The following is a 57,671-nucleotide window of genomic DNA, read 5'->3' as shown; positions in this document are numbered from 1 at the left end:
TCGACTTCACGATGCTGCCGAAGTTGAGCTTGAGGTCCTTCGCGTACTCCGGAAGCGCTTCCTTGATGTTGTCGATGCTCACGGTTACACCGCCTCGGCCAACAGCTCGCCGGCGTTCAGCGTCGGGTCGCCCTTCTTCCAGTTGCAGGCGCACAGCTCGTCGGACTGCAGCGCGTCGAGAACGCGCAGCACCTCGTCGACGTTGCGTCCCACCGAACCAGCGGTCACGGAGACGAACTGGATCTCGTTGTTGGGATCGACGATGAAGGTGGCGCGGTCAGCCACACCGTCGGCGTTGAGCACGCCCGCGGCCTGCGAGAGCTCACGCTTGAGGTCCGAGACCATCGGGAACGGCAGCGTCTTCAGATCCTCGTGCTGCGCACGCCACTGGAAGTGCACGAACTCGTTGTCCACCGACACCCCGATAACCTTGGCGTCGCGATCCTCGAAGTCCTCGTTGAGCTTGCCGAACGCGGCGATCTCGGTCGGGCACACGAAGGTGAAGTCCTTGGGCCAGAAGAAGACGATCCGCCACTTACCCTCATCGTCCTTGTTGGTGACGCGGGTGAAATAGTCATCGGGCTGCTTGGCGTCGACCTTGGACAGATCTCCGCCAACCACGGCCGTCAGGTCGTATTCCGGGAACTGAGAACCAATCGTCAAAAGCGCCATCGCAACCTATCCAATCTCGCATGATTTTCTGGAATGATTCCAGATTTACACCTAGATTCTGGCCGCGGCTGATAGTTATAGCAACTCGATCAGACGTGAGAATGCGCACAGACGACATCAGTGTGAGTTGGGCATCACTGGGCCCATCGCGGCGGCGATCGACACCAGCAGATCGGCCCGCGACGCGGTGGCGGCCACCAACCTGGCATTGGGTTCGTCGACCTCGGCGACCCAGCGCTGCGCCACCTCGGCCGGCTTGCCGAAATTGATATGACGGGCCACCAGGCGCGCGACGCGCACTTCGTCTTGTATTGCGCAGTACCAGATTTCATCGATCTCAGCGGCTACCGTCGACCACCCCGGGTCGTCGAGCAACAGATAATTGCCCTCGGTGAGCACCACGGCCGCGTCCGGCAACACCGGGATCGCACCGGCCACCGGTTGCTCGATGTCGCGCTCGAAGCCCGGGGCGTAGACCACCTCGGTGCGTGCGCGGATACGGCGCAGCAGCGCCGCATAGCCGGCAACGTCGAAGGTGTCGGGCGCGCCCTTGCGGTCCAGCCGGCCCAGTCGGCGCAGTTCCACATCGGCGAGGTGGAACCCGTCCATCGGAACGTGGGCCACCGCGTCGACGCCGAGGCGGACCCGCGCCGCGGCGACCAGCGCCTCGGTCAGCGTGGATTTACCCGCCCCCGGCGCCCCGGCGATCCCGATGACGGACGTCCCCGGCTCTGCCGCGCGGGCCAGTACCCGGGCCAGCAGATCGTCGAACGTGCACATAACGGGTGCCATTGTCGCGCAGGTCACCGACGGCCCGTGCCGAACATCGGCACGAGCAGGTAGAACTGGCTGAGGCGGATCGCACGGAAGGCGGCTCAATTGGCGAGGCTTCGCTGGTGGCTCGGTCTGGCCTGTTGTGCGGTATTGCTGGCCGGCTGCGGGAACGCCCCGGTGGTCGGGGGCCGGGCGACCTCGATGATGTTTCTGCCCGACCGGGTCGGCGGCCTGCCGGTGACCGACGGCCACAGTGGCATCCGGTCCGACGCACCCGGGCCGACCCGCCGTGCCGAGAACACCGACGGCGGCCAGATCGACGACCTGGCCCTGCTTGCCGTCGACGACATCGAGAATTTCTGGTCGCAGAACTACACCGGTGGATCACTGCCGGGAACCTTCACCCCCGTGTCCCGGCTCGTCTCGTTCAACTCCGACCTCTCCCCCGGGCTCGAGATCTGCGGGGAAAACACCGTCGGGCTCACCAACGCCTTCTACTGCCTCAAGAGCGACGTGATGGCCTGGGACCGCGGCGTGGCGATTCCCGTTGCGGCACAGTATTTCGGCCAGATGGGTGTCGTCGGGGTGATGGCCCACGAGTACGGCCATGCGGTCCAGCAGCAGGCCCGGCTGATCAACGAGAGCACGCCCGTGCTGGTGGCCGAGCAGCAAGCCGACTGCCTCGCCGGGGTCTACCTGCGCTGGGTGGCCGCGGGTAAATCACCGCGCTTCGAGTTGAGCACCGGTGACGGCCTCAACCACGTCCTGGGCGGTCTCATCTACATCCGCGATCCTCTGATGACACGGGTCGACGCGACGCTCACCGGCAACGAACACGGGTCGGCGCTGGACCGCGTCAGCGCGTTCCAGATCGGCTTCAGCGGCAACGTCGACCAATGCGCGGCCATCGACTCCGACGAGATCAAGAACCGTCGCGGTGATCTGCCCAAGTTCCTCGACTTCTTCGGCGGGCCGCAGAGTGCGAACAGCACGATCACCGCCGATCTGCTGGACAAGACCATGCAGTCACTGCAGCAGGTCTATGCACCGGCCAACCCACCGACGTTGAGTACCGAGCCCACCGCATGTCCCGACGCGGGGCCGTCGCCGCCGGCGTCCTACTGTCCGGCGACCAACACCATCGTGGTGGATCTCGACGGGATGAAAGCGTTGGGGGAAGCCAGGAATGAGAACGACGAGCGTGAGCTCCTACAAGGCGACAATTCGGCAATCTCCGTCCTGACATCGCGGTATGCGCTCGCCGTGCAGCACGCGAAGGGCCTGGTACTCGACACTCCGGTGGCAGCCATGCGCACCGGCTGCCTGACCGGTGTGGGGCAGGCCAGGATGGCCGAGCCCGGTCTACCGATCACGCTGTCAGCCGGTGACACCGACGAGGCGATCAGCGGCCTGCTCACCAACGGGCTGGCCGCCAGCGACGTCAACGGCAGGGTGCTGCCCGCCGGGTTCACCCGCATCCTGGCCTACCGGTCCGGCCTGCAAGGCGACGACGCGCAGTGCTACCAACGGTTCGCGTGAGCTGATGAGTCGAGTCGAGGAGAGTCGATGAGCGGTCCCGACCAACCATGGTGGGCGCGGCCGGGCGGCGCACCCCTGCCGGGCGGCACTCCGCCACCTGGGGCTCGCCCGGCCCGGCCGGCGTGGACGCCGCAACCCCCGCGACAGCCGTCGCCGCCCCAGCAGCCGCAGCACCATGCGCGGCCCGCGCCACCGCCACGCGCACCGCAACCGCCGTCGCAGCCCAAGCCGACCGATAGGCGTCTGCTCATCGGTGCGGCCATCGTCGTGGGGGCAGTCGCGGTGGTCGGCACCGGGCTGTGGGCGTGGAGCCGCTCGGATGCCACCGGCACCCGGCTGGACGTCCGTCAGGCCGAGGCCGGGGTGGCGCAGATCTTGTCCGATCCGGTCAACGGCTACGGGGCCAACCGGGTCGTTGCGGTGGCATGCAACGGCGGCAAGAATCCGGTCGTGCGGACAGGCGCGACGTTCACCTGCGCGGTTGAGGTCAACGACACGCTGCGCCGGGTGATCGTGGAATTCACGGACAATAACGGGACTTATGCCGTTGACGGGCCCCGATAGAGAGACGCACGACACATTTTCGGCACTCGGTGATAACCCACACCCGACCACGCTGCCAGGCTTTATTAGAGCCGCTATTAGTCTTACGGGTTATGGGTCGGGTTCCCGCTGCAACCAGTGCTGTTGATTCGTCGGTGTCGAACGTCGAAAACTACGTTCGCGACGACGGCACGATCGTCGTACCCGACGGGGTCACCTTGACGTCGTTCCTGGATCGCAACCGGTTCATCTATGGAGATGAGCCTGCGTACCGCTTCCTCGATTACTCGACCGACCCCGAGGGTCGTGCCGTCGAGCTCAGCTGGAATGCCATGTGGTCACAGGTGTGTGCCGTCGGCGCCCGACTGCAGCAGGTCACCAAGCCCCGCGACCGGGTGGCGATCCTGGCCCCGCAAGGTGTCGAGTACGTCGCGGCGTTCTTCGCGGCGGTGCACGCCGGCAACATCGCGGTGCCGCTGTTCGCGCCGGCGCTGGCCGGTCACGCCGAGCGACTGGCCGCAGTCCTGGCCGATGCCAAACCGACGGCAGTGCTCACCACGACGTCTGCGGCCGAATCGGTCCGCACGTTCATCAAGACGCTGCCGGCCGCCGAGCGGCCCCGCGTGATCGCCGTCGACGCCGTCCCGGACACGCTGGCCGAGATGTACGTCGACCCCGAGGTCGACATCGACGACATCGCCTACCTGCAATACACGTCGGGGTCGACCCGCACGCCTGCCGGTGTGGAGATCACCCATCGCAACGTGTGCACCAACGTCATCCAGATGATCCTGGCCGGCGATCTCGACACCGGTATCCGCAGTGTCAGCTGGCTGCCGCTGTACCACGACATGGGCCTGATCATGATCATGTTCCCGGCGCTGTGCGGTGGACACATCAGCCTGATGGACCCGATGGCGTTCGTCCGCCGCCCGTACCGCTGGATCAAGCGGCTGGCCGAAGAGGCTGCACACGGTCGCACCTTCGCCGCAGCCCCGAACTTCGCCTTCGAGCTGGCTTCCGAGCGCGGCCTGCCGCCCGAGGGCGAGACGCTGGACCTGACCAATGTGGTCACGCTCCTCAACGGCTCCGAGCCCGTGACCATGGCCGCCGTCGAGAAGTTCACCTCGGCGTTCGCCCCGTACGGGCTGCCCGCGACTGCGATCAAACCGTCCTACGGCATGGCCGAGGCGACGCTGTCGGTGGCCAGCATCGCCCCGAGCGCCGCGGCCACCGCGATCTACCTCGACCGCGAACAACTCAGCGCCGGACGCGCGGTGACCGTCGACCCGACCGACGAGGGCGCCGTCACACACGTCTCCTGCGGCCAGCCGATTCCGAACCAGTGGGCGGTCATCGCCAGCCCCGACGGTGACGAACTGGCCGACGGCACCGTCGGAGAAATCTGGCTGCACGGCAACAACGTCGGCCAGGGGTACTTCGGCCGCGTCGACGAGAGCGAGCGGGTATTCGCCAACAAGCTGCAGACCCGATTGACGACCGGTAGCCACGCCGAGGAGGTGCCCGACAACGGCCACTGGCTGGCCACCGGCGACCTCGGGGTCTACCTCGACGGCGAGCTGTACCTCACCGGCCGGATCAAGGACATGATCCTGATCGACGGACGCAACCACTACCCGCACGACATCGAGACCACCGTGAGCGCGTCGTCGCCCGCCGTGCGCTCGGGCTACGTCGCGGCGTTCTCGGTGGTCGGCGACCGCGGTGAAGAACTCGTGATCGTCGCCGAGCGGGCCGCCGGAGCCGGACGTGCCGAGCCCGGCCCGATCGTCGACGCGGTGCGCGCCGCGGTGTCACGCCACCACCAGATCCGGGTGGCCGACGTGCGCATGGTCGCCGCCGGCGTGATCCCCCGCACGACGAGCGGCAAGCTGGCTCGGAATGCCTGTCGCGCTGAGTATCTGAGCGGGAAGTTCAACAAGTAGGGCTGGTTCGTTCTGGCTTGGCGCCGAGTGCGACGCTAGGGTCGTGCTCCAGCGCGTAGTGCGACCCCAGCGTTGATTTCGATGCTGTGCCCCTCCGAACCCGCAGAGGCGTCGTAGATGACCGGACGTAGGTGGTGGATTCTCGGCGGGATCGGCCTTGTTGCGACGTTGGCGCTTGCTGCGGGCGTATTCGTACTGTCCAGTCGTCCGGCCTCAGATTGCGCCGTCATCCGGTCGATGCTCGACTACAGCAGACAGTTCGCCCGAGCTGTCATCTCCAAGAAGGACGCTGGAGACGAAGTCACCGCCGCTGATTACACACAGTGGTCGGCACGGCTACATGGGTTCGCTGATCAGATCCACGGTGACCCGGGCCTGGCTGAACGAGCCGACACGATGGCCGACCGGGCAGCCAAGATGGCGAACCTCGCTCCAGGGGCTACTGGGCCACGACCATCGATTCGCGAGTCCTTGTATATCTCAGCGGAATTCAACGAGAGTCTCACCGTGCTTGAGGGCGCGTGCTCAAGCTAGCGTGACTTCGCTTCTGCAATGCCGCCTCGTCCGTCCGTGCGTCCATTCACGGATATCGCCCCATTTGTCGGCGGGGCCCTGTATACAGTTCGGTTCGGTTCTTAACGGCAGCAAGGGGCAGTGCAGTGATCACGGGTGAGCTGAAGAGCAAGGTCGACCGGGTGTGGGACGCGTTCTGGTCCGGCGGTATCTCCAATCCTCTGGAGGTGATCGAGCAGGTCACCTACCTGCTGTTCATCCGCCGCCTGGACGACCTGGAGATCCTCGCCGAGAAAAAAGCCCGCGTGACCGGTAAGTCCGAGGGGCTGCGGTTCGGGCCGGATCAGCAGCAGCTGCGGTGGTCGCAGTTCAAGAACGCCGAGCCGGCGGTGATGTTCTCCACCGTCGGCGACAAGGTGTTCCCGTTCCTGCGTGACCTCGGCGGCGACGGGTCGACATACTCCGAGCACATGCGTGATGCCCGGTTCACCATCCCCGCGCCGGCCCTGCTGTCCAAGGTTGTCGACATGCTCGACGACATCCCGATGGCCGACCGCGACACCAACGGTGATTTGTACGAGTACTTGCTGTCCAAGATCGCCAGCGCCGGCGTGAACGGGCAGTTCCGTACCCCGCGCCACATCATCGAGTTGATGGTCAAGATGACCGCTCCCCAGCCCACCGATGAGATCTGTGACCCGGCCTGCGGCACGGCCGGGTTCCTGGTGGCGGCGTCGGAGTATGTGCGCGACGAGCATTCATCGGTACTCACTGACGCTGACCAGCGTAAGCACTTCCACAACAGCATGTTTCACGGCTATGACTTCGACCCCACCATGCTGCGGATCGGCAGCATGAACATGCTGATGCACGGCATCGAATCCCCCGACATCCGCTACCGGGATTCCCTGTCGGAAGGCGCCAGCGAGGACGCCGAAAAGTACACACTGATCCTGGCCAATCCTCCCTTCGCCGGATCACTCGACTACGAGGCCACTTCCAAGGATCTGCAGCGCGTCGTCAAGACCAAGAAGACCGAACTGCTGTTTGTGGCATTGTTTTTGAAGCTTCTGAAGCCGGGAGGTCGGGCCGCGGTAATCGTGCCCGACGGAGTGCTCTTCGGATCGTCCAAGGCGCACAAGGAACTTCGTCGCGCACTGGTGGAGGATCAGAAGCTTGACGGCATCGTGAAGCTGCCCTCCGGGGTGTTCCGGCCGTATGCCGGCGTGTCGACGGCGATTCTGTTGTTTACCAAGACGAACTCCGGTGGCACTGAGAACGTCTGGTTCTACGACGTCACCGCCGACGGGTTCTCGCTGGATGACAAGCGGAATCCGGTCGAGGCCAATGACCTTCCCGACGCGTTGTCGCGCTGGGTGTTACGCGTCTCCTCGGAGCTTGAACGAGCTCGGACCGAGCAGTCGTTCTGCGTGCCGAAGGACGATATCGTCGCCCAGGGGTACGACCTGTCACTTAACCGGTACAGGGAGATCGTCCACGACGAGGTCGAACATCGACCGCCGTTGGAGATCATCGCCGAGATCGAGAAGCTCGAGAGTGAGATTGCTGCTGGGCTGGTCGAGTTGAAGGCGATGCTGTCATGAAAATGGTGTCATTGGGAGAAGTTGCTCAAACCAATCCGAGCGCACCGCAACTCGGCCCCGACGACGAGGTGAATTTTGTCGGCATGGCCGACCTAGACACCGAACGGGCATTAACGCAGTCACATGTGATTCGCCGCTTCAACGAAGTAAGCAAGGGCTACACCGTTTTTGCCGATGGCGACATCTTGGTCGCAAAGATCACACCGTGCTTCGAAAACAACAAAATTGGGCAGGCAACTTTGCGACGCAAGATCGGCGTCGGTTCCACCGAGTTTCATGTTCTACGCCCCAGTCCCGAACTTCACGACCGCTATCTGCTCCACTTTTTGCGGCAGGGGCACGTACGCCGCCAGGGCGAAATGCGGATGACGGGCAGCGCTGGCCAGCGGCGTGTGCCGCTCAACTTCCTCCAGGCACTCAACATTCCACTTCCCCCGCTCGACGAGCAGCGCCGCATCGCCGCGATCCTCGATCAGGCAGATGCACTACGCGCCAGACGACGTCAAGTGCTGTCAACTTTCGAATCGCTCCGACAGTCGATCTTCATAGACATGTTCGGCGATCCGGCGTCAAACCCCCACGGACTGCCGACTGGAACGGTCCAAGACCTAGTCCAATCGGCCGACTACGGTACGAGTGAGAAGAGTTCGCAACAGGGCGAGATTGCAGTCCTACGAATGAACAACATCACATACGGCGGCGAAATCGACCTGCAAGACCTGAAGTACATGGATCTTCCAGACGACAAGTTCAGCCGCTACACGGTGCGTAGAGGCGACGTCCTCTTCAATCGCACAAATAGCGCTGAGTTGGTCGGCAAGACTGCCGTCTACAACGGCGGTGCCCCGTTGGCCTACGCCGGATACCTTGTCCGGTTGCGAGTTCGAGAGGGCATCTCACCGGAGTACCTTTCTGGAGTATTGAACTCCGCATACGGCAAGGCCACGCTACGTGGCATGTGCAAGAGCATCGTAGGTATGGCGAACATCAACGCCAAAGAAGTCCAGACCATTCGGACACTCATCCCTCCAGCTTCCGACCAACAGAAGTATTCCGAGCGCGTTGAGGCGCTCCGAGTCGCGAAAGACCGACAAGCCGCAGCACTGGGGGAACTCGACGAGCTATTCGCCTCACTTCAATCTCGCGCATTCCGAGGCGAGCTATGACGGAGCCATCTCAGATCGGGCGCTGGCCGGCGTTCGTCCGCCCGACGCTCGTAGTGCTCAGCAATGGCCAGACTTGGCGCACTGCAGATCTTTTCGATGCGATAGCCAATGAGATGCAGCTCACCGAGGCGCAGCGCGCCGAGACACTCAGTTCTGGTCAGCTACGCGCCCGGAACCGGATGGGTTGGGCACTCTCTGCTCTCACCCGCGCCCAGGCGGTCACGAAGGTCCGCAACGGATACTCCACCATCACCGACTTCGGCAGACAGCTCCTCGAAGAACACCCGGTCAATATCACCGAGGAGACGCTGGAAGCGATCCCCGCATACCAGAACTATCAACCGAAGGTTCGCCACACGCCCGCGGCCGAAGCCGAAGACGGCCCGCCATTCTGGTTCGTGGGCGCCTACTACGGCGGTCGTGATCAGACGCAAAACCTTGTCGAACAGGGCATCTGGAGTGTTGGTGAAACAGACGACTACGCCGACGAAGTCAATTCGATGCAACCCAACGAGCGGATCGCGATCAAAGCGACCTACGTACGCTCACGGCGCGATGATCTCCGATTCGATAACAAGGGCCACCCGGTTTCGGTGATGGCGATCAAGGCGACCGGCACCATCACGGGTCACAGTCGCGACGGCCGAACTGTCAAGGTTGCCTGGGACCCACCGCAAGAACGTGACGAGTGGTACTTCTACACCAACCGCCGAACCGTGTGGAAGGTCGTCGGCGGCGACTGGCGCACCGACGGGCTGATCTCATTCACCTTCGACGGCGCCGACCAGGATCTCGATGCTTTCCGCAGCTCCCCGTATTGGCGGGAGCGATTCGGTGATGACGCTCGGGTCACATCTGCCGACGACGCATCCACGGATGTAACCGTGGAAGAACAGGCTTCGCCAACCGAGACCTACACCGTCGACGATATCGTCACCGACGGCTGCTTCATCCCCGCGGAGACGCTGGCTGCGTACCTCCACGCGTTGACGTCGAAAAAGAACCTTATCTTGCAGGGCCCACCCGGCACCGGCAAGACATGGCTGGCCAAACGGCTCGGCTTTGCACTGATCGGTGAGAAGAGCCGAGAATACCTGCGCGCCATCCAGTTCCATCCGTCGACGGCATACGAGGATTTCGTCCGCGGTTGGCGACCCAGCGCCGACGGAAAGCTGGTCCTCGCCGACGGCGTGTTCCTCAACATCGTCGACCAAGCGCTGGCCGACCCCGGCCACAACTACGTCCTGGTCATCGAGGAGATCAACCGCGGGAATCTCGCCCAGGTCTTCGGGGAACTGCTGACACTACTGGAAAGCGAGAAACGGCTTCCCTCTGAGGCGATCGACCTCACCTACCGCAAGGACGGCGAGGACCCGCTGTACCTGCCGGCGAATTTGTACATCATCGGCACGATGAACCTGGCAGACCGATCCCTGGCGATCGTCGACTTCGCGCTACGCCGCCGGTTCGCGTTCGCCAACCTGGAGCCGATGTTCAACGACACTTGGCGTGACTGGGTGTCCAGCCACAGTGGAATTCCGGCCGACGAACTGGCATCCGTCGCCAGACGTGTCGGTGAGATCAACGCATCGATCAGTGCGGACCGGTCTCTGGGCGACCAGTACCAGATCGGGCATAGCTTCTTCACGCCGTCGACAACACGCAAGGTCACAAACACCCAGACCTGGCTGCGCCAGATCGTCGAACGCGAGATCTGTCCGCTGCTTACGGAATACTGGTTCGACGAACCCGATCGCGTCGAGAGGGCGGCCGTGCGCCTGCTCGGCGAGTCACTATGACGGGCGTCGTCGTCAGCGGCAAGACCGAGATTCCGGTCCGCAACCTCTGGCTACTGATGCTGTATGCCTCAGAGCTCTATGCCGACAACGCTAAAATCCGCGGCGCCGGAGCGGAGGAGCGCCCAGACGAGTTGCCTGATCTCGTGGCAGAAATCCTCGCACGGGCCGTCGAACGTCGCCTTCAACGCACGCTCAGCCGCGCCTACGTCGCCCGACGCGCGCCGCTCTCCAGAGTGAGGGGTCGCATCGATGTCCTCCAAACCGAATCAGCACAGTTACTTTCGCGAGGCCAGATCGCCTGCCGCTATGCGGAACTGTCGGTCGACAATTCGATCAACCGGCTGATCTACGCGGGCCTGACTGTCGCGGGGGCGACGTCTCGCGATAGCGACCGCGCACATCGTTTTCGCCAGCTTGCCGGGATGCTGCGGCTGCAGGGCGTCACACCGACGCTGTTCAGCCGATCCGATACGGATGCGATAACCCTCGGCCGCAACCAGATTGCCGACCTGGATGCCGTGAACGCGGCACGACTTCTTGTGCGGATGAACATCCCGACCGAAGACTCTGGTGCCGCACACCGGATGTCACCCCTGCGGGACGCGACAGCAATCCGGCGCTTGTACGAAGCCGCGGTCCGCGGCTTCTACCGGGTGACGCTGCCGCCACCCTGGCGGGTACACCCGGGCGAGACGGTGCATACCTGGCCGTTGGACGAGCACTCTGCCGGCGCACTGGCGATCCTTCCGGTGATGCGCACCGACACGATCCTGGAACGACCAGGCCGCCGCATCATTGTCGAAACCAAATTCGCCGACGCGCTCAAGCCCAATCAGTTTGGCACACCGAAGCTTTCCCGAAATCACATGTTTCAGCTCTACGCCTACGTACAGTCACAGCACGACCGTGACCACCTCGGCGAGACGGCCGAGGGCGTGCTGCTCTACCCCGTCGTCGGCGGCGAGCTCGACGAGTATGTCGTGATCAACGGCCACCGCTACCGCTTTCTCACGGTAGATCTCGCCGCACACGCCCGGACCATCAGGGAGCGGTTGTTGTCCGTGGTTGCCGCGCCGGCCTGACCACCGCAACGTCAGGGACTGCACTCCCGCGTGAACCACGCCAGGTCGCTCTCCCAGTCTGAGATTGCCTCGGACATGTCGGCGTTCTTCCGTCGGTTGAGTTCGGCGAACCCGGCCAGACACCGTTCTACCTTCGCCGCGCGTTGCCGACTGTTCGGATCACCCCACTCCTGCAGGTACGACTCAGCCTCGGCCGGTTTGGCCACCAGTTCGACACTCAAAGCGTTGCGGAGGATGTGTCGCCTCGCTGACGGGCCGAGTCCGTTCTTTCCTACCTTGTAACCCAGTTTTCCCAGGACGCCGGAGGCGGGCCACGAACCCGTATCGAAGTTGACCACCAGTTGATGGACCGGTCTGATGTTGGGATCGTCCGAGTCCAACAGCGGCCAGGGATCGGCGGGCTGTTCAAACGCAGCATCGCTCTCCGATTTGGCAGGGCGGGAATCCTTTTCGGGTTCGTCGTGCACCCACGGCAGGAACGACACCACCTGTTGCCAGAAGCCCTGAGGTTTCGGTTGCTTGGTGTGACGCGACCGTCCCCTGTCAACATCCACCACTGCCAGCGCATCACTTGCATCGGCTTCAAGATCGCTGAAGAAGCGTCCGCCGCGCTCCGCAAGCAGAAATCCGCCCTTGCCATTGATGTGGCGACAGGCATCCGCAGCTTCGTCCAGTAGGGGCGACAGCCCAGTGACGAAGATCTGATGCCGACCTGTGCGGTCAACGGTGCAGACGGCGCCGTTGGCTTCAACACCAAACACCGCCGGCCGAGCAGTAGGTGAAATCGCGCGCAGAATCCACAACTCGACGGGATCGGCGGCAAGGACGACTGGACGTCCCTGGGGCGGCGTGTCTGCGAACTGGCTGATTGGTGGCAGCGCACCTCCCCACCAAATCTCGACTCGTCGCCCAAGTTCGGCGACCGCGCGTTGACGGACAGCATCGTCGGCAATTGGGAGTAGACGTAACCGATCCACCATCTGTGACCGCTCCGCTGCGAGTTGGGCAAAAGGCAATCGCTCCATCTCCCAAGACCTCCTCCGCATACCTCTCGGTTCGCTGCGGAGTCAACTTAGCGTGACGTGACCGCTCGGCGACGGCTTCGAGGCCAGCGAGACGCTTGCCTGCCCCGTTCTTCGCAAGAACACGCCGGCTCAGTGAGTAGCGCGGTGGCGGAAGAACTCGTCTGGGACCGCCACGGCGTTACATGCGCAGCTGCCAGCCCGCCGAGAGCGATGATCGTTCCGCACGGCTGAGCTTGTCAGTCCCCTGTGCGACGCTATGCGGCTCTCGAGACGAGTCGACACAGGAGGACCAGAAGTGGACAGGGTTCAGCAACAGAACTTCCGAGTGAACCTCGGCGGTGTGATCGCGTTACTCAGCAAGAACTTGTATTCCAGTCCCGGCGTCTATGTGCGGGAGCTGATCCAGAACGCGATGGACGCAATCACGGCCCGTGACGCCCTTGGCGGTGTTCCCGCCCCGCGAACCATCTCGATCTCGCCCTACGGGGTCGCGTCGCCGGACTCTCCGGCAGATGAGTTCATGCTGGCCGACGGCGGTATCGGTGTCAGCCCGGAACAGGTCGAGCAGTTCCTGGCGACCGTCGGCGCCAGCTCCAAGGGCGCCGAGCTCCAGCGCAGTCGTCGGACCTACATCGGCCAGTTCGGGATCGGCTTGCTGAGCTGCTTTCTCATCGCCGATGAGATCACCGTCGTCTCCCGAAGCGCGACCGGAGCCGAGCCGATCGAATGGATAGGCAGGAGCGACGGCACGTACACGATTCGAACGGTCACCGAGGACGTCGAGGTCGGGACCACCGTGCGGTTGCGGCCACGCCCTGACATGATCGGGTGGGCACGGGCCGAGCAGGTGACCCCGCTCGTGCAGAAGTACGCAGAGTGCCTCCCGGTCAACATCCTGGTGTTGACAAGCCTTGGCCCGAAGGATGTTTCGCGTCCATACCCATGGGTGAACGATTTCGGCGCCCACCGCTCCAGTGTCTTGCAGGGTGTCTCACCGATCTACGGCGGGATGGGTAAGGGCAGGCAGTTCGATGCCGTCGAGGTCGCCGATGCCGGCCTCGGACTGCACGGCGTCGTGTACATCGGTACCTCCTCGGGGCGGTCCAAGGCCGCCGGACGTCACCGTGTCTACGTCAACGACATGCTTGTCGCCGATGCCGACGACGCCGTGATGCCGCCGTGGGCCTTTTTCGCCTGGGCGGTGGTGAACTCGACCACGCTCGAACCGACCGCGAGCCGCGAGTCCGTCGTGAACAACGCGACGCTGACCGCGACCCGACGCAAGCTCGGGCTTACGGCGCTCAAATGGCTTCGCGCCCTTGCCGACACCGATCCGGAGCGGTTCGCCGAGTTCGTCGCCGACAACGAACTGGAGCTCAAATCCGCAGCGACACAGGGCGTCGACGCGGCGAATCTTGAGCTGGCCGAAGTCGTACTGCCGATGTTGACCATGCAGACAACCGAAGGGCGCATGCGCCTCATCGACGTGGTCGGCCGAAACCCGAACATCCTGTATGCCCTCTCCGTCAACGAATTCCGCACCATCGCGAGCTTCAACCCGGGCGGCCGGATCGTGGTCAACGCCGGCCACACCCTCGACCAAGAGGTGCTGCTCATGCTGCCGCAGGTGATGTCCGGGGTGACCGTCACCCGCGCCTATCCGGCATCCGAGGTGGCTGCGCTGACGGTGCCGTCCGCCGATGCCGTCGGGGACGACGTGCTGGCACTGGAACAGTGCGGCACTCAGGCGCTCACCGTGTCCGGTTGTCGCGTGGTGGCGCGCCAGTTCCCATCGACCGATCTCCCTGCCGTCTTCATCGGCCGCGGGCAGATCGACATGACATCACCAGGCTCCGGCGACCTCGCGCACTTGGTCCTCAACTGGGATAACCGGGCGGTGCGGGCACTGACCCGTACCACTGACGATCTCGTGTTCAGTCGGCTCGTGCAGCTGCTCTACGTCCAGGCCCGGATGGCCGGCCAATGCGACGGCCCCGAGGATCGAGTTCTGTTGTCGGAGGCCCTCGATGACATCATTCTGCTGGCCGCCGGGGTGGACGGGACTGAGGTCGCCCGATGAATGAGCAACTGGCACAAGTAGCCGACGCTGTGGAAGACAGGGAACGGCTCGGCGACCAGGCGCTGTGCTCGGGAAGGTTCGAGGAGGCAGTCGCCCACTACGAGGAGATCAATAATCTGCTCCTGCGGTTGGTGGATGTTGCCGTGGATGACGAGACATTCGCCAGGTTCGTCAAAGTGCTCAACAGCACCCGAGCGAAATTGCTCGACGCGCAGCGCCGGCTACAACCGCCCGCCGCACGAGCCGCTGAACTCCGAGCCTTGGCGGACGAATCCCTCGAATCGGGCAACATTGTGCATGCCTCGGAAGTCAGTATCGAGCTCGGCGAGGCGCTCGAAGAACTGGGCCATCGTGATGGGGCCGAGTCCGCCTACCGGCAGGCCGTCGCACTGGCGCGGCAAGTCGACGCCGCCATGCCTGAGTTGACGCTGTGGGCTTTCCGTCGGTTGGTCGACTTCCTTGCACCGTCGGAAGAGTCGATCGCCCTTGCCCACGAGATGGCGTCCAACTTGATCGAGCGGGACGAGATGTATCACCCGATGCGGGCGGCTGACGCGGCCAACTACTGGGCAACAGCCGAGTTGAAATTCGCCGAGGTGACGCCACACCGGGTAGATCACGCGATCGACGGCATCGCGAGGCCCGCAATCGAAATGCTCGACGACATCTGTTTCCACGACAAGAGCCAGGCACTGCAGCGCCTGGTGGCCGACGTCTTGCGTGGAGTCGGGCGCGACGCCGAGGCGGACCAGTGGCAAGCCGAGGCGGACAGGTACGAGGACTGGGAGATGTTCATGGAGCAGGAGATCCCCGGCCATGTGCACCTGTGGGACATTCGGTTCGACTGTTCGGAGGACGACGAATACCGCCCTGCCTGAAGGCCTCAGCCCGCAGCCCACTCCTTGGCCGCATCGAGTTCGTCGAGGCCGAACATCTTCAACTCGCCGGGGACCATCCACGCGAAGGCATGCATGGCGTGGGCGACCCAATCCTTGTCGGACACCACGGCAATCCGTTTGAACGCGGAGTGGTGCTGTATCAGGGCACCGAAGCCGAGCTTCAGATCCTGAACCAGCCCGCCGGACCCGAATCCCTCATAGTCCGGTGAAATCACCTCGACGATCCGGATCTCACCGGTCTTCAGTAATTCGTCCATCGTCGGCCGGAATTCGCGCAGGTCATCACCGCGCACTCGACCCGACACTCGGATACCGAACACACCCTCGGGCATGTCGGGAAGGACGTCAATCATCGGTACTCCTCCCGTCTCACGCCTCGAGTCTGCACCTAACCGACGGCTCTTTGAATCAGGAACGCGAAGACTCCCAAAGACTGGATATTTCCGACGGCACGTTCTCGGATTTGACGCCGGCCCTGGTCCATCCGCCGTGGCTGCCCGGAGCGATCCGGTAGACCCCTGCATCACCCGAATACACCCAGAGCTGTTCGGGCTCGGTGGACAGCCAGGTGATCATCACGCCCTTGTCGGCGCTGTACGAGGAATGGTCATGGAAGACCTCTTTGCCGGCCTTGTCCCGAACCACCACCACCCAGGGCTTCTCCCCTTTGTCTTCTGGCCCCTGCTCGGCGAAGGCGGTGTACGTGCCAGACGGAGACGCCTGGGCATGGTCGGGGGTGACAATCGAAGCGGCAGCGCCATCGCCTTTGCCGCAGCCCGCGACAATCGCCATCACTGCCAGCATCGTCGCGATCAACCGCTTGCTCACGTGTATCGGTACCCTTCCGCGCCGACCAATGCGCCGTCTGCCTTGGTGAGATGGAACGATACGGTCTGGCCGCCAGGACCGATCAGCCAGCCGCGCTGCCTACAGAAACGGTCGATTGCCGTAGCGGTCGAGCGAGACGAATTCTCCGACCGGCCGACGTGTCGTCGGCCCGTACTTGCCCTTCGGCCAGCCCAGCGGGATGACCGCACACGGAGTGACGTTCCACGGCAAGCCCAGGGTGCGCCGCGCCAACAGCTTGCTCCACAACGGCATGGTGATCAGTGCTGCACCCAAGCCAGATGCACGTGCCGCCAGCAAGAGGTTTTGCACCGCGGGAAAAATAGAACCGTAGGCACTGCTCACCGCCACCGACGGCCAGAACGGAATGACACCCTTGAGGCAGGCGACGACTACGACGGGGATCTCGTCGAAATGATCCGCCTGCCATTGCACGGCCTTCTCGATCCTCAGCATCTGGTCATCCATGCGGCGGACAACGACGCGCCGGTAAATCGGGCCGCCGAACTTCAAGGCCCGTCGATTCAAGCCGCCGAGTTTCGCGACGACCTCGCGGTCCTTGACGACGATGAACTCCCAATTCTGTGCGTTTGAACCCGTCGGCGCCTTCATCGCGAGTTCCAGAATGTGAAGCACGAGTGCATCATCAACGGGCTCATCCTTGAGCCGACGGATCGCCCGTTGAGTACGCATCGCCTCTTCGAGCGGCATGGCCAAGGGCTCGTGCTGCGTCATGGCCACAATTTCAGCACGACCGGTCTCTCCAGCGGGCATTCTCGGGCGAATGCTCGGTCCTTTGGGTTGCCCACCGAAGGCATGCGATGTCAGAGGCACCTGTTAGACAGTCCGGTTCGGTTCAACCCACCCGCACGAGGAGATGCCATGTCCGTCGAAGTCGGCAGACCAAAGTTGATAAGTTCCATTCACCAGCCGATCAATTGATCAATTTGCTTTACGCCGAGTATTGGGCCAGCGCATAGGGGGCGCGTCGTGACCAACTTTGCTTTCGTCGGTGCCGCCGACTGGCCAGAGATCAATGCCGACTGCGCGCGCGCCGAAAGCTACCTCAACTCTGACCCGCGCTCAGCCTGCTTCTACAGCCGACGTGCCGTCGAGCAACTCGTCGGCCTGCTGTACGACGTCCTGGCGCTGCCGCTCCCCTACAAGAACGACCTGTCGGCACGCATCAACGAGCCGCCATTCCGCTCCAAGGTTCCGCCGGCGATCGTGCAGAAGCTGAATCTGATCCGTAAAGCCGGCAATGCGGCCGTGCACGAACAGAAACCGATCGCGCCGAACATCGCGCTGGCTGTCCTGCGCGAACTGCACCACATCATGGTGTGGGCCGTCTATCACCACTCGGCCTATCCGAAGGCCGCTCCGCTGAAGCTGCCCTTCGACCCGAAGCTGGCCGCCAAGGCCGCTCCCCTGAGCCGCCAGGAAGTGGCCCAGCTCGCCGAGAAGTTCAAGAAGCAGGACGAAGCCCACGCCAAGGCATTGGCCGAGAAGGACGAGCTTGCCGCCGCGCACGAGGCTGAGATCGCCCGGCTGCGTGAGGAAATCAAGAAGGCACAGGCCGCCAACCAACAGCCTGACAACCGTGACTACACCGAGGCCGAGACCCGCGACACCTTCATCGACCTGATGCTGGGCGAGGCCGGCTGGCCCTTGGCAGACGCCAAAGACCGGGAGTACAAGGTCACTGGCATGCCGCCCGACAACGGCACCGGATACGTCGACTATGTGCTGTGGGGCGCCGACGGACTACCCCTTGCAGTGGTGGAGGCCAAACGCACCTCGAAGAGCCCGCACCTCGGCCAACAGCAGGCCAAGCTGTACGCCGACTGTTTGGAGGCCATGACCGGTCGGCGCCCGGTCATTTTCTATACCAACGGCTTTGAGCATTGGATCTGGGACGACGCGGCCGGCTATCCACCGCGGGACATCCAGGGGTTCTACACTCGGGACGAGCTGGAACTGATGGTGCAGCGCCGCTCGACGCGCCAGCCGCTCACCGACGCCCCGATCGATTCGGCGATCGTCGAACGCCACTACCAACACCGCGCCATCCGGGCCATCGACGAAACCTTCACGGACAAACGCCGCGAAGCCTTGTTGGTGATGGCCACCGGGTCAGGTAAGACCCGCACCGTCATCGCCCTGGTCAAGCAGCTCATGGAGGCCAACTGGGCCAAGCGGGTGCTGTTCCTGGCCGACCGCACCGCGCTGGTCACCCAAGCCGCGAACGCCTTCAAGGCGCATCTTCCCGACGCCACCACGGTGAACCTGTTGACCGAGAAAGTCACGGACGGGCGCGTGTACGTCAGCACCTACCCGACGATGATGAATCTCATCAACGACACCAGCTCGGGGACAAGGAAATTCGGACCCGGCTACTTCGACCTGGTGGTAATCGACGAAGCCCACCGCTCGGTTTACCAGAAGTACCGGGCCATCTTCGACTGGTTCGACTCGCTGCTGGTCGGCCTGACTGCGACCCCGAAGGACGAGGTCGACCACAACACCTACCGCCTCTTCCACCTCGAGGACGGAGTGCCCACCGACGCCTACGGACTCGACGACGCGGTCAAAGAGGGCTTCCTGGTGCCGGCCGTGGGAATCTCCGGCGGCACAAAGTTTCTCGACCGTGGAATCCGCTACACCGACCTGTCCGAGGACGAAAAGGACGAATGGGAATCCCTGGACTGGGGCGATGACACCCCCGACGAGGTCACCTCAGAAGAGGTGAACAAGGTTCTGTTCAACGAGAGCACCGTCGACATGGTGCTCGCCGATCTCATGGCCAAGGGACATCGCGTCGCAGCCGGCGACCGCCTGGGCAAGACCATCATCTTCGCCAAGAACCGCGACCACGCCGAGTTCATCGCCCGCCGCTTCGACATCCAATACCCGCACCTGGCCGGACATTTCGCACGGGTCATCACCCACGGCATCTCGCACGCACAATCGCTGATCGACGACTTCTCCGTCGCCGACAAGGCCCCGCATATCGCGATCTCGGTCGACATGCTGGACACCGGCATCGACGTACCCGAGGTCGTCAATCTCGTGTTCTTCAAGCTGGTCCGCTCGAAAACCAAGTTCTGGCAGATGATCGGACGCGGCACCCGCCTGTGCCCCGACCTGTTCGGCCCGGGACAGCACAAGCAGAACTTCTACGTCTTCGACTACTGCGGCAACCTCGAATACTTCAGCCAGGACCTGCCCGGCTCACCCGGGTCGTCGCAGAAATCGTTGAACCAGAGGTTGTTCGAAACGCGACTCGGATTGATCACGGCGCTCGATCACCTGCAGCCGCCGACCGATCCCGATCCGCTCGAAGGGCAGGGCACCGAAACCGACCGGGGTCTACGCGTCGACGTGGCGTGGTCGCTCCACCGCGTCGTTGCCGGTATGACGCTGGACAACTTCCTGGTGCGGCCGCACCGTCGACTGGTCGAGCAATACGCGCAGTGGGAGCCCTGGGCGGGCGCGCTGAGCAGCGAGACAGCCGCCGACGTCGCCGAATCCCTGGCCGGATTGCCGTCGACCCACAAGGACGACGACGAAGACGCCAAGCGGTTCGACATGCTGGTCCTGCGACGCCAACTCGCCCAACTCGAAGGCGATGCCCTGGCCGCCGAGCGGTTGCGCGAAAAGATCCAGGACATCGCCTCAGGCCTGTTGAACCAGACGGCCATTCCCTCGATCGCAGCACAACAGGAGCTGCTCGACGACGTCGCCGGCGACCAGTGGTGGGTCGACGTCACGCTGCCGATGCTTGAGCACGCACGACGCAAATTGCGTGGGCTGCTCCGCTTCCTGGAGAAAGCCAAAAAGGTGGTCGTCTACACCGACTTCGCCGACGAACTCGGCGAGTCCGCCCTCGTCGACCTGCCGGGCATCACCCCCGGCACCAACTGGGAACGATTCGAACTCAAGGCCAGGGCCTACCTCAAACAGCACCAAGACCACGTCGCGCTGCAACGCCTACGCCGCAACAAGCCCCTCACCACCGCCGACCTCGCGGCACTGGAACAGATGCTCGTCGACAGCGGCACCGGCGGGGCCGATGACATCGCACTGGCCAAAGAACAGTCACACGGGCTGGGATTGTTCATCCGCAGATTGGTGGGCCTGGATCACGAGGCCAGCGTCGACGCCTTCTCCGCTTTTCTCGACGGTGCCAAGTTCGGAGCCGACCAGATCCGGTTCATCAACCTGATCATCACCGAGCTCACCGCCAACGGCGTCGTCGAACCCGCCCGCCTGTATGAATCCCCGTATATCGACCACGCCCCGACCGGCCCCGACGATGTGTTCCCCGAGACCGATGTCGACAACATCGTGCAGATTCTCAACACGGTGAAGGGCAACGCGGTACCGGCCGACGGAGTCGCTTAGTCAATCCGGCGACCATGCCGCACACTCTCTGACGTGACAACCCAGGATCGCCTCGCCAGTTGGGAACACCGCGCGGAGTGGCCGCTTGCCGCGGTCGCCGGGGTCTTCCTTGCCGCCTATTCGGTCGAGGTACTCGTCCAACCTCGCGGCCTGGTCGCGCACGCCGTCACTCTGGCCACCTGGCTGTCCTGGGCGGCGTTCAGCGCTGACTACGTGGCACGGCTGTACCTGGCCCCTGACCGCAGGCGGTGGTTCGTGCGCCATCTCGCCGACCTGGCGATCGTGCTGCTGCCGCTCTTGCGGCCGCTGCGGCTGCTGCGGCTCGTCGTGCTGATCGGTGTGATCCAGAAAGCCGTCGGCCACGCGATCCGCGGCAAGGTCATCCTCTACACGATCTCGGGTGCGGTCCTGCTGGTGTACGTCGCCGCGCTGGCCGTGCTGCAGGCCGAGCGCGGTCAACCCGACGCCCACATCACCGATTTCGGCGATGCGATCTGGTGGGCGATCACCACCATCACCACCGTCGGCTACGGCGACATGTATCCGGTGACGACGACCGGGCGAGTCATCGCCGCGCTGTTGATGATCGGCGGGATCAGCCTCGTCGGTTCGATCACCGCGACGATTGCGTCATGGATCGTGCAGACCGTGGCGGATGATGACGCTGCCACAGCAGCCGCGACGGCAGCCCATATCAATGATCTGCGGGCCGAGATCGCGTCGCTGCGGGAAGACATCGCCCAGTCGAACCGGACCGCAGAGACAACGCCGTGACTGTCGCTCGGCGTGTGCGGCGTCGCCTCAGTACGACAGCAGGTTGTCTCTGAACAGCTTGTGCTCGTAGTGCGTCCTGGTCAGGCCACGGCGCTGAAGCTCGGGCACCAGACCGTCGACCACCTCGATGACGTACTTGCGGGTCAAACGCATTCCCGGGGCGGTGATCAGGAAGCCATCCCCGCCAACCTCATCCATCAACGCCTCGAGGCGATCGGCCACCGTGGCCGGGGTGCCGACCAGTGCATCCTCCGTCGACAGGTAGGCCGCCGTCAGCTCCCGCAGGGTCTTCCCGCTGCCGCGTTGCAGGAAGGCTTCCAGTGATCCGCGTTCGCCGTTGGTCTGCAGATCGTCGGGTAGCGGCTTGTCGAGATCGAACTTGGTGAAGTCGATCTCGACGATTGCCGCCAGATGCGCCAACGTCTTCTCCAGGTAGTACTCGTTGTTCACCAATCGGTCGAGTTTCGCGCGTGCCTCCGCATCGGTGTCACCCAGATGCGGGGTGATCAGGAACAGCACCTTGATGTCGTCGGGTTTGCGGCCGTATTCGACTGCTCGCCGGCGGATGTCGTCGCGGTAGGCGATCATGCCTTGCGGATCGGCGGCAGTACCTACCACCGTGTCGGCATACTTCGCGGCAAAGTCCTTGCCCTGAGGTGAGCCACCCGCCTGAGCCAGGACCGGGTGGTATTGCGGCGACGGCACCGTGTTCAGCGGCCCGCGGCTCTTGTAGTACTGGCCTTCAAAGTCGATGGTGTGGACTTTGGTGTGATCGACGAAGGTGCCGGTCTCCCGGTCCCGGACCACCGCGTCGGGCTCCCACGAATCCCACAGCGCCCGAACCAGATCGACGTATTCGTGGGCGCGTGCATAGCGTTCGTCGTGGCGAGGCAGATGGTCGAGTCCGAAGTTCTGCGCCGCCCGGTCTTCGGCTGAGGTCACCATGTTCCAGCCCACCCGCCCGCCGGTCAGGTGGTCCAGCGTGTTGCACAACCGGGCCAGCAGGAACGGCGGATAGAAGGTCGAGGACAGCGTCAGCACCAGCCCCAGATGTTCGGTGACGCTGCCGAGTAGCGGGATCAGCGGTGCGGGATCGAGTTTGGGCGAGTGCAGCGCGTGCTTGAGTTCGCGTTCGAAGGTGCCGCCGTAGGCATCCGACACCATCAACTTGTCTTCGAGCAGCAGGTAGTCGAACTTGGCGCGCTCCAGGTGCTGAACCAGCTCGACGTAGAAGCTGCCCGACCAATCCTGGCCCCCGGTGGATCCCCACTGCTCATTCCATCCATCGACACAGAAGTTGGCGAACCAGCCGAGGTGAAATCTGTTGTCACGCGACATTGTTGAGTCCTTCGTCGAGAGGTTGATCAGGCCTGGCCGTCGAGCAGTCCGTGCTCCAGCGGCGGGCGGTGGGGTGCGGGCACTTCCGCGTTGAGGCTGCCTTCGCTGCGCTGGATGGCAGCCAACTCAAGGGTGAGGTCAAGATTGCGGCTGAAGGTGTAGTACGCCACCGCGGACACCGTGAGACCGGCCAGCCAGGAGATGTCGATACCGCCGAGCAATGCCCCAAATGTGCCGGTGAAGAAGGGAAGTACGGCGAACGGGATCATGGCGGCGAATCCCAGGAAGTACGCGGCGATGCCACGCCAGGACCATCCGCCGTAAACGCCGTCCGGGGTGAACAGGTCGGTGATGGCGTATTCGCCGCGGCGGACGAAGAAGTAGTCGGTCAGGTTGACCGCCGTCCACGGCACCAGAAGGAACAGCATCAAAGACAACGCGTTGCTGGCGGCATTGATGACATGATCACCGAACGGCAACGCCACCACCAGGTAGAAGGCGATGGTGGCCGCGGTGACGGCGATTCGAAGCGTAGGAGTCGGCCGGAATCGCCGGACCAGATCAGCGCCGGTGAGAAATTGCAGGGTCACGCTGTAGGCGGCGGTGGCGATGCACACAATGAGAGTGGCCGCCGAGGCCAGCGCCAATACCGCACCGAATCCGTGAAACACGTTGTCGCCCGCATCATGCAACGCCACCAGCGCGTCGTCCGCGTCGTAGTGCGCCGACAACCAGGCACCCAGCGAGATCAGCCACAATGCGGAAATGCCCGCTCCGACATACACACTGGAGATCAACGCCCGTGAGGATGTCTTCTCGGGAAGATATCGGGTGTAATCCGAGACGATCGGTGCCAGCGCAATGTTGTAGGCAGCCGAGACCGCGAACACCGTGAAGAACGCCGAAGCGACGAACCCGTGCTCGCTTGCCGACGGCGTCGTCCCACCGGCGTGGCCGAACACCACCGCCAAGGTGAACACCAAAACCAACGGGACCGTCACAAAGAACACCAGCCGCGACAACCGGTGCAGATGGTCGTGGCCCGCGACGGCGAACAGACCGCCGGCGATATTCACCACCAATCCGACGACCACCGGAGACCATCCGAAAATCTGCGCCAGCCCCTGCGCGGTGAGGATGGTGTAGACCACCCCGAAAGCCAGGTAGCAGGTCAACGACATCCCCACCACCACGATCACGCCGTAGAACCCGAACTGGGCCCTCGACTGGATGATCTGCGGAAGGCCCAGGCGCGGGCCTTGGGTCGCATGGAAGGCCATGAAGAACGTGCCGATCACCAGGCCGAGGGCGGAGGCCAGGATGGCCCAGCCCACCGACAGGCCCAGTGCCGGTCCGGTGAACCCCAGCGCGATGGTGAAGAAGCTCCAGTTCGCGATGAAGAACAGTGGGCTCACACGCCATGGCGTGCCGTGCCGCTCGGCCGGGGTGATCCAATCGATCGAGCGGTTCTCGATGGCACCGTAACGGCGCTCAGCCACGTCGGTGGTGGTGGTCTGGCCGACTCCGGCCCGGATCTCAATTGACACGAGCGGAGATACTCGTCCACGAGCCGAGTTCCAGACAGGCATCGGGTCGTTGAGATTTTATTGGTCCGGGCTCGAAACTGGTACCGCTGGTGCGAGCGCCCGCCATGAAACCTGGTACCGCATGCGGTACCAGGTTTGGAGATCACGTGTGACTTGAGTGCGGGCGGTGGGACTCGAACCCACACGCTCTTTCGAACACGGGCACCTAAAGCCCGGGCGTCTACCAATTCCGCCACGCCCGCAGAGCCCTGATCGTACAGGTCCCGTGACAGCCGAATCTGTCGGTGGGCGCCAATATCGTCGAGGCATCCCTCAGCGAGAAGGATGCACCATGCGGTCGGCCGACGAATTCAGCAACGTGCAACAGCTCATCACGGACGGCTTGAACGACTGTGAGATCTCTCGCCGAACGGGCATACCCCGAAAGACCATTTGGCAATGGCGCCGCAAACCCGGGATATGGCCGAGATCTACAACCGACTCTTCAGGCCGTTGCGCCGTCCATGATTTCTCCACGCTTCCGGCCAAGGCTTACTGCTACGTCCTCGGCATGTACCTCGGCGATGGTTGCATCTCTCGTGGAGTCCGGACGTGGCACCTGAGAGTCACTTTGGACACGAAGTACCCGGGAATCATCGACGGCTGCCGCGAAGCAATAGACATCCTCATGCCCGGGCAGCACGCAGCCATCGTCCGCCGAAAAGACAACTGTGCCGACCTCGTTCTGTGCTCGAATCATTGGCCATGCCTATTTCCCCAACACGGGCCCGGTAAGAAGCACACCAGACCCATCCGACTTGAGCCTTGGCAAGAGGCAATCGTGGCGGAGGCCCCCGAGGAGTTCGTGCGGGGTCTGATCCACAGCGACGGTTGCCGGGTGGTCGCGAACGACCGCGGCGTCAAGAGCATCCGGTACCACTTCACGAATCACTCGGAGGACATCCTCAACCTGTTCACCGCCGCGCTGGACCGGCTCGGCATCCCGTGGACGCGTTCCACCAAGTACGTCGTCTCGATCTACCGCAAGGCCGCCACGGCTCGTCTCGACGAATTCATCGGCCCCAAGGTCTAGTCGGACGGAAGCACCTGACCCGACATGTCGATCAGCCGGTCGTGCTCGTCGAAACGGAACTCCGCATGCCCGTCGGGCAACGTGAGCCGCAGGCTGCCCGATACATCCTCGATTGGCATTTCTCGCAACGCCGCCCATGTGTACAAGCTGCGGGGCGCGACCGGCAGGGCCTGCAGCGCCTCGCCGACACAGCGCAGCAGTCGGGGCGCGCTCGGCGCGGGCAACTGCAGCCGATCGTCGGTCAGCACAATCACGCCGACGAGCATGAAGGTGTAGCAGGGCACCAACCCGAGATTCAGCGACGCGACGGCACCCATCCGCCACGCGAACTCTTGCGGTGTCGCGTCGCCGAGCGGCACCTCCGCTTCGCTCAGCTCGGAGATACCGTGCACCTCGCCACACTGCCGGAGCACGACGCTCCCCAGTGCGGCCGGAGGCGGGAAATCAGGGTTTGCCCATCCCCACTGCCACATCCCCAGCTCTGGCGAGGCAGCGCCGAGCAGCTCCGCCCGTACGACGAAAGGCGCCGCGCCACTCGTCGAAGCCAGTGAGAACATGCCGGTTTCGGCATCAAAGCTCCAACCGCCGTCATAGGGTGTGCCCTCGCCGATGAGGTCCGAGAGATAGGCCTGCGCCTCGGCTTGAACAATCGCAGCGTCGAGCAGCATGTCTTCGAGCACGCGAAAAGCCTAAGTGCCGATCACCGCCCATCCAGGCACGTATTTTCGGCGCCCAAGACCCGCGCCGTACCATGGACGAATGTCCACTACACGGCGTAGGAGACCAGCGCTCATCGCACTGGTCTGTCTCGGCGCCGCCGGCTGCCTGGCGCTGGCCTGGTGGCAGTGGACCCGCTACGAATCCGCCTCGGGCACCTTCCAGAATCTGGGCTATGCCCTGCAGTGGCCGATGTTCGCCGGGTTCTGCTTCTACGCCTACTACAAGTTCGTCCGCTACGAGGACGCTCCGCCAGAGCGGGCCAGCGGCGACGTCACCGAGATTCCCGCAGGCTTGCTGCCGGAACGCCCCAAAGCCACGGCGGCGGCCGCCGGCGACCAAGAACTCTCCGAGTACAACGCCTACCTTGCCGAGCTGGCCAAGTCCGACGCCCAGCCCGAGAAGAAAGACAGGACCGATAGATGACCGCACCAGAACCGGGCGCCGAGGTCACGCCGGTTGTTTCGACGCCCAAGGAGACCCTCCGCAAGGCCCTGCTGGGCTACCGCGTGTTGGCTTGGACGACGGGCATCTGGCTCATCGCGCTGTGCTACGAGATGGTGCTCAAGTACATCGTCCAGGTAGACAATCCGCCGAGCTGGATCGGTATCGTGCACGGCTGGGTGTACTTCATCTACCTGCTGTTCACGGCCAACCTCGCAGTCAAGGTCCGCTGGCCCATCGGCAAGACGATCGGTGTGCTGCTCGCGGGCACGATCCCGTTGCTGGGCATCATCGTCGAGCACTTCAACACGTTGGACCTCAAGAAGCGCTTCGAGCTCTAGCCGCCGTCGAGCCATGGCTCGCGTTCGTAACGCTGTGGCGGCCCCAGCGCGAAATCGCCGCCACCACGTTACGAACGCGGCACCGCCGAACGCGCTAGGACCCAGCCAACTCCCGCAGCGCGGGCACCAACAACGCCAGCGCTCGGCCGCGATGCGATACCGCGTCCTTCGCGGCGGGTGACAGCTCGGCGGCCGTCAAAGTAGATCCGTCGGGTAGAAACACCGGGTCGTACCCGAACCCGCCTTCACCTCGGGGTTCGTGTGTGACCGTGCCGGGCCACTCGCCGCGCACCACGGTTCGACCCGACGCGGAGACCAACGCACACGCCGACACGAAAGCCGCGCCGCGACGCGCATACGGCACATCGCCCAGCTGCGCCAACAGCAACGCGGTGTTGGCGGCATCGTCGCCGTGCACCCCCGACCACCGAGCCGACAACACGCCCGGCATGCCGTTCAGTGCGTCCACTGAAATGCCGGAATCGTCTGCCACACAAGCCAATCCGGTGGCACGGTACCCGTCCAACGCCTTGGCCAATGCGTTGTCCTCGAACGTCGCGCCGGTTTCGGGCGCCTCGTCGTACGCAGCGACATCGGCCAGGGACACCAAGTCCAGTCCGGTAATCCCGGCGGCATCGAGCACCCGCCGCAGCTCGGCCAGCTTCTTGGCGTTACGGCTGGCTACCAGTAGCGAGGGCACTAGCTTCCGAACGCCTTCTTCGGTGCCGGGCCCTCCGGAAGCACGCCCGGATACGGCAATTCCAGTGCCTCGCGCTGGATCACGAACAACTGCTCGCAGGCGCCGAGCGCGGCGTCGAGCATCTTGTCCAGCGTGGACCGTGGGAAGGTCGCGCCCTCGCCGGTGCCCTGGATCTCCACCAGGGTGCCGGTGTCGGTGGCGACGACGTTCATGTCCACCTCGGCGCGGGAATCCTCGACGTAGGGCAGGTCGACGCGGACGCGTCCGTCGACCACGCCCACCGATACGGCCGCGATCGCACACGACAGCGGGCGCGGATCGGAAAGCCGCCCGGCCGCGGCCAGATACGTCACCGCGTCGGACAGTGCCACGTAGGCGCCGGTGATCGCCGCGGTGCGGGTACCGCCGTCGGCCTGCAGCACGTCGCAGTCGATCGCGATGGTGTTCTCCCCCAGCGCACCGAGGTCGATGCACGCACGCAGCGAGCGTCCGACCAGACGACTGATCTCCTGGGTGCGGCCGCCGACGCGGCCCTTGACCGATTCGCGGTCCGAGCGATCGTGAGTGGCGGCCGGCAGCATGGCGTATTCGGCGGTCAGCCAGCCCTGCCCGGAACCCTTACGCCAGCGCGGCACGCCTTCGGTGACCGAGGCGGTGCACATGACGCGGGTCTGACCGAACTCCACCAGCACCGAGCCGGCGGGATGCGATGTGAAACCGCGGGTGATGGTTACCGGGCGCAGCTCGTCGTCGAGACGACCGTCTTCTCGCTTGGACACCCGCCAACCCTAGCGGGTCAGCCCCGGGTGACGTCGAAGGTCTCGCCGCTCAGCACGGCGTGTACCGGGCCGTCGAACTCGGCCTTGGCTTCGCTGATCACGTCCTCGCGTGAGGTCCACGGTGGAATGTGGGTCAGCAGCAGCTCGCCGACGCCGGCTTCGGCCGCCGCGCGGCCCGCCTCGGTGCCGGACAGGTGCAGATGCGGTGGTCGGGACGGATCGTGCGTCCACGACGCCTCGCACAGGAAGACGTCGGCCCCGCGGGCCAGGTCGACGAGTGCGTCGCAGTACCCGGTGTCACCGCTGTAGACGAGCGTCGCCCCGGACGGATCGGTGAAACGCATGCCGTAGGACTCGGTGGGATGACACACCAGCCGTGGTGTGACGCTGAGCGTGCCCAACTGCACCGGGGAGCCGTCCTCCCAGTTGCGCACCTCGAAGATGTCGGTGAAGTCGTCGATCTCGCCGCCTTCGGGCGACGACGCCGCGCCCAGCCGGGCCCACGTGTTGGCGGGCCCGTACATCAGGCCGCGTTCGGTGGCCGGCATCGGGTGGTACCGCCGCCAGACGAACAACCCGGGCAGATCCAGGCAGTGATCGGCATGCAGATGCGACAGCAACACGTTGACCGAATTCGGATCGGCGTAGCGCTGCAACGCACCCAGGACGCCACCGCCGAAGTCGACGACCATCGGAATCGTGTCTGGTGCGGTGACGAGATAACCGGAGGCTGCCGAATCCGGGCCGACAACGCTGCCGGAGCATCCCAGGATGGTCAATCGCACAGTGTCTAGCTTGCCATGCCCGATGTGCGCGTTGCCAAGACATCGCCGGTTTGGGCGACGGAGATCATTTTCCGACGCCCGCGTGACGTCGGACCTGTCGCGCCCCGTCCAACCCCGGTCCCAGGAAGCGCGTGGCGAGCGTGGTGAACGCCTCGGGATCTCCGGTCGCCTCGAACATCCGTCGGGCCGGACCGGACTCGTGCGGCCTCAGCAAATCGAGCTCGGTCAGCACCCTGAGCAGGTCCTTGGCCGTCTCCTCAGCCGATGACACCAGGGTGACGTTGTCGCCCATGGCCAACTGGATGAGCCCGGACAGCATCGGATAGTGCGTGCAGCCCAACACCAGGGTGTCCACCTCGGCGCGCTGCAGTGGCTCCAGATAGCCCTCGGCCAAACCGAGCACCTGACGGCCGCTGGTGACCCCGCGCTCGACGAAGTCGACGAACCGCGGACAGGCCACCCCGAACACCTCGGTGTCACGCGCGGCCGCGAACGCGTCCTGATAGGCGCCCGAGGCGATGGTGGCGGCAGTGCCGATCACTCCGATGCGTCCGTTGCGGGTGGCGGCCACCGCGCGGCGCACCGCGGGCAGGATCACCTCGACCACCGGCACCGGCGAGTAGCGCTCGCGCGCGTCGCGCAGGCAGGCCGACGACGCGGTGTTGCACGCGATCACCAGAGCCTTGACGCCGCGCGCCACCAGATCGTCACCGATGGCCAGCGAGTGCGCCCGGATCTCGGGGATGGTCAGCGGCCCGTAGGGACCGTTGCCCGTGTCCCCGACGTAGATGATGTCCTCATCGGGCAGCTGGTCGATGATCGCGCGGGCAACGGTCAGTCCACCGACGCCGGAGTCGAAGATGCCGACGGGTGCCAGGCGGTCGGTCATATGTTCATGCGCTCAGACGCGGCTGGGCGGGACTCTTCTTCGCTTCCCGCGCCTTGCGTTCCGGTCCGGACAAAAGGTACGCCGCCAGCACACCGGCAAGGGCCCCACTGAGATGGCCCTGCCAGGACACCCCCGCATTGCCGGGCAGTACCCCGAACAGGACGCCGCCGTACACGAACAGCACGACGACGCCGATGACGATCTCCCACACATTGCGGGTGAAGAATCCGAACACGATCAGGAACGCCAGCCAGCCGAAGATCAGGCCGGATGCGCCGATGTGAGTGCTCGTGCACTGCACGGTCACGTAGGGGCAGTGCAGGCCGATATTGCCGATCAGCCACGTGCCGAAGCCGCCGAGAATCCAGATGATGGCGGTCGCGGCGATGAAGCGCCCCATCCCGGCCAGCGTCATGAGAAAGCCGAGCACCAGCGCGGGCACGGTGTTGGCGATCAGGTGCGGCCAGCCGCCGTGCAGCAGGGGCGCCCACAGGATGCCCCACAATCCGTCGGTCTGCAGGGGCCGGATGCCGTCCTGGTCGAGCCGGTGGCCCATGGCGGTGTCGACGATCTCGATCACGTACAGCAGCGCGACGAAGGTGACGATCGTGAGGCCGCCGACCAACCACGCCGGTCGTTTCTTGGGTGCGCTGGACGACGGTAGAAGCGGTTTCGTCATCCCTGCCCACTCACGCCCATAGCTGCCCTTCCAACGCATCCTCTGCATCATCAAGGCTACCGGCGTAGGCACCGGTGGACAGATACTTCCAACCGGCGTCGGCGACCACGAACGCGATGTCGGCGCGCTCGCCGGCCTTGATCGCCTTGGCCCCCATGCCCAGTGCAGCGTGCAGGACGGCGCCGGTGGAGATGCCGGCGAAGATGCCTTCGCGAGTCACCAGATCGCGGGTGCGTTTGACCGCGTCGTAGGAGCCCACCGAGAACCGGGTGGTCAGCACGTCGGGGTCATACAACTCAGGAATGAACCCCTCGTCGATATTCCGCAGCGCGTACACACCCTCGCCGTAGCGCGGTTCGGCGGCCACGATCTGCACGCCCGGAACCTGCTCGCGCAGGAAGCGCCCGGTGCCCATCAGGGTGCCGGTGGTGCCGAGCCCGGCGACGAAGTGGGTGATCTCGGGCAGGTCGGCGAGCAACTCCGGCCCGGTGCCGTAGTAGTGCGCGTCGCTGTTGGCCGGGTTGCCGTACTGGTACAACATCACCCACGAAGGGTTCTCCGCCGCAAGCTCTTTCGCGGTCGCCACGGCGGTGTTGGAACCGCCCTCGGCCGCACTGAAGATGATCCGCGCACCGTACAGTTCGAGGATCTGACGCCGCTCGATCGAAGTGTTCTCGGGCATCACGCAGATCATGTTGTAGCCCTTGAGCATCGCGGCCATGGCCAGCGAGATCCCGGTGTTGCCGCTGGTGGGCTCCAAGATCGTGGCGCCCGGCCTCAGCAGCCCGTCACGCTCGGCCTGCTCGATCATGCGCAGCGCGGGCCGGTCCTTGATAGAACCGGTCGGGTTGCGGTCCTCGAGCTTCGCCCACAACCGCACGTGTGGCCCGTCCGGACCGTCCTCCCACCGCGGCGACAGGTGCTGCAGGCCGACCAACGGGGTGTTGCCGAGGGCCTGCAGCAGCGAGTCGTATCTGGTCATGACCCGCCCGCTACCCTCCTGCCACGGCAGGCAGGATCGTCACCGAGTCGCCGTCGGCGATGGTGGTGTCCAGTCCGCCGGAGAACCGCACGTCTTCGTCGTTGACGTAGATGTTCACGAAGCGGTGCAGCTTGCCGTTATCCACCAGCCGGTCGGAGATGCCGGCGTAGTTGGCCTCGAGGTCGGCGATCACTGCCTGCAAGGTATCGCCGGAGGCGCTGACGCGCTTCTGTCCGTCGGTGTGCGGACGCAGGATGGTCGGGATCGAAACTGTTACTGCCATGGGGGCTCCTTAGGTGTACTGCTCGACTGCTCAGTATTCGTCGACGATTGAGACGGGTTCCTCGGTGACGGCCCCGTCGACGATGCGGTAACTGCGCAGCTCGTGCTCGTGCGGGTCTCGCGTGGAGACCAGCACGTAGTGCGCATCGGGCTCTTGTGCCAACGAGATGTCGGTGCGGCTCGGGTAGGCCTCGGTGGCGGTGTGCGAGTGGTAGATGACGACGGGCACCTCGTCCGCCTCGTCCATCGAGCGCCACACCTTGAATTGCTCCATCGAGTCGAAGCGGTAGAAGGTCGGGGAACGCTCGGCATTGACCATCGCGATGAACCGCTCGGGCCGATCAGCGCCCTCCGGCCCGGCGATCACCCCACACGCCTCGTCAGGATGGTCGGCGCGGGCATGCGCCACCATGGCCTCGACGAGATCCCGGCGGATCACCAGCACGTCACAACTCCTTCATTCGAACGCTCCCGGCAACATGTCACGGTAGGTCGGTATTCCGGCCACCGGCTCGGCGGCCAGCAGCCCGACCACCACGGCGCGGGCCAGCACCTCCGCCGCGGCCGCTCCGACCCGGGTGACCAGCGCCGTCTCCGGCGACATCGCCACCGGTGTCTGTTCGTCCGGTTCGACGGTCACCGCGCCCGTCGCCAGCGCAAACACCGTATCGCCATCCAGCGGGGTGTGACACGGCGAGATCGTCCGGGCCAGTCCGTCGTGCGCGGCGACGGCCACCCGGCGGCACCCGGCCGGGCTGAGTTCGGCGTCGGTGGCGACCACCGCGATGGTGGTGTTCAGCGGGCCGATCTCCCGATGTCGATCACCGTAGGCGGCGAGCTGATCGGCGGGCGGGGCGATCAGCCCGAACTCCTCGATCAGCGCTGCCATCCAGGGCAGACCGGTGGCCGGATCCACCACGTCACCGGCGGCGTTGAGCACGACCAGGGCACCCACGGTCACCCCGCAGTCCAAGGTCACCGAGGCGGTGCCGACACCGCCCTTGAGGACTCCGGCCCGCGCACCGACCCCGCCGCCGACGGTCCCGAGCGCGAACTCTGTGGAGGCCGACGCGGCGGCCGCGTAGCCGAACTCCGCCGTCGGCCGGTTGGTCCAGCCGCCCACCGGCAGGTCGAAGATCACCGCGGCCGGCACGATCGGGACCACGCCGCCGTCCATCGCCACCCCGCGACCCCGCTCCTCCAGCCAGGTCATCACACCGTCGGCAGCGGCCAGCCCATAGGCACTGCCGCCGGTCAGCACCACGGCGTCGACGTGGCGCACGGTGTTGATCGGGTCGAGCAGGTCCGTCTCGCGGGTGCCAGGGGCACCGCCGCGTCCGTCCACGGCGCCGACGGTCCCCGGCGGGGCCAGCACCACGGTCGATCCCGACGCCCACCCCGAGCCCAGTGTCACATCGGGATCGATGCGGTGGTGGTGGCCGACCAGGATGCCGCCGACGTCGGTGATCGAACCCATCAGGCCTATCTCCCCATCAGGCTGAGGACGAGGTATTCCTGCAGCACGGTCAGCCACTGGTAGACGTCGACGTGCCCGGCCATCGGGTGCTCGGCGGACAACTGCTCGGCCCCTTGCGGTCCGATGTCGAGCATGGTGCCCAACGCCAGCCGGAGGTCGTTGACGGCGGCGGCCCACGCCTCGGCGTCGTCCTCGGTCAGCTCGAACTTGCCGCCGCCGTCCGGAATCGTGTCCAACAAACGTTGGACCGCTTGACGTTTCGCATCGATGATCGCCGGTTCATGCAGCCCGCGCAACGCGCTGTTGAGGCTCTCGGCAGTGCCGGAACCGGCCGGATGCTCGGTCTGCGGCCGGTAGAAATCCGGGAGCAGACGCTTCATGGTGGCGTCCTCGGGCGGCTGCGGATTGCCGGTCTTCATGCCGGTGATCATCTCGAGTTCGTCTGTGGGCCCCGATGATCCACGCTCGTCGAGCATCCCGAGCATCGAAGTTCCCAGGCTCGACAGCAACGCGGCCTCGTGGGCCTCCAACGCTGAGCGCAACCGCAGACCGTTCGCGGTCTCGACCCGTTTCCATTTGCGCACAGTCGATCAGCGGTCCTGTTGCATGGTGGCCCACAGCCCAGCGGCGTGCAGTTTGGACACATCGGTTTCCATCGACTCGCGACTGCCTGCCGACACTACGGCCTTGCCCTCGTTGTGCACCTGCAGCATGAGTTTGGTGGCGTGCGGCTCGCTGTATCCGAACAGTTTCTGGAATACGTGGGTGACATAGGTCATCAGGTTGACCGGATCGTCCCAGACGATGGTCACCCACGGGCTTTCGGTGGCCTCGACTGCCTCGACATCGCGCTCTTCGCGGGTCCCCGGTCGGGCCTTCGCCGGTGTAACCATGGGCCCACAATACCGGCGGCAACCCTGATACCAGAAACGGCTACGGTTGCTGGTGTGACCGTCGCGTTGCTCACCGACAAGTACGAGCTGACGATGCTCGCCGCCGCGCTGCGCGATGGCACGGCGCACCGCCGCACCACCTTCGAAGTCTTTGCCCGCCGGCTGCCCGAAGGGCGCCGCTACGGCGTGGTCGCGGGCACCGGGCGGTTTGTGGAAGCGTTGGCAGAGTTCACGTTCGCGGCCAACGAACTCACCGTGCTCTCGGAGTTCCTGGATTCGGAGACACTGGATTTCCTGTCGAACTACCGGTTCGGCGGTGACGTCGACGGCTACGCCGAGGGCGAGCTCTACTTCCCGGGTTCCCCGGTGCTCTCGGTGCACGGGAGCTTCGCCGAGTGCGTGGTGCTGGAGACGCTCGTGCTGTCAATCCTCAACCACGACACGGCGATCGCCTCGGCGGCGGCCCGGATGGCCAGCGCCGCCCACGGCCGGCCGATGATCGAGATGGGCTCACGGCGTACCCATGAGCTGGCCGCCGTGGCATCGGCCCGCGCCGCCTACCTCGCCGGCTTCACCGGATCGTCGAATCTGGCCGCCCAGCAGCGTTACGGGGTGCCCGCACTGGGCACCGCCGCGCACGCCTACACACTGCTGCACACCTCCGAGTCCGGACCGGACGAGCAGGCGGCGTTCCGCGGCCAGGTGGCAGCCCTCGGCGTCGACACCACCCTGCTGGTGGACACCTATGACATCACCGCGGGCGTGGCCAACGCGATCGCGGCGGCCGGCCCGCAACTGGGCGCGGTACGCATCGACTCGGGCGATCTGGGGGTGCTGGCCCGCCAGGTACGCCAGCAGCTGGACGACCTCGGCGCCACGAGCACTCAGATCGTCGTCTCTGGAGACCTCGACGAGTTCGCCATCGCCGCCCTGCGCGCCGAGCCCGTCGACAGCTACGGGGTCGGCACCTCCGTTGTCACGGGCTCAGGCGCGCCGACCGCGGGCATGGTTTACAAACTGGTCGAGGTCGATGGGAGGCCGGTGGCCAAGCGCAGCAGCCGCAAGGAGTCGCACGGTGGCCGCAAGCAGGCCGTTCGGCTCGCCAAGGCCTCGGGCACGATCATCGAAGAGGTGGTTCACCCGTACGGCGAGGAGCCGCTGGAGACATCGGGGCTCACCGCTCGCCGGCTCACCGTGCCGCTGGTGACCGGCGGCGCCCCCGTCGAGGGACACCACCCCGCTACCGACCTGGCCGCTGCGCGCGAGCGGGTCGCCGCAGGGCTGCACAGCCTGCCGTGGGACGGCCTGAAGCTGTCGCGCGGCGAGCCGGCCATCCCTACCCGGGTGATCCCGCCCGCATCGGTTCGTCAGCACCGGCCGTTCCAGACATGACGACCAAATCGAAGCCATCCCGTGAGGTGGCCAATGTGGTGACCAACCTCCTCAAGATCGCCGTCAAAGGGCTCGGCGGTGCCGGCCGTCCAGGTCAGGTGGAGATGGCCGAGGCGGTTGCCAACGCCTTCGAGTCCGGCGAGCACCTGGCCGTGCAGGCCGGTACCGGCACCGGCAAATCGCTGGCGTACCTGGTGCCGTCGATCGCCCGCGCCCTGCAGACCGAGCAGCCGGTGGTGGTCTCGACGGCCACCATCGCGCTGCAACGTCAGCTCGTGGACCGCGACCTGCCCCGGCTGGTGAACTCACTGGCCGACGCGCTACCTCGCGAGCCCACATTCGCATTGCTCAAGGGCCGGGGAAACTACCTGTGCCTCAATAAGATTCACAACGGAGCAACCGAGGAGCCGGCCGACCGTCCCCAGGATGAATTGTTCTCGCCGATGGCGGTCAGCGCCATGGGCCGCGATGTGCAGCGGCTGACGGAATGGTCCTCGGACACCGAGACCGGTGACCGCGACGAGCTGACTCCCGGTGTGCCGGACCGGTCCTGGTCCCAGGTCAGCGTGTCGGCACGCGAGTGCATCGGGGTGTCACGCTGCCAGTTCGGTACCGACTGCTTCGCCGAGCGGGCCCGCGAGAAGGCCGGCGCCGCCGACGTCGTCGTCACCAATCACGCACTGCTGGCCATCGACGCGCTCTCCGATTTCTCGGTGCTGCCCGAATACGAGCTGCTGGTGGTCGACGAGGCCCACGAACTGGCCGACCGGGTGACCGGGGTGGCCACCGCCGAGCTCTCGGCGACGTCCATGGCGGTGGCACACCGCAGGATGGCGCGATTGGTGGATGACGAACTGGCGCAACGCTTCGAGGCCGCTGTCGCGACGTTGTCCTCGCTGCTGCACGAACTCGATGCCGGCCGCATCGACGTGCTCGACGAGGAGCTGGGTATCTACCTGACCGCACTGCGCGACGCGGCCAATGCGGCACGCACAGCGATCGACACCACCCCCAGCGACCCGCAGGCGGCCACGGCGCGCACCGAAGCCGTCACCGCACTGAACGATGTCAGCGACACCGCCACCCGCATCCTCACCTCGTTCGTCCCGCCCATCCCGGACCGCCTCGACGTGGTCTGGGTGGAGCAGTACGAACCGCCCAATGCCGGAAACTCCAACCCGGGAAATGCACCGGCTCCTCGGCCCGGTGGGCGGTCCTTGCTACGGGTGGCCCCGATGTCGGTGTCGGGCCTGTTGCGCACCAGGCTGTTCGCCAACACCACGGCCGTGCTGACCTCGGCGACCCTCACCCTCGGCGGCAACTTCGACGCGATGGCGCGCAACTGGGGGCTGGGAGGCTTCGCCGACGCCGGCGAGCCGGCAAAACCGGGCAACGCCGGCGAGCCCGCCAAATCGGGCGGGGCCGGCGCGCCCGCCAAACCCGGTTGGCGCGGCCTCGATGTGGGGTCGCCGTTCGACCATGCCAAATCCGCAATTCTCTACGTGGCCAAGCATTTACCACCGCCTGGACGGGACGGCACCGATACCCGCACCCTGGACGAGATCGAGGGCCTGATCACCGCGGCCGGTGGCCGCACCCTGGGCCTGTTCTCGTCGATGCGCGCGGCCAAGGCCGCCGCCGAGGTCATGCGCGGGCGACTGTCAACCCCGGTGCTCTGCCAGGGCGAGGACACCACTTCGGCTCTGGTACAACAGTTTTCCGATGATCCGGAGACCTCGCTGTTCGGCACCCTGTCGCTGTGGCAGGGCGTGGACGTCCCGGGGCCGTCGCTGTCGTTGGTCCTGATCGACCGGATCCCCTTCCCACGCCCGGACGATCCGTTGTTGACCGCGCGGCAACGGGCGATCAGCGCACACGGCGGCAACGGCTTCATGGCGATCGCCGCCAGCCACGCGGCGCTGTTGCTGGCCCAGGGCACCGGGCGGCTGCTGCGCCACACCGACGACCGCGGGGTGATCGCGGTGCTCGACTCCCGGCTGGCGACGGCCCGCTATGGCGGGTACCTGCGTTCCTCGTTGCCACCGTTCTGGTCCACCACCGACCCTGACCGGGTGCGTCAGTCGCTGAAGCGGCTTCGGGGAGCGGGCTGATATCGCACCCAGTGCACGCCGAGTTAACTAATGTGTGCGGATAACCGCGCGGACAGTTGGCCGCCAGAGTGCACCGGAAGGCAGCAAAATGAGCCGACGCACCCTGTTCGGCATCGCGTGCGCGCTGAGCATGGTGTTGCCACTGGCCGCGTGCTCGTCCCTGGTCGGTGGCACAGCGGTTTCGGTGTTCGCCGATCCGTTCTCGGTCGCCGGCATGCCTGCCACCGACGGCTCCAGTGGGCTGCGCCCAGATGCCGAGAAGCCCTCACGCAAGGTCAACAACACCGACGGGGGCAAGGCTGACAACCTCGCAGCCAGTGCCGTCAGTGACCTCGAGGAGTTCTGGTCGAACGCCTACTCGGAGGTGTTCGACGGTGAGTTCCAACCGGTGCGCGCGCTGATCTCCTGGGACGCCGAGAGTTTCGACGGGAAGTTCTGCGGCATGGATACCTACGGACTGGTCAATGCCGCGTTCTGCAAACCGGATCGGACCATCGGCTGGGATCGGGGCGTGCTGATGCCCGGCCTACGCAAGCAGAACGGCGACATGGGCGCCGTCATGGTGCTCGCACACGAGTACGGCCATGCGATCCAGCAGCAGGCCGGGCTGATCAACCGCAAGACGCCCACCCTGGTCGCCGAACAGCAGGCAGACTGCCTGGCGGGCACCTACATGCGATGGGTGGCCCAAGGCGATTCCCCGCGGTTCACACTCAGTACGGCCGACGGGCTCAACAAGCTGCTCGCCGCGGTGGTCGCGTTCCGGGATCCACTGCTCACCGAGGCTGAGGCCCAGATCGGGGTCGACGAGCATGGGTCGGCGTTCGAACGGATCTCCGCCTTCCAATTCGGGTTCACCGACGGGCCTGCGGCCTGCGCCGCGATCGACGTCAAGGAGATCGACCAGCGGCGCGGCGACCTTCCGGTCCTGTTACCTGAGGACCAGAGCGGCGACCTGGACATCACCGAACACTGGGTCCGCTCGATGGTCGATGCGCTCAACATCATCTTCAAACCCGCCGACCCACCGCGGCTCAACTTCCGGCCCGACGCCGCAGTGGACTGTTCGAGCGCACGGCCCAGCCCGCCGGCCTCGTACTGTCCGGACACCAACACCATCGTGATCGATCTGGCCGAGCTACAGGCGCTTGCCGCACCGTCCGACGACCTCGATGTCAGCGGCCTGGCCGGCGGTGACAACACCGCCTACTCGGTGCTGATCTCGCGATACATGCTCGCCTTGCAGCATGCCCGGGGCCTGGTGCTCGACAACGCCGAGGCAGCGCTGCGCACCGCCTGCCTGACCGGGGTGGCCACGGCCAAGATGATCAAGCCCGTGAACCTGCCCAACGGTGACACGATCCTGCTGACCGCCGGTGACGTCGACGAGGCGGTATCGGGCATGCTCACCAACGGGTTGGCGGCCAGTGACGTCAACGGCGAGTCGGTGCCTTCGGGTTTCGCCCGCATCGACGCGTTCCGGGTCGGCATCCTCGGTGACGAGGAACGCTGCCTCAAGCGGTTCGCCTGAGTTCAGACCACCTTCGTGGTGCCGTACCAGGCGAGAACCGCCTCGGACTCGTCGGTCGACCGGGTCAGCACGGCATAGGACCGGATGAACGACTGCCCCACGCAGCCGTCGATCTTCACCCGGAAGTTGCTGATCATCACCCACGGCTCGGTGCCCTTGAACTCCTTCTCGGCCACCGGGATCAGGTTGATGATGCCGGGTTTGAGGCCGACCGTGATACCGCCGCCGATGTTCGCGCCGACCCCCGGCAGGATGCCCTCCGGCCAGGGTGAGACCACGTCGGTGCCGAGAACCCCGATGGACGAGTTGAGTCCGGCGGTGCCGGTCAAGGAGACGCCGTTGGAGGTACTCATGTCGATGCCGCAACCGATCTGGTAGCCGGCCTCGAGGGTGCCGCGCGGATCGCCGCCGCCGGGTCCGGACATCGCGCCGCGGTACGTACCGCCGACCACGTATTCGCGCGAGGACACCGCGGTGGTCAGCGGTGCCACCGCGGCCTGCGTCTCGTCAGCGGCCGACACGGTCAGGTTCCAGCCGTCCGGGGTCTTGAGGGTGGCGGGCGCGGTCGACTCGACCAGGCCGGCCGCGGCCGGTTCGCCCGGTGCGGGCACTACATCGGCGACGACCTCGACCTCGGGTGCGACCACGGGATCGGCCCATGCCGGTGCCACGGACGCCGCGCAGGCCAGGGACGCCGCAGTGAGCAGTACGAAGGAGCGAATCAACACAGGCGGCCTCCGGTTACGGTTCCCAGCGGGAACGTATCGCCCATGTACTTACCCGACCGTCAGCGCGCCTGCGCACTCAGGTGGGCATTTTCAGGACGAATCCACACTCCAGCGCCACCCAGCAGGCACCGTCGGGACCGATCGCCAACCCGTGCGGTTCGCTGCCGGACGGCAGATCGATGGTCACCACGTCCCCGTCTCCGCTGATCCGGGCGATCTGGTCGGCGCCCCACAAGCTGACCCACACTCCGTCGGTCGGGTCGGCGACCACCGCATGCGGCTTGCCCGGCAGATCCAATTCCTGGATCGCATCGCCGACCGGGATTCGGCCGATCTTGTCCGCGCGGATCTCGGTGAACCACACCGCGTCGTCATGGGTGGCCGCGATACCGACGGGACCGGCTGCGGCAGTGGGTAATTCGCGTACCTTGAGCGCGCCGTCGACGGTCAGCCGGCCCACCGCGCCGGTCTCGTTGAGCGTGAACCACAACGCGTCGTCAGGCCCCTTGGTGATCATCGACGGCATACCGCCGACAGTGACCGCGGTGGAGATCTCGCCGTCGGTGCTGATCCTGCCGATCTCGCCGGACGACATCGTGGTGAACCACAACGCATCGTCGGGGCCCGCGGTGATCCCGAAAGGGGCACTGCCCCCGGGCAATTCGAAGGAACTCAACTCCCCCGCCGTGGTTATCCGGCCGATCCGATCGTCGCCGGACCGGGTGAACCACAGTGCCCCGTCCGATCCGGCCGCGATGATCGACGGACGGGAGCATTCTCCGACCGAGTATGTGCTGACCTCGCCGGTGGGCGAAACCCGGGCGACGGCGCCACTGTGCACCAAGGTCACCCACATCGCTCCGTCACTGCCTGCAGCCAGCGCGTACGGTCCGCCGTCGAGCTGAACTTTGAGCGCCTTACTCAAGCCAGCGCCACCAGTCCGAGCTCGTTGTCAGCGGTCAGCAGCCGATGGTGCGGCAACACCCGCACGGTGTAGCCAACCGGCCCGGCCACCGGCAGCGGCGTGCTGGTCGAGAACACCTCGGTACCGCCGTCTGCCGAACCGGTGTGCGCCATCGGCACAGTCACCGGATTCAGGATCACGTCGCCGGCATCCACCCGGCCCAGCACGGCCTGCACCGTGACTTCGTCGGGCCGCAGGCCGGCCAATTGCACCGTGGCGGTCAGCGTCAGCTGCGACCCCAACAGCGGCGTGTCCGGCAGGCCGTAGCTGTCCACGTCGGTGATCTGAATCTTCGGCCAGGCCTCCTGCGCCCGCCGCCGGTATTCGGCCAATTCCCGGGCCGCACCGAACGGCTCCCCCGAGGTGGCCTCGACGGTCTCGCGCAACGACTGCGCGGCCGGCAGGTAGTACTTCTCGGTGTAGTCCCGCACCATGCGCGAGGCCAGTACCTTCGGCCCGAGCACCTGCAGCGTGTGGCGCACCATCTCGACCCAGCGGGTCGGCACCCCGTGCTCGTCGCGCTCGTAGAACTTCGGCGTGACGGCGTGTTCGAGGAGGTCGTAGAGAGCGGCGGCCTCCAGGTCGTCGCGACGGGCCTCGTCGTCGACTCCGTCGGCGGTCGGGATCTCCCATCCGTTGTCGCCGTCGTACCACTCGTCCCACCAGCCGTCACGGATCGACAGATTCAACCCGCCATTGAGCGCACTCTTCATGCCCGACGTCCCGCAGGCCTCCAACGGACGCAGCGGATTGTTCAGCCAGACATCGCAACCCCAGTACAGCAGCCGGGCCATCGACATGTCGTAGTCCGGCAGGAACGCGATCCGGTGCCGCACCTCCGGCCGGTCGGCGAACCGCACGATCTGCTGGATGAGCGCCTTGCCGCCGTCGTCGGCCGGGTGCGACTTACCCGCCACGATCAACTGCACCGGCCGCTTGTCGTCGAGCAGCAGTTTCTCCAGCCGCTCCGGGTCCCGCAGCATCAGCGTCAGCCGCTTGTAGGTGGGCACCCGTCGGGCGAACCCGACGGTCAGCACCTCCGGATCGAAAGCCGTTGCGATCCAGCCCAGTTCGGCTTCGGACGCACCGCGCTCCAGCCAGGAGCGGCGCAGGCGGGCACGCACGTCACCGATCAGCGTCTCGCGCAGCTGGGAGCGGATCCACCACATGTGCCCCGGTTCGACCTCCTGTAGCCGCTCCCACACCGCCGGTTCTGCGGCCTCCGAGCCGATCAGCTCCCGGCCCAGGGCCAACCACTGTGGGGCCGCCCAGGTCGGGGCATGCACACCGTTGGTGATCGATCCGATCGGCACCTCGGCCCGGTCGAATCCCGGCCACAGGTCGTTGAACATCCCCCGACTGACCCGGCCGTGCAGCAGCGAAACCCCGTTGGCCCGCTGTGCCAGCCGGAGGCCCATGTGCGCCATGTTGAACTTCGACGGATCGTCCTCGGCACCGAACGCGACCACCCGCTCCAACGGCACACCGGGCAGCAGGCGACTGTCGGCCGGACCGCCGGGCGGGCTCCCGAAGTAGCGCCTGATCATCTCGACCGGGAACCGGTCGATGCCGGCCGGGACCGGGGTGTGGGTGGTGAATACCGTCGATGACCGCACCACGGTCAGTGCGGTGTCGAATTCCAGCCCCGCTGCGACCAGTTCGCGGATACGTTCCACGCCGAGGAAGCCGGCATGGCCCTCGTTCATGTGGAACACCTCGGGGGCGGGCAGGTTCTCGATCTCGGTGAACGCCCGGATCGCGCGCACCCCGCCGATACCGGCCAGGATCTCCTGCTTGATGCGGTGTTCCTGGTCGCCGCCGTACAACCGGTCGGTGACACTGCGCAGTTCGTGCTCGTTCTCCGGGACGTCGGAATCGAGCAGCAGCAGCGGAATCCGGCCCACCTGCGCGATCCATACCCGGGCTCGCAGCTCACGGGCATCGGGCAGCGCCAGCGTGACCAGCACCGGCGCCCCGGCCGCGTCGGTGAGCAGCCGCAGCGGCAGCCCCTGCGGGTCCAGCGACGGGTAGGTCTCGTGCTGCCAACCGTCAGCGGTCAGGGATTGCCGGAAGTAACCCGAGCGGTAGTACAGGCCTACCGCGACCAACGGCAGACCCAGATCCGATGCGGACTTCAGATGGTCACCGGCCAGGATGCCCAGACCGCCGGAGTAGTTGGGCAGCACCTCGGCGACACCGAACTCCATCGAGAAATACGCGATGCCCTTCGGCATCTCGACCCCGTCGATGATCTGCTGCTGGTACCACAGCGGGCGGCTCAGATAGTTGTCCAGGTCGGCGGCCAGCTCATCGAGTCGGCCCAGGAACGATTCGTCAGCGGCCAGTTCGTCGAGCCGTTTCGGGCTGACGGCCCCCAGCAGCGCCACCGGGTCGCCGCTGGTCTGCTCCCACAGGTCGGCGTCGATGACAGCAAACAGATCCTGGGTCGGCTTGTGCCACGACCAGCGCAGGTTGATCGACAGCCGTTCCAGCGCCGCCAACCGCTCGGGAAGGTGCGCGCGGACGGTGAACCTTCGGAGGGCTTTCACGCGATCCAACCTTACTGACAATTCCGGTTCGCGCAGCGGTGAGCGGCATCCGTACAGAGGCCGTTCACGTCACGCTTAACGCCCGCGAGATTGGGCAGCCCATTACGGTGGGTATCAGACGCGACAAGGCGAGTGCACGAGAGACAGCCGCTTGACCGAGACGATGTGAGGAGTGGATGGGTGGCCGGTCGGATCGGAATCGACGATGTCGCGCCTGTGGTCTTCGGCGGGCAGTTCCCGGCGAAAGCCGTCGTCGGCGAGGTGGTGCCGGTGCGGGCCACCGTTTGGCGCGAAGGCCATGACGCGGTCGCGGCCACCCTCGTGGTGCGTTATCTCGGCACCGGTTACCCGCGGCTGGCCACCGGACCCGGCACCGCGGCGGTACCCGCGTCGATCGATGCGGTGAGGCGTCCCGCACAGCGCATCAAGCCGCAGGCCCTGCCCATGTCCACCGGGCACACCCCCGATGTCTTCCACGGCCAGTTCACCCCCGACAGCGTCGGACTGTGGACTTACCGGGTCGACGGCTGGGGCGATCCGCTGACCACCTGGCGGCACGCGGTCGAGGCCAAATTGGGCGCCGGGCAGAGTGAGGCCGAGTTGTCCAACGACCTGCTGATCGGAGCGCGCCTGCTCGAGCGTGCCGCCGCCGGGGTGCCCCGCAAACTGCGCGATCCGATGATCGAGGCGGCCGCGGCGCTTCGTACTCCCGGCGACCCGTTCCTGCGTGCCGGGGCGGCGCTGTCCGACGAGGTCACCGAACTGCTCGACCAGTACCCCCTGCGCGAGTTGGTCACCCGCGGTGAACAATACGGCGTCTGGGTGGACCGGCCGCTGGCCCGGTTCTCTTCGTGGTACGAGGTGTTCCCGCGGTCCACGGGCGGTTGGGACAAAGCCGGGCATCCGGTGCACGGAACATTCGCCACCGCCGCCGGGCAGCTCCCCCGGATCGCCCGCATGGGTTTCAACATCGTCTACCTGCCGCCCGTCCACCCCATCGGCAAAGTGCATCGCAAAGGCCGCAACAACGCGGTGACCGCCGCGCCGGATGACGTCGGGTCGCCGTGGGCGATCGGCAGCGACGAGGGCGGCCATGACGCCGTGCACCCTGCACTGGGGACGATCGACGACTTCGATGCCTTCGTAGCCGCCGCCCGCAAGCAGGGTGTCGAGGTGGCGCTGGACCTGGCGCTGCAGTGCGCGCCCGATCATCCTTGGGCCGCTGCACATCCGGAGTGGTTCACGGTGTTACCCGACGGCACCATCGCCTACGCGGAGAACCCGCCCAAGAAATACCAGGACATCTATCCGCTCAACTTCGACAATGATCCCGCCGGCCTGTACCACGAGGTGCTACGAGTGGTGCGCTTCTGGATCTCACACGGCGTCAAGATCTTTCGTGTCGACAACCCGCACACCAAGCCGCCGAACTTCTGGGTCTGGCTGATCGCCGAGGTCAAGAACGAGGATCCGGACGTGCTGTTCCTGTCCGAGGCGTTCACCCGACCGGCGCGGCTCTACGGCCTGGCCAAACGCGGGTTCACCCAGTCCTACACATACTTCACCTGGCGGACCAACAAGTGGGAGCTCACCGAATTCGGCAACGAGATCACCGCGAACGCCGACAACGCACGGCCCAGCCTGTGGGTCAACACCCCCGACATCCTTCACGAGTCACTGCAGCACGGCGGTCCGGGCATGTTCGCGATCCGCGCGGTACTGGCCGCCACGATGAGCCCGTCGTGGGGCATGTACTCCGGTTTCGAACTGTTCGAGCACCGGGCCGTCCGGGAGGGCAGCGAGGAGTACCTCGACTCCGAGAAATACGAACTGCGCCCCCGCGACTTCGCGGCCGCGCTGGCCGAGGGCCGCTCGCTTGAGCCATTCGTGACCCGCCTCAACGAGATCCGGCGCCTGCACCCCGCGCTGCGCCAGCTGCGGACTCTGACCTTCCACCACGTGGACAACGACGCACTGCTCGCCTACAGCAAGTTCGACCCGATCACCGGAGACACCGTGCTCGTGGTGGTCACCCTCAACCCGTTCAGCCCGGAGGAGGCCACGTTGTGGTTGAACATGGGTGCACTGGGTATGGAAGCACATGACCGGTTCTGGGTACGTGACGAGATCACCGGCGAGGAATACCAATGGGGGCAGTCGAATTACGTGCGCATCGATCCCGCCAAGGCGGTGGCGCACGTTTTGAACATGCCGCTCGTACCCTATGAGCAACGACTGGGCTTGCTACGCAGGGAATGAGAACGAGATGACAAGAAGCAACCACCTCACCGACCTACATCTGCGGCCCGACCCTACCGACATCCAGCGGCTGCTGATCGGTCAACACCACGACCCGCATTCGGTGCTCGGCGCCCATGAATTCAACGGCCGGACCGTGATCCGCGCCTTCCGCCCACACGCCTCCAAGGTCGTGGCGGTGATCGGCGGTGATCGATTCCCACTGCAGCACATCGACTCCGGGCTTTTCGCGGTGTCCGTTCCGTTCACCAACCTGGCCGACTACCGCCTGGAGATCGGCTATCCGGGTGCCGACGACACGATCTTCACCCACACCACCGCCGACGCCTACCGGTTCCTGCCCACCCTCGGTGAACTGGACCTGCATCTGTTCGCCGAGGGCCGCCACGAACGCCTCTGGGAGATCCTGGGCACGCACCCGCGCAGCTTCACCACCCCCGACGGGGTGGTGGACGGTGTCTCGTTCGCAGTATGGGCACCGAATGCCAAGGGCGTCAGCGTGATCGGTGACTTCAACCACTGGGATGGCAACGAGGCGCAGATGCGCGTGCTGGGGTCCTCCGGGGTATGGGAACTGTTCTGGCCCGGGTTCCCCGTCGGCGGCCTGTACAAATTCCGCGTACACGGCGCCGGCGGAGTGACCACCGACCGCGCCGACCCGATGGCATTCGCCACCGAGGTACCACCGCAAACCGCATCCCGGGTCACCACCAGCTCCTACACCTGGAACGACGGAATGTGGATGGCCCGTCGCGCCGCGCAGAACCCGGTTTTCGAACCGATGAGCACCTACGAGGTGCACCTGATGTCCTGGCGCCCGGGGCTCAGTTACCGGCAACTGGCCACCGAGCTGACCGATTACGTTGTGGAGCAGGGCTTCACCCACGTCGAACTGCTCCCGGTGGCCGAGCATCCGTTCGGCGGCTCGTGGGGCTACCAGGTCACGTCCTACTACGCCCCGACCTCACGCCTGGGAACTCCTGACGACTTCCGGTATCTCGTGGATTCGCTGCATCGGGCCGGGATCGGAGTGATCGTCGACTGGGTCCCTGCCCACTTCCCCAAGGACGCGTGGGCGCTGGGCCGATTCGACGGCACGCCGCTCTACGAGCATTCCGACCCGCATCGCGGCGAGCAGCTCGACTGGGGCACCTACGTTTTCGACTTCGGCCGGCCCGAGGTGCGCAACTTCCTGGTCGCCAACGCCTTGTACTGGCTGAAGGAATATCACGTCGACGGACTCCGGGTAGACGCCGTCGCCTCGATGCTCTACCTCGACTACTCCCGCCCCGAGGGCTGCTGGACGCCCAATATCCACGGTGGTCGGGAGAATCTGGAGGCGGTGCAGTTCCTGCAGGAGATGAACGCCACCGTGCACAAGGTGACCCCGGGAATCGTCACCATCGCCGAGGAGTCGACCTCCTGGCCCGGTGTCACCCGCCCGACCAACCTTGGCGGCCTTGGTTTCTCGATGAAATGGAACATGGGCTGGATGAACGACACGCTCGACTACGTCAGCCATGACCCGGTGCACCGCAGCTACCACCATCACGAGATGACGTTCTCGATGCTGTACGCGTTCAGCGAGAACTACGTGCTGCCGATCAGCCACGACGAGGTCGTGCACGGCAAGGGCACGCTGTGGGGCCGGATGCCCGGTGACGACCACGCCAAGGCGGCGGGGCTGCGCAGCCTGCTGGCCTATCAGTGGGCCCACCCCGGTAAGCAACTGCTGTTCATGGGCCAGGAATTCGGGCAGCGGGCCGAATGGTCGGAGGAACGCGGACTGGATTGGTTCCAACTCGACGAGCAGGGCTTCTCCGGCGGCGTGCAGCGATTGGTGCGCGATCTCAACGGCATCTATCGGCGCCACCCGGCGCTGTGGAGCCGCGACACCAGCCCCGAGGGCTACTCCTGGATCGACGCGAACGACTCGGCCAACAACGTGCTGAGCTTCCTACGGTTCGGCGCCGACGGTTCCGTGCTGGCCTGCGTGGTCAACTTCGCCGGGAGTGAGCACAGCGAGTACCGGCTGGGCCTGCCGCACGCCGGTGCCTGGCAGGAGGTACTCAACACCGACGCGACCATCTACAACGGGTCGGGCATCGGGAACTTCGGCGTGGTGCAGGCCACCGACGAGCCGTGGCACGGCCGCCCGGCCTCGGCGGTGATGGTGCTGCCGCCGCTGGCGATGCTGTGGTTCGAGCCCGCCTGACTTGTCCCGCCAGCAGACACAAAACTGCCCAATTTCAGGCAAGTAGCGGCAGCTTTGTGTCTGTTCGGCGAACGAAAATCAGTACAGCGCGTTGGCCAGATTGCGACGACCCGCGACCACGTCGGGATCGGCCGGGTCGAACAGGTCGAACAGCTCGACGAGCCGGGTCCGCACCGTGGTCCGGTCGTCGCCCGCAGTGCGCTTGATAAGCGCGATGAGCCGATCGAACGCCGCTGACACGTTCTGGGCCAGGATCTCGGCGTCGGCGGCGGCGAGTGCCGCCTCGATGTCGTCGGGAGCAGCGTCGGCCGCGGCCACCGCGTCGGGGCGCTGGGCGCTTGCCCGCTCCAGGAATGCGATCTGCCGCACCGCGCCCTTGGCCTCGGCGTGGTTGGGCTGGGCATCGAGGATTGCCTGATAAGCAGCCGACGCGGCGGCGAAGTCGCCTTCGTCGAGAGCAGCTCTGGCCGCGGCCAGTTCGGGATCGACCTGCTCAGGCTCATCATCGCCCGAACCGGATCCGGTCAGCTTGCCCGCGGTCGCCTCGAGCAGCGAATCGACCCAGCGACGGAGTTCGTCGGCCGGTTGCGAGCCCTGGAAGCTGGCGATCGGCTGTCCTCCGGCGAGCGCGACGACGGTCGGCACGCCCTGGATTCCGAACATCTGCGCCACTCGCGGAGTGGTGTCGACGTTGACCAGCGCGAGTGACCATTTGCCGTTGTCTGCCGCAGCCAGACCCGCCAGGGTGTCCCCCAGCGCGGCGCTGGAATCGCTGCGCGGCGACCACAGCAGCACCACTACCGGCACCTGGCCCGAGCGGACCAGCACCTCGGCTTCGAAGTTGGCTTCGTTGACCTCGGTGATATTCGGGCCGCCGGCCGGGCTGGGACTGCCGCCGCCCGAACCGGCCGCGGCGGGCCGCTGCTTGAGTGCCGAGAGGTCAACCGCGCCGGCCAGCGCCGGCCCCACAGAAGGTCGTGGACGAGTCACGTCACCAAGTCTGTCACGTTGTTTCCGGCAGGGCGCCGCCCGGTTGCGACACCACGGCCGGGGCATCACCCGACTCCGCGCCCGAAACCAACCGGCCAGCGCGATCAGCCCACATGACAAAGATCACACTGCCCAATGGCACGATGCTGCCCAGCAACGCCAGAATCCACGTCCGGGCACTCCAGCCGACGGCCATTGCGACCATCAGCGCGGTGAACAGGTACGCCAGGAACAGCACTCCGTGCACCGGCCCGAAGACCTGCACCCCGATCTCGGTGCCCGACGAATGGACCCGCTTGAAGTACATGCCGATCAGCAGACCGGCCCAGCTGATCGCCTCAGCGATCGCCACCAGACGGAACCGGCCGGCTTCGGTACGGACATCGAATGTGCTTGCCATGGCCACCATTGTGCCCAACCGTGGCGCCAGCTACTACACAGCGTCGTTGTAATTCGCCGATTAGCTGTCAGCGACGAAGGATCAGCGCATCGCCCTGGCCACCGGCACCACAGAGCGCGGCCACCGCGTAGCCGGACCCCTTGCGGGCCAGTTCCAGTGCCGCATGCAGCGTGATGCGGGCACCCGACATGCCGATCGGGTGACCGATCGCGATAGCGCCGCCGTTGACGTTCACCTTTGCCGGATCAACGCCCAGCTCCTTGGTCGAGGCCAGCGACACCGCGGCGAACGCCTCGTTGATCTCGAGGACGTCCAACTGATCGACGCTGATGCCCTCACGCTCGACGGCCTTCTTGATCGCGTTGGCCGGCTGGCTCTGCAACGTGGAGTCCGGACCGGCCACCACACCGTGTGCACCGATCTCGCACAGCCAGTCCAGGCCCAGCTCCTGAGCCTTGGCCTTGCTCATCACCACGACCGCGGCCGCACCGTCGGAGATCTGCGACGACGAGCCGGCGGTGATGGTGCCGTCCTTGCGGAAAGCCGGGCGCAGGCCACCGAGCGATTCGGCCGTGGTGTTGGCCCGGATTCCCTCGTCCTCGGCGAACTCGATCGGGTCGCCTTTGCGCTGCGGGATCGACACCGGCACCACCTCGTCGGCGTACACCCCGTCCTTCCATGCCGCGGCGGCCTTCTGGTGCGACTGGGCCGCAAACTCGTCCTGCTCAGCGCGGGTGAACTTGTCGACGTCGTTGCGCTGCTCGGTGAGCGCCCCCATCGGCTGGTCGGTGAACACGTCGTGCAGACCGTCATAAGCCAGGTGGTCGACCAGCGTCGCATCGCCGTACTTGTAGCCCTCACGGCTCTTGGGCAGCAGGTGCGGGGCCTGGCTCATCGATTCCTGGCCACCGGCGACCACGACCTCGAACTCACCGGCGCGGATCAGCTGGTCGGCCAGGGCGATGGCATCGATGCCCGAAAGGCACATCTTGTTGATGGTCAGCGCGGGCACGTCCCAGCCGATACCGGCGGCCACCGCGGACTGGCGGGCGGGCATCTGCCCGGCGCCCGCGGTCAGCACCTGGCCCATGATCACGTAGTCGACCAGCGAAGCATCAACCTTGGCCTTCTCCAGGGCACCGCGGATTGCGATTGCCCCCAGGTCACTGCCGGAAAAGTCCTTCAGCGAGCCCATCAACTTGCCGACCGGAGTACGCGCTCCAGCAACGATCACCGACGTGCGAGATTCCGCAGTCATTTCCTACCTCCAAAGCCAGGGTCCAAGAGCTGTGTGGGCGATCACACATACGCAAACGTTCAGGTAGAGGTTACCGTTACGTTATGACCGCCGATCAGGTTGATGCCCGTCCCGCCCTCGCTTCCGCGCTGGTGACGGCGATCGATCACGTCGGTATCGCCGTTCCCGATCTGGATGCCGCGGCCAAGTGGTACCACGACAACCTCGGCATGATCGTCCTGCACGAGGAGATCAACGAGGAGCAGGGCGTGCGCGAGGCCATGCTCTCGGTGCGCGGCGCCGCCAAGGGCAGCGCCCAGATCCAGCTGCTGGCCCCGTTGAACGAGAAGTCGACGATCGCCAAGTTCATCGATCGAAGCGGCCCCGGCCTGCAGCAGCTGGCCTACCGGACCAGCGACATCGACGCACTGAGTGAGCGCCTGCGCAGCCAGGGCGTTCGACTGCTCTACGAGGCCCCCCGAAAGGGCACGGCCAACTCGCGCATCAACTTCATCCACCCGAAGGACGCCGGCGGCGTGCTGATCGAGTTGGTGGAACCGGCCGCGGATTCAGAGCACTAAGACCACTTTCTCGTCGGGCCGCGATTGACCCGATTCGCCCAGCAGGCGGTGTGCCAATGCCTGCGGTCATCGATATCGCCGACGTCGATCGGCACCACCACCACGTGCGCGGTCGCCACGCGGATCTCGTGGTCACATCCCGGGCATCGATAAACCTTCACCGCACGCGAGGCGGCCACGACCCGCACCTCGTAGTCGTAACCATCGGGCCCGGTCTCGACCCGACGCGTCGGCGGCAATGGCGCCAACCGACGGTGTTCGCGGGGCCGACGGCGCATCAGAACAGCCGGTATTCGTCGCTGTCCATGCCCCGCATCTGGTCATAATCCAAAGTCACACAACGGATTCCACGGTCCGTGGCCAGAGTTCGGGCCTGCGGTTTGATCTGCTGGGCGGCGAACACGCCGGCCACCGGGGCCAGCACGGTATCGCGGTTGAGCAGTTCGAGGTAGCGCGTCAGCTGTTCCACACCGTCGATCTCCCCACGGCGCTTGATCTCCACGGCCACCGAGCGGCCCAGCTCGTCACGACACATCAGATCGACCGGGCCGATGGCAGTCGGGTACTCGCGGCGCACCAGTGTGTAGCCCGCCCCCAGCAGCTCGACATGTTCGGCCAGCAGCACCTGCAGGTGCGCCTCCACGCCGTCCTTCACCAGACCCGGGTCGACACCGAGTTCGTGGCTGGAATCGTGCTCGACGTCCTCGACCGTGATGCGCAACTGCTCACCGGCCTTGTTCTCGACCACCCACACCGGCACGCCGTCGTTGTCATCCTCGGTGAGCCAGCACGGCGGACTCATCCAGTTCAGCGGCTTGTAGGCGCGATCGTCGGCATGGACACTGATCGAACCGTCGGACTTGAACAACAACAGCCGGCGGGCCGATGGGAGGTGGGCGGTCAGCCGCCCGACATAGTCGACGGTGCACTGGGCAATCACGAGGCGCACCCGATCCACCTTAAGGGCATCTGGAACGAACTAGGCTGTCGCCACAATGAACTCCGACAAATCGCTGGCACGACGGCTGGGCCGGGTGCTTGAAGGCGTCACCCGCCAGAACAGCAGGCTCCCGATCACTCCGGAATACGGATCGTGGGTGCTGGGCCGGGTATCGGAAAGTCAGCGCCGCCGCAGGGTGCGCATCCAGGCGATCCTCACGACGTTCGTGATTGCCGGGAATCTGCTCGGCATCGGCATCTCGATGATCATCGTCACGCTGCTGTTCCCGGCACCCGACGTGTTCGCTCCGCCGGTCCGCTGGATCACCTTCATCGTGGCCCCCGTCTACATGGCCATGGCGCTGATCGTCGGGGTGTTCTGGGCGACGACGCGGGTGATCGACAACGTGCGCTGGGCCATCGAAGAACGACCCCCCACCATTGCCGATCAGCGCAACACCTTCTTCGCCCCGTTCCGGCTCACCCGCGTGCTGCTTGTCCTGTGGGGTCTCGGCGCCGCCCTACTGACAACGCTGTACGGGCTCGTCGACACCAATTACATTCCGAAGTTCCTGCTGGGCATCACGTTTCCGGGAATCGTGGTGTCGGTCAGCTGCCATCTGTTCACCGAGTTCGCACTGCGGCCGGTTGCCGCGCAGGCACTGGAGGCAGGCCCGCCGCCGGTACGGCTGGCGCCGGGCATCATGGGCCGCACCATGGTGGTGTGGGCACTGGGCTCGGGCGTTCCCATCTTGGGCATCATGCTGGCCGCGATGTTCGCCCTGACACTCAACAACCTGACTCCGACGCAATTCGCCTACGCCGTCATCGGCCTCGGCTCGTTTGCGCTGGTGTTCGGTTTCCTGCTGATGTGGATCCTGTCGTATCTGACCGCAACTCCGATCCGCGTCGTGCGTGCGGCCCTCAACCGTGTCGAACGGGGCGATCTGGACACCAACCTGGTGGTGTTCGACGGCACCGAACTGGGCCAGCTGCAACGGGGATTCAACTCGATGGTGCACGGCCTGCGCGAACGCGAACGCGTCCGCGATCTGTTCGGCCGACATGTCGGCCGCGAGGTCGCGGCCCTGGCCGAGCAAGAGAAGCCCGTCCTCGGCGGCGAGGAACGCCACGCCGCAGTGATTTTCGTCGACGTGATCGGCTCGACGCAGCTGGTCACCACGCGTCCCGCGGTCGAGGTGGTCGATCTGCTCAACCGGTTCTTCGCCGTCATCGTCGACGAGGTCGACAACCACCGCGGCCTGGTCAACAAGTTCGAAGGCGACGCAATACTGGCGGTGTTCGGGGCGCCGGTCTCGCTGCCCAACCCCGAGGACGAGGCACTCGGGGCCGCACGGGCGATCGCGCGGCGGCTGCGCATCGAGGTGCCCGAGCTCGAGGCAGGCATCGGAGTGGCGGCCGGCCAGGTGGTGGCGGGCAACGTCGGCGCCAAGCAACGCTTCGAGTACACCGTGATCGGGGAGCCGGTCAACGAGGCCGCACGGCTGTGCGATTTCTCGAAGCAAGTGCCCGGGCACCTGGTGGCGTCATCGGACACCATCGCCAACGCGTCCGAAACCGAAAGGGCCCGTTGGTCGCTGGGCGAATCGGTAACCCTACGCGGTCTGGGCGAGCCGACCCGCGTGGCCGTACCGGCCTAGCCGGCGCCCCACTGCCGCGCTGCGTCGACTGCCTCGTCGACGGTGCGGAACACGATGGCGTCGTAATCGTCGCGCCGGTCGGCCGGCACCACGCGGCCGTCGGGGTCGACGAGATAGGCGTCCTTACCTGCCGCAGCCAGGCTTGCCCGCATTCCGGTCAGCATGCCGCGCGCGGCATCGTTGATGTCATCGACGCGGGTGACGTCGAGCACGGCGACCTCCCATTCACCACGATCGTGCTCGGCGGTCCGCAGTACCTGCTCGGCCCCGGCGAACAACAGATCGCCCTGCACCTCGTAGACCCGAATGCCCGGGCCGGCGTCGAACACCGCCCGCAGGGTCGACGACGACTCACGGCCCACCGTGAGGAAGTGCAGTCCCAGCTGCGCGGAAAGGTTGCGGCACACCTGTACCCCGCGCACGCTGTTGCCACGGGAATCCAGGCGCGGTGAGTAGACACCGATGCCGATTTGGCCAGGTAGCACCGCCACGATCCCGCCGCCGACACCACTCTTGGCGGGCATGCCGACGGCGCTGACCCAATCGCCTGTCGCGTCGTACATCCCGCAGGTCACCATCACGCTGAGGGTGCGCCGAACCACGTTCGCATCGATCACCCGTCGACCTGTCAACGGGTTGAATCCGCCCCGGGCCAAGGTGGCGGCCATCCGGGCCAGGTCGGTGCTCGTCACCTTGACCGAACACTGCCGGAAGTACACGTCGAGGACCTCGTCCGGATCACCTTCCAGCGCACCGAAACTGGTCAACATGTAAGCGATCGCCCGATTGCGGTTACCGGTCGCCTTCTCCGAGGCGTACACATCCATGTCGATCTCGAGCCTTCGGCCCGCACACGCCGAGTAGAACTCATGGATGCGGTCGAACCGCTCGTCGGCGTCGGCCCCGGGGATCAGCGAAACCGCCGCAATGGCACCGGCATTGATCATCGGATTCTTCGGTGTCTTGGTCACATCGTCGACGCTGATCTCGTTGAACGCCTCACCTGAGGGTTCGACGCCGATCCTGGCATCAACGGCATCCTGGCCGATCTGGTCCAGCGCCAGCGCGTACGTGAACGGCTTGGAGATGGACTGGATGGTGAATTCCACTGCGGTGTCGCCAGATTCGTAGACATAGCCGTCCGAGGAGGACAGACTCAGCCCGAACCCCTCGGGTTCGACATTGGCGAGTTCCGGGATATAGCTCGCCAGGGCGCCTTCGCGCAGTTCGATCTGCTCGGCACGGATCCGGTCCAGGTAGTGCTGCACCAGCTCGGCCACGGATCGCAGTCTAACCGCGGGCACCCGCCCACGACCATGTCGCTTTTCCGCTAGTGAAGTGCCGGCTGTCGTGCCATCGTGGAATTCATGCACGAGGATTTCGATCGCTGTTACCGGGCAGTCCAGTCGAAGGACGCGCGGTTCGACGGCTGGTTCGTCACCGCCGTGCTCACCACAGGCATCTACTGCCGTCCCAGCTGCCCGGTGCGGCCGCCTTTTGCCCGCAATATGCGGTTCTATCCAACAGCGGCTGCCGCCCAGGCAGCCGGCTTTCGAGCCTGCAAACGGTGCCGTCCCGACGCCTCACCGGGCTCTCCCGAATGGAACGTGCGGGGCGACATCGTGGCGCGCTGCATGCGGCTGATCGCCGATGGCACCGTGGACCGCGAAGGGGTGACGGGGCTGGCCGCCCGCGTCGGCTACACGAGCCGGCAGCTGCAACGCATCATGCAGGCCGAGCTGGGGGCAAATCCCCTGGCATTGGCCCGGGCGCAACGCACCCAGACAGCCCGGGTACTGATCGAGACAACCGAGCTGCCGTTCGCCGACGTTGCGTTTGCCGCAGGTTTCGCCAGCATCCGTCAGTTCAACGACACCGTGCGCGCAGTCTGCGATCTGACGCCGACTGAGCTGCGGCTGCGGGCCCGCAACCGATTCGCAGCCGACGCCTCGGCTGCCCCCGGCGTGGTGTCACTACGGCTGCCGGTACGCACCCCTTTCGCGTACGAAGGGATGTTCGGACATCTGGCGGCCAGTGTGGTGCCAGGCTTGGAAGACGTGCGCGACGGGCAGTACCGGCGCACCCTCCGGCTGCCACACGGCCATGGGGTGGTCAGCCTGACACCACAGCCTGACCATGTCCGGTGCCAGTTGGTACTCGAGGACTTCCGCGACCTGGCGGCCGCCATCGCACGGTGTCGACGCCTGCTGGACCTCGACGCCGATCCCGAGGCCGTGGTGGAAGCACTCCAGGCGGACCCCCGGCTCGCGGCTGTCGTGGCCAAGGCACCCGGGCAACGCATTCCGCGCACCGTCGACGAATCCGAACTCGCACTCCGGGTGGTGATCGGCCAGCAGGTGTCCATCAAGGCGGCGAGTACACATGTCGGGCGCCTCGTAGCCGGCTACGGAACCACCGTTACGGACGAGGCCGGAGGGCTGACACACGTATTTCCGAGCATCACCGATCTCGCCGGCCTGAATCCCGACGATCTGGCGATGCCGGCGTCCAGGAAACGGACCGTCACAACACTGGTCGCTGCCATCGCTGATGGCGACCTCGTCCTCGATCCGGGATGCGACTGGGAGCGGGCCCGTGAACAGCTGCTTGCCCTGCCCGGGGTGGGGCCATGGACCACCGAGGTGATCGCCATGCGCGGCCTCGGTGATCCAGATGCCTTCCCCGCCACCGATCTCGGTGTACGCGCGGCCGCCGGCCACCTCGGCCTGCCCGCGGACGGACTCGTGGAACACAGCACCAGATGGCGGCCATGGCGCGCTTATGCAACACAACACCTGTGGACCACACTGGACCACGCGGTGAACGAATGGCCCCCGAACGATCGACAGGAGAAGTCATGACGACACTGCACTACCGCACCATGGACAGCCCGGTCGGCCTCCTCACGCTGGCCGGCCGGGATGGAAAGCTGATGCACCTACGAATGGTGGATCAGACGTACGAACCGAGCCGCGAGGGCTGGGACGCCGATGACACGGCGTTCTCAGACGCCGTCGATCAACTGTCCGCCTATTTCGCCGGCGACCGTACCGAGTTCGACCTCGAGCTGGACATGGTGGGGACGCAGTTTCAACGCCGGGTGTGGGAGGCCCTGCAGACCATTCCCTACGGCGAGACCTGCTCATACGGCGAGATCGCGCGGCAGATCGGTTCACCATCGGCATCGCGAGCCGTCGGTCTGGCCAACGGGCACAATCCGATCGGCATCATCGTGCCGTGTCATCGGGTGATCGGTGCGAATGGCAGTCTCACCGGCTACGGCGGCGGCCTGGACCGCAAGCGGGCATTGTTGGAATTGGAGAAAAGCCGCACGACGCCGGCTCTGTTCAATTGAGTAAGGGACGTTTCAATTCCATTTCACGAATTGAAACGTCCCTGCATACAAAAATGCCCGAGCCCTCCAATCGAAATTGGAGGGCTCGGGACTTAATTTGTGTTCGGCGGTGTCCTACTTTTCCACCCGAAAGGGTAGTATCATCGGCGCTGGCAGGCTTAGCTTCCG

Annotated in this window: 53 protein-coding genes and 1 tRNA gene (1 of these 54 running past the window's edge); 23 read left to right on the top strand and 31 right to left on the bottom strand. The window is 65.5% G+C overall.

Annotation, left to right across the window (positions count from 1 at the left end; translation table 11 throughout):
* The 3 genes from ahpD to ACZYZ7_RS21185 form a co-directional block, all read right to left on the bottom strand.
* On the bottom strand, positions 1-82 hold the 5' portion of the coding sequence (gene ahpD / locus ACZYZ7_RS21195) for an alkyl hydroperoxide reductase AhpD (RefSeq protein WP_135456900.1). It extends 452 nt beyond the left edge of the window; only the first 82 of its 534 coding nucleotides appear in the window; it begins with the start codon at positions 80-82; its stop codon lies beyond the left edge, outside the window.
* Between the two features lie 2 nt (positions 83-84).
* Entirely contained in the window at positions 85-672 is a 588-nt protein-coding gene (locus tag ACZYZ7_RS21190) for a peroxiredoxin (protein ID WP_135456902.1), read from the bottom strand.
* Positions 673-789: 117 nt separating this feature from the next.
* On the bottom strand, positions 790-1,464 hold the full coding sequence (locus ACZYZ7_RS21185) for a nucleoside/nucleotide kinase family protein (protein WP_450072241.1): 675 nt from the start codon (positions 1,462-1,464) through the stop codon (positions 790-792).
* 87 nt (positions 1,465-1,551) lie between these two features.
* Here ACZYZ7_RS21185 and ACZYZ7_RS21180 point away from each other — a divergent pair, with 87 nt between their 5' ends.
* The 7 genes from ACZYZ7_RS21180 (at position 1,552) to mcrC (ending at position 11,638) form a co-directional block, all read left to right on the top strand.
* Positions 1,552-2,985: a neutral zinc metallopeptidase gene (locus tag ACZYZ7_RS21180; RefSeq protein WP_463741747.1), complete on the top strand. Its 1,434-nt coding sequence runs from the start codon at positions 1,552-1,554 to the stop codon at positions 2,983-2,985.
* Between the two features lie 27 nt (positions 2,986-3,012).
* Entirely contained in the window at positions 3,013-3,549 is a 537-nt protein-coding gene (locus ACZYZ7_RS21175; protein WP_450072239.1) for a DUF4333 domain-containing protein, read from the top strand.
* A 92-nt stretch (positions 3,550-3,641) separates the two neighbouring features.
* A complete protein-coding gene (locus ACZYZ7_RS21170; protein ID WP_463741746.1) occupies positions 3,642-5,474 on the top strand; it encodes a fatty acyl-AMP ligase in 1,833 nt (610 codons plus the stop codon).
* Positions 5,475-6,133: 659 nt separating this feature from the next.
* Positions 6,134-7,591 (top strand): type I restriction-modification system subunit M, encoded by a 1,458-nt coding sequence (locus ACZYZ7_RS21165; protein WP_463741745.1) that lies wholly within the window; start codon positions 6,134-6,136, stop codon positions 7,589-7,591.
* Positions 7,588-8,757: a restriction endonuclease subunit S gene (locus ACZYZ7_RS21160; protein ID WP_463741744.1), complete on the top strand. Its 1,170-nt coding sequence runs from the start codon at positions 7,588-7,590 to the stop codon at positions 8,755-8,757. The genes ACZYZ7_RS21165 and ACZYZ7_RS21160 overlap by 4 nt, the downstream gene beginning before the upstream one ends.
* Positions 8,754-10,556, top strand: a complete 1,803-nt coding sequence (locus tag ACZYZ7_RS21155) for an AAA family ATPase (protein ID WP_463741743.1) — start codon at positions 8,754-8,756, stop codon at positions 10,554-10,556. The genes ACZYZ7_RS21160 and ACZYZ7_RS21155 overlap by 4 nt, the downstream gene beginning before the upstream one ends.
* Positions 10,553-11,638: a 5-methylcytosine-specific restriction endonuclease system specificity protein McrC gene (gene mcrC / locus ACZYZ7_RS21150; protein WP_463741742.1), complete on the top strand. Its 1,086-nt coding sequence runs from the start codon at positions 10,553-10,555 to the stop codon at positions 11,636-11,638. The genes ACZYZ7_RS21155 and mcrC overlap by 4 nt, the downstream gene beginning before the upstream one ends.
* A gap of 11 nt (positions 11,639-11,649) precedes the next feature.
* Here mcrC and ACZYZ7_RS21145 read toward each other — a convergent pair whose 3' ends face one another.
* On the bottom strand, positions 11,650-12,663 hold the full coding sequence (locus tag ACZYZ7_RS21145) for a hypothetical protein (protein WP_463741741.1): 1,014 nt from the start codon (positions 12,661-12,663) through the stop codon (positions 11,650-11,652).
* Positions 12,664-12,958: 295 nt separating this feature from the next.
* On the opposite strand from ACZYZ7_RS21145, the gene ACZYZ7_RS21140 reads away from it, so the two are divergent.
* Positions 12,959-14,743 (top strand): ATP-binding protein, encoded by a 1,785-nt coding sequence (locus tag ACZYZ7_RS21140; RefSeq protein WP_463741740.1) that lies wholly within the window; start codon positions 12,959-12,961, stop codon positions 14,741-14,743.
* Positions 14,740-15,621: a hypothetical protein gene (locus tag ACZYZ7_RS21135; RefSeq protein WP_463741739.1), complete on the top strand. Its 882-nt coding sequence runs from the start codon at positions 14,740-14,742 to the stop codon at positions 15,619-15,621. Before ACZYZ7_RS21140 ends, ACZYZ7_RS21135 begins: the two co-directional genes overlap by 4 nt.
* Before the next feature lie 5 nt (positions 15,622-15,626).
* On the opposite strand, the gene ACZYZ7_RS21130 is transcribed toward ACZYZ7_RS21135, so the two are convergent.
* From ACZYZ7_RS21130 to ACZYZ7_RS21120, 3 genes are all read right to left on the bottom strand, one after another.
* Positions 15,627-15,995, bottom strand: a complete 369-nt coding sequence (locus tag ACZYZ7_RS21130; RefSeq protein ID WP_135456913.1) for a SpoIIAA family protein — start codon at positions 15,993-15,995, stop codon at positions 15,627-15,629.
* Between the two features lie 55 nt (positions 15,996-16,050).
* Positions 16,051-16,470 (bottom strand): hypothetical protein, encoded by a 420-nt coding sequence (locus ACZYZ7_RS21125; RefSeq protein ID WP_463741738.1) that lies wholly within the window; start codon positions 16,468-16,470, stop codon positions 16,051-16,053.
* A gap of 99 nt (positions 16,471-16,569) precedes the next feature.
* Positions 16,570-17,223, bottom strand: a complete 654-nt coding sequence (locus tag ACZYZ7_RS21120) for a nitroreductase family protein (protein WP_463741737.1) — start codon at positions 17,221-17,223, stop codon at positions 16,570-16,572.
* A 255-nt stretch (positions 17,224-17,478) separates the two neighbouring features.
* Here ACZYZ7_RS21120 and ACZYZ7_RS21115 point away from each other — a divergent pair, with 255 nt between their 5' ends.
* Positions 17,479-20,892 carry a DEAD/DEAH box helicase family protein gene (locus tag ACZYZ7_RS21115; protein WP_463741736.1) on the top strand — a complete coding sequence of 1,138 codons (3,414 nt, stop codon included), beginning with the start codon at positions 17,479-17,481 and terminating at the stop codon, positions 20,890-20,892.
* A gap of 33 nt (positions 20,893-20,925) precedes the next feature.
* Positions 20,926-21,666: a potassium channel family protein gene (locus ACZYZ7_RS21110; RefSeq protein WP_450072237.1), complete on the top strand. Its 741-nt coding sequence runs from the start codon at positions 20,926-20,928 to the stop codon at positions 21,664-21,666.
* Between the two features lie 27 nt (positions 21,667-21,693).
* Here ACZYZ7_RS21110 and ACZYZ7_RS21105 read toward each other — a convergent pair whose 3' ends face one another.
* The 3 genes from ACZYZ7_RS21105 to ACZYZ7_RS21095 form a co-directional block, all read right to left on the bottom strand.
* A complete protein-coding gene (locus ACZYZ7_RS21105; protein ID WP_135456919.1) occupies positions 21,694-23,004 on the bottom strand; it encodes an NtaA/DmoA family FMN-dependent monooxygenase in 1,311 nt (436 codons plus the stop codon).
* Positions 23,005-23,030: 26 nt separating this feature from the next.
* A complete protein-coding gene (locus ACZYZ7_RS21100) occupies positions 23,031-24,551 on the bottom strand; it encodes a purine-cytosine permease family protein (protein WP_463741735.1) in 1,521 nt (506 codons plus the stop codon).
* Positions 24,552-24,709: 158 nt separating this feature from the next.
* A tRNA-Leu gene (locus ACZYZ7_RS21095) sits at positions 24,710-24,793 on the bottom strand.
* Between the two features lie 578 nt (positions 24,794-25,371).
* On the opposite strand from ACZYZ7_RS21095, the gene ACZYZ7_RS21090 reads away from it, so the two are divergent.
* Positions 25,372-25,623 (top strand): LAGLIDADG family homing endonuclease, encoded by a 252-nt coding sequence (locus tag ACZYZ7_RS21090; protein WP_463741734.1) that lies wholly within the window; start codon positions 25,372-25,374, stop codon positions 25,621-25,623.
* Here the strand turns inward: ACZYZ7_RS21090 and ACZYZ7_RS21085 are convergent.
* A complete protein-coding gene (locus ACZYZ7_RS21085; RefSeq protein WP_463741733.1) occupies positions 25,620-26,303 on the bottom strand; it encodes a DUF6882 domain-containing protein in 684 nt (227 codons plus the stop codon). The genes ACZYZ7_RS21090 and ACZYZ7_RS21085 overlap by 4 nt on opposite strands.
* A 79-nt stretch (positions 26,304-26,382) precedes the next feature.
* On the opposite strand from ACZYZ7_RS21085, the gene ACZYZ7_RS21080 reads away from it, so the two are divergent.
* Both ACZYZ7_RS21080 and ACZYZ7_RS21075 read left to right on the top strand, forming a co-directional pair.
* The gene (locus ACZYZ7_RS21080) at positions 26,383-26,766 is read left to right on the top strand and encodes a hypothetical protein (protein ID WP_463741732.1); all 384 of its coding nucleotides are present in this window, start codon (positions 26,383-26,385) and stop codon (positions 26,764-26,766) included.
* Complete coding sequence (locus tag ACZYZ7_RS21075) at positions 26,763-27,125, top strand: DUF3817 domain-containing protein (protein ID WP_135456929.1); 363 nt, start codon at positions 26,763-26,765, stop codon at positions 27,123-27,125. Before ACZYZ7_RS21080 ends, ACZYZ7_RS21075 begins: the two co-directional genes overlap by 4 nt.
* Positions 27,126-27,219: 94 nt before the next feature.
* On the opposite strand, the gene ACZYZ7_RS21070 is transcribed toward ACZYZ7_RS21075, so the two are convergent.
* The 11 genes from ACZYZ7_RS21070 to clpS all read right to left on the bottom strand — a co-directional run bounded on the left by ACZYZ7_RS21070 (position 27,220) and on the right by clpS (position 34,591).
* Positions 27,220-27,825 carry a non-canonical purine NTP pyrophosphatase gene (locus ACZYZ7_RS21070; RefSeq protein WP_463741731.1) on the bottom strand — a complete coding sequence of 202 codons (606 nt, stop codon included), beginning with the start codon at positions 27,823-27,825 and terminating at the stop codon, positions 27,220-27,222.
* Positions 27,825-28,604 (bottom strand): ribonuclease PH, encoded by a 780-nt coding sequence (rph, locus tag ACZYZ7_RS21065; RefSeq protein WP_003880216.1) that lies wholly within the window; start codon positions 28,602-28,604, stop codon positions 27,825-27,827. The genes ACZYZ7_RS21070 and rph overlap by 1 nt, the downstream gene beginning before the upstream one ends.
* A 17-nt stretch (positions 28,605-28,621) precedes the next feature.
* Positions 28,622-29,389 carry a cyclic nucleotide-degrading phosphodiesterase gene (locus ACZYZ7_RS21060; RefSeq protein WP_463741730.1) on the bottom strand — a complete coding sequence of 256 codons (768 nt, stop codon included), beginning with the start codon at positions 29,387-29,389 and terminating at the stop codon, positions 28,622-28,624.
* A 64-nt stretch (positions 29,390-29,453) separates the two neighbouring features.
* Positions 29,454-30,278: a glutamate racemase gene (gene murI, locus ACZYZ7_RS21055; RefSeq protein ID WP_135456937.1), complete on the bottom strand. Its 825-nt coding sequence runs from the start codon at positions 30,276-30,278 to the stop codon at positions 29,454-29,456.
* A 4-nt stretch (positions 30,279-30,282) separates the two neighbouring features.
* Positions 30,283-30,957 carry a rhomboid family intramembrane serine protease gene (locus ACZYZ7_RS21050; RefSeq protein ID WP_463741729.1) on the bottom strand — a complete coding sequence of 225 codons (675 nt, stop codon included), beginning with the start codon at positions 30,955-30,957 and terminating at the stop codon, positions 30,283-30,285.
* Between the two features lie 10 nt (positions 30,958-30,967).
* The gene (locus ACZYZ7_RS21045; protein WP_450072230.1) at positions 30,968-31,939 is read right to left on the bottom strand and encodes a cysteine synthase; all 972 of its coding nucleotides are present in this window, start codon (positions 31,937-31,939) and stop codon (positions 30,968-30,970) included.
* Between the two features lie 10 nt (positions 31,940-31,949).
* Complete coding sequence (locus ACZYZ7_RS21040; RefSeq protein WP_135456942.1) at positions 31,950-32,222, bottom strand: MoaD/ThiS family protein; 273 nt, start codon at positions 32,220-32,222, stop codon at positions 31,950-31,952.
* 30 nt (positions 32,223-32,252) lie between these two features.
* Positions 32,253-32,666: a M67 family metallopeptidase gene (locus ACZYZ7_RS21035; RefSeq protein WP_135456944.1), complete on the bottom strand. Its 414-nt coding sequence runs from the start codon at positions 32,664-32,666 to the stop codon at positions 32,253-32,255.
* Positions 32,667-32,678: 12 nt separating this feature from the next.
* Positions 32,679-33,698, bottom strand: coding sequence for a P1 family peptidase (locus ACZYZ7_RS21030; protein WP_463741728.1), 1,020 nt, complete (start codon positions 33,696-33,698; stop codon positions 32,679-32,681).
* Positions 33,699-33,703: 5 nt separating this feature from the next.
* Positions 33,704-34,282 carry an oxidative stress transcriptional regulator AosR gene (gene aosR, locus ACZYZ7_RS21025; RefSeq protein ID WP_135456948.1) on the bottom strand — a complete coding sequence of 193 codons (579 nt, stop codon included), beginning with the start codon at positions 34,280-34,282 and terminating at the stop codon, positions 33,704-33,706.
* A 6-nt stretch (positions 34,283-34,288) separates the two neighbouring features.
* Complete coding sequence (gene clpS / locus ACZYZ7_RS21020; RefSeq protein ID WP_135456950.1) at positions 34,289-34,591, bottom strand: ATP-dependent Clp protease adapter ClpS; 303 nt, start codon at positions 34,589-34,591, stop codon at positions 34,289-34,291.
* Between the two features lie 9 nt (positions 34,592-34,600).
* Here clpS and ACZYZ7_RS21015 point away from each other — a divergent pair, with 9 nt between their 5' ends.
* The 3 genes from ACZYZ7_RS21015 (at position 34,601) to ACZYZ7_RS21005 (ending at position 39,625) form a co-directional block, all read left to right on the top strand.
* On the top strand, positions 34,601-35,983 hold the full coding sequence (locus ACZYZ7_RS21015; protein ID WP_463741931.1) for a nicotinate phosphoribosyltransferase: 1,383 nt from the start codon (positions 34,601-34,603) through the stop codon (positions 35,981-35,983).
* A complete protein-coding gene (locus ACZYZ7_RS21010) occupies positions 35,980-38,094 on the top strand; it encodes an ATP-dependent DNA helicase (protein WP_463741727.1) in 2,115 nt (704 codons plus the stop codon). Before ACZYZ7_RS21015 ends, ACZYZ7_RS21010 begins: the two co-directional genes overlap by 4 nt.
* Positions 38,095-38,182: 88 nt before the next feature.
* Positions 38,183-39,625, top strand: a complete 1,443-nt coding sequence (locus ACZYZ7_RS21005; protein WP_463741726.1) for a neutral zinc metallopeptidase — start codon at positions 38,183-38,185, stop codon at positions 39,623-39,625.
* A 2-nt stretch (positions 39,626-39,627) separates the two neighbouring features.
* On the opposite strand, the gene ACZYZ7_RS21000 is transcribed toward ACZYZ7_RS21005, so the two are convergent.
* The 3 genes from ACZYZ7_RS21000 to ACZYZ7_RS20990 form a co-directional block, all read right to left on the bottom strand.
* Complete coding sequence (locus ACZYZ7_RS21000; RefSeq protein WP_210115556.1) at positions 39,628-40,353, bottom strand: MspA family porin; 726 nt, start codon at positions 40,351-40,353, stop codon at positions 39,628-39,630.
* 76 nt (positions 40,354-40,429) lie between these two features.
* Positions 40,430-41,278, bottom strand: a complete 849-nt coding sequence (locus ACZYZ7_RS20995; protein WP_463741725.1) for a Vgb family protein — start codon at positions 41,276-41,278, stop codon at positions 40,430-40,432.
* Entirely contained in the window at positions 41,275-43,866 is a 2,592-nt protein-coding gene (locus ACZYZ7_RS20990; protein WP_463741724.1) for a glycosyltransferase family 1 protein, read from the bottom strand. The genes ACZYZ7_RS20995 and ACZYZ7_RS20990 overlap by 4 nt, the downstream gene beginning before the upstream one ends.
* Positions 43,867-44,046: 180 nt before the next feature.
* On the opposite strand from ACZYZ7_RS20990, the gene ACZYZ7_RS20985 reads away from it, so the two are divergent.
* Together ACZYZ7_RS20985 and glgB are read left to right on the top strand one after the other, a co-directional pair.
* Positions 44,047-46,125 (top strand): alpha-1,4-glucan--maltose-1-phosphate maltosyltransferase, encoded by a 2,079-nt coding sequence (locus ACZYZ7_RS20985; protein ID WP_463741723.1) that lies wholly within the window; start codon positions 44,047-44,049, stop codon positions 46,123-46,125.
* A 7-nt stretch (positions 46,126-46,132) separates the two neighbouring features.
* Positions 46,133-48,340, top strand: a complete 2,208-nt coding sequence (gene glgB / locus ACZYZ7_RS20980) for a 1,4-alpha-glucan branching protein GlgB (protein ID WP_450072222.1) — start codon at positions 46,133-46,135, stop codon at positions 48,338-48,340.
* 78 nt (positions 48,341-48,418) lie between these two features.
* On the opposite strand, the gene ACZYZ7_RS20975 is transcribed toward glgB, so the two are convergent.
* The 3 genes from ACZYZ7_RS20975 to ACZYZ7_RS20965 are packed head-to-tail and all read right to left on the bottom strand — an operon-like array spanning position 48,419 to position 50,988.
* Entirely contained in the window at positions 48,419-49,330 is a 912-nt protein-coding gene (locus ACZYZ7_RS20975) for a tetratricopeptide repeat protein (protein WP_450072221.1), read from the bottom strand.
* Between the two features lie 13 nt (positions 49,331-49,343).
* Positions 49,344-49,739 (bottom strand): DUF3817 domain-containing protein, encoded by a 396-nt coding sequence (locus ACZYZ7_RS20970; protein WP_450072220.1) that lies wholly within the window; start codon positions 49,737-49,739, stop codon positions 49,344-49,346.
* A gap of 58 nt (positions 49,740-49,797) precedes the next feature.
* Positions 49,798-50,988 carry an acetyl-CoA C-acetyltransferase gene (locus tag ACZYZ7_RS20965; protein ID WP_450072219.1) on the bottom strand — a complete coding sequence of 397 codons (1,191 nt, stop codon included), beginning with the start codon at positions 50,986-50,988 and terminating at the stop codon, positions 49,798-49,800.
* 83 nt (positions 50,989-51,071) lie between these two features.
* Here ACZYZ7_RS20965 and mce point away from each other — a divergent pair, with 83 nt between their 5' ends.
* Complete coding sequence (mce, locus tag ACZYZ7_RS20960) at positions 51,072-51,548, top strand: methylmalonyl-CoA epimerase (protein WP_135456973.1); 477 nt, start codon at positions 51,072-51,074, stop codon at positions 51,546-51,548.
* On the opposite strand, the gene ACZYZ7_RS20955 is transcribed toward mce, so the two are convergent.
* Together ACZYZ7_RS20955 and nucS are read right to left on the bottom strand one after the other, a co-directional pair.
* The gene (locus ACZYZ7_RS20955; protein WP_135456975.1) at positions 51,545-51,826 is read right to left on the bottom strand and encodes a hypothetical protein; all 282 of its coding nucleotides are present in this window, start codon (positions 51,824-51,826) and stop codon (positions 51,545-51,547) included. The genes mce and ACZYZ7_RS20955 overlap by 4 nt on opposite strands.
* Positions 51,826-52,497 carry an endonuclease NucS gene (gene nucS, locus ACZYZ7_RS20950; RefSeq protein WP_450072218.1) on the bottom strand — a complete coding sequence of 224 codons (672 nt, stop codon included), beginning with the start codon at positions 52,495-52,497 and terminating at the stop codon, positions 51,826-51,828. Before nucS ends, ACZYZ7_RS20955 begins: the two co-directional genes overlap by 1 nt.
* Positions 52,498-52,543: 46 nt before the next feature.
* Here nucS and ACZYZ7_RS20945 point away from each other — a divergent pair, with 46 nt between their 5' ends.
* Positions 52,544-54,148 carry an adenylate/guanylate cyclase domain-containing protein gene (locus tag ACZYZ7_RS20945; protein ID WP_450072217.1) on the top strand — a complete coding sequence of 535 codons (1,605 nt, stop codon included), beginning with the start codon at positions 52,544-52,546 and terminating at the stop codon, positions 54,146-54,148.
* On the opposite strand, the gene glsA is transcribed toward ACZYZ7_RS20945, so the two are convergent.
* Complete coding sequence (gene glsA / locus ACZYZ7_RS20940; RefSeq protein WP_463741722.1) at positions 54,145-55,428, bottom strand: glutaminase A; 1,284 nt, start codon at positions 55,426-55,428, stop codon at positions 54,145-54,147. The genes ACZYZ7_RS20945 and glsA overlap by 4 nt on opposite strands.
* Before the next feature lie 87 nt (positions 55,429-55,515).
* On the opposite strand from glsA, the gene ACZYZ7_RS20935 reads away from it, so the two are divergent.
* Together ACZYZ7_RS20935 and ACZYZ7_RS20930 are read left to right on the top strand one after the other, a co-directional pair.
* Positions 55,516-57,009, top strand: a complete 1,494-nt coding sequence (locus ACZYZ7_RS20935; protein WP_450072215.1) for a DNA-3-methyladenine glycosylase 2 family protein — start codon at positions 55,516-55,518, stop codon at positions 57,007-57,009.
* Positions 57,006-57,503: a methylated-DNA--[protein]-cysteine S-methyltransferase gene (locus ACZYZ7_RS20930; protein WP_135456986.1), complete on the top strand. Its 498-nt coding sequence runs from the start codon at positions 57,006-57,008 to the stop codon at positions 57,501-57,503. Before ACZYZ7_RS20935 ends, ACZYZ7_RS20930 begins: the two co-directional genes overlap by 4 nt.
* Positions 57,504-57,671: the final 168 nt, after the last annotated feature.

This window comes from Mycobacterium sp. IDUB_17, assembly GCF_055419465.1.
Note: the sequence above shows the minus strand (reverse complement) of the source record. Positions and strands in the feature narration are given on the sequence as shown.

Excerpts from the sequence above, each read along its gene's own strand:
- mcrC (WP_463741742.1), top strand. The coding sequence starts at position 10,553 with ATGACGGGCGTCGTCGTCAGCGGCAAGACCGAGATTCCGGTCCGCAAC.
- murI (WP_135456937.1), bottom strand. The coding sequence starts at position 30,278 with ATGACCGACCGCCTGGCACCCGTCGGCATCTTCGACTCCGGCGTCGGT.
- ACZYZ7_RS20955 (WP_135456975.1), bottom strand. The coding sequence starts at position 51,826 with ATGCGCCGTCGGCCCCGCGAACACCGTCGGTTGGCGCCATTGCCGCCG.
- ACZYZ7_RS21130 (WP_135456913.1), bottom strand. The coding sequence starts at position 15,995 with ATGATTGACGTCCTTCCCGACATGCCCGAGGGTGTGTTCGGTATCCGA.
- ACZYZ7_RS20945 (WP_450072217.1), top strand. The coding sequence starts at position 52,544 with ATGAACTCCGACAAATCGCTGGCACGACGGCTGGGCCGGGTGCTTGAA.
- ACZYZ7_RS21050 (WP_463741729.1), bottom strand. The coding sequence starts at position 30,957 with ATGACGAAACCGCTTCTACCGTCGTCCAGCGCACCCAAGAAACGACCG.
- ACZYZ7_RS21005 (WP_463741726.1), top strand. The coding sequence starts at position 38,183 with ATGAGCCGACGCACCCTGTTCGGCATCGCGTGCGCGCTGAGCATGGTG.
- ACZYZ7_RS21190 (WP_135456902.1), bottom strand. The coding sequence starts at position 672 with ATGGCGCTTTTGACGATTGGTTCTCAGTTCCCGGAATACGACCTGACG.
- ACZYZ7_RS21135 (WP_463741739.1), top strand. The coding sequence starts at position 14,740 with ATGAATGAGCAACTGGCACAAGTAGCCGACGCTGTGGAAGACAGGGAA.
- ACZYZ7_RS21160 (WP_463741744.1), top strand. The coding sequence starts at position 7,588 with ATGAAAATGGTGTCATTGGGAGAAGTTGCTCAAACCAATCCGAGCGCA.
- ACZYZ7_RS21145 (WP_463741741.1), bottom strand. The coding sequence starts at position 12,663 with ATGGAGCGATTGCCTTTTGCCCAACTCGCAGCGGAGCGGTCACAGATG.
- ACZYZ7_RS21170 (WP_463741746.1), top strand. The coding sequence starts at position 3,642 with ATGGGTCGGGTTCCCGCTGCAACCAGTGCTGTTGATTCGTCGGTGTCG.
- ACZYZ7_RS21010 (WP_463741727.1), top strand. The coding sequence starts at position 35,980 with ATGACGACCAAATCGAAGCCATCCCGTGAGGTGGCCAATGTGGTGACC.
- ACZYZ7_RS20935 (WP_450072215.1), top strand. The coding sequence starts at position 55,516 with ATGCACGAGGATTTCGATCGCTGTTACCGGGCAGTCCAGTCGAAGGAC.
- clpS (WP_135456950.1), bottom strand. The coding sequence starts at position 34,591 with ATGGTTACACCGGCGAAGGCCCGACCGGGGACCCGCGAAGAGCGCGAT.
- ACZYZ7_RS21080 (WP_463741732.1), top strand. The coding sequence starts at position 26,383 with ATGTCCACTACACGGCGTAGGAGACCAGCGCTCATCGCACTGGTCTGT.
- mce (WP_135456973.1), top strand. The coding sequence starts at position 51,072 with ATGACCGCCGATCAGGTTGATGCCCGTCCCGCCCTCGCTTCCGCGCTG.
- ACZYZ7_RS21175 (WP_450072239.1), top strand. The coding sequence starts at position 3,013 with ATGAGCGGTCCCGACCAACCATGGTGGGCGCGGCCGGGCGGCGCACCC.
- ACZYZ7_RS20965 (WP_450072219.1), bottom strand. The coding sequence starts at position 50,988 with ATGACTGCGGAATCTCGCACGTCGGTGATCGTTGCTGGAGCGCGTACT.
- ACZYZ7_RS21045 (WP_450072230.1), bottom strand. The coding sequence starts at position 31,939 with ATGACCAGATACGACTCGCTGCTGCAGGCCCTCGGCAACACCCCGTTG.
- ACZYZ7_RS21185 (WP_450072241.1), bottom strand. The coding sequence starts at position 1,464 with ATGGCACCCGTTATGTGCACGTTCGACGATCTGCTGGCCCGGGTACTG.
- glgB (WP_450072222.1), top strand. The coding sequence starts at position 46,133 with ATGACAAGAAGCAACCACCTCACCGACCTACATCTGCGGCCCGACCCT.
- ACZYZ7_RS21030 (WP_463741728.1), bottom strand. The coding sequence starts at position 33,698 with ATGGGTTCGATCACCGACGTCGGCGGCATCCTGGTCGGCCACCACCAC.
- ACZYZ7_RS21075 (WP_135456929.1), top strand. The coding sequence starts at position 26,763 with ATGACCGCACCAGAACCGGGCGCCGAGGTCACGCCGGTTGTTTCGACG.
- ACZYZ7_RS21105 (WP_135456919.1), bottom strand. The coding sequence starts at position 23,004 with ATGTCGCGTGACAACAGATTTCACCTCGGCTGGTTCGCCAACTTCTGT.
- ACZYZ7_RS21155 (WP_463741743.1), top strand. The coding sequence starts at position 8,754 with ATGACGGAGCCATCTCAGATCGGGCGCTGGCCGGCGTTCGTCCGCCCG.
- ACZYZ7_RS20970 (WP_450072220.1), bottom strand. The coding sequence starts at position 49,739 with ATGGTGGCCATGGCAAGCACATTCGATGTCCGTACCGAAGCCGGCCGG.
- ACZYZ7_RS20930 (WP_135456986.1), top strand. The coding sequence starts at position 57,006 with ATGACGACACTGCACTACCGCACCATGGACAGCCCGGTCGGCCTCCTC.
- ACZYZ7_RS21040 (WP_135456942.1), bottom strand. The coding sequence starts at position 32,222 with ATGGCAGTAACAGTTTCGATCCCGACCATCCTGCGTCCGCACACCGAC.
- ACZYZ7_RS21120 (WP_463741737.1), bottom strand. The coding sequence starts at position 17,223 with ATGACGCAGCACGAGCCCTTGGCCATGCCGCTCGAAGAGGCGATGCGT.